The 41,969-nt window shown below is 59.7% G+C and carries 26 protein-coding genes and 6 pseudogenes; 21 read left to right on the forward strand and 11 right to left on the reverse strand.

The window, feature by feature from the left end; genetic code table 11:
• On the reverse strand, positions 1-220 hold a 220-nt coding region (locus YU9_RS0139380), incomplete at its 3' end, for a transposase (RefSeq protein ID WP_027574895.1).
• On the opposite strand from YU9_RS0139380, the pseudogene YU9_RS44145 reads away from it, so the two are divergent.
• Positions 189-2,036: pseudogene (locus tag YU9_RS44145) on the forward strand (prolyl oligopeptidase family protein). The gene YU9_RS0139380 and the pseudogene YU9_RS44145 overlap by 32 nt on opposite strands.
• A gap of 523 nt (positions 2,037-2,559) precedes the next feature.
• Here YU9_RS44145 and YU9_RS49505 read toward each other — a convergent pair.
• A complete protein-coding gene (locus YU9_RS49505; RefSeq protein WP_198028391.1) occupies positions 2,560-2,799 on the reverse strand; it encodes a hypothetical protein in 240 nt (79 codons plus the stop codon).
• Here YU9_RS49505 and YU9_RS44150 point away from each other — a divergent pair.
• The 4 genes and pseudogenes from YU9_RS44150 to YU9_RS44160 form a co-directional block, all read left to right on the forward strand.
• A pseudogene (locus tag YU9_RS44150) lies at positions 2,755-3,018 on the forward strand (winged helix-turn-helix transcriptional regulator); the annotation flags it as partial. The gene YU9_RS49505 and the pseudogene YU9_RS44150 overlap by 45 nt on opposite strands.
• A gap of 365 nt (positions 3,019-3,383) precedes the next feature.
• Complete coding sequence (locus tag YU9_RS44155) at positions 3,384-4,556, forward strand: TlpA disulfide reductase family protein (RefSeq protein WP_156952409.1); 1,173 nt, start codon at positions 3,384-3,386, stop codon at positions 4,554-4,556.
• 1,765 nt (positions 4,557-6,321) lie between these two features.
• Entirely contained in the window at positions 6,322-6,693 is a 372-nt protein-coding gene (locus tag YU9_RS51375) for a helix-turn-helix domain-containing protein (protein ID WP_084299232.1), read from the forward strand.
• Positions 6,668-7,957 (forward strand): type II toxin-antitoxin system HipA family toxin, encoded by a 1,290-nt coding sequence (locus YU9_RS44160; RefSeq protein WP_036019500.1) that lies wholly within the window; start codon positions 6,668-6,670, stop codon positions 7,955-7,957. Before YU9_RS51375 ends, YU9_RS44160 begins: the two co-directional genes overlap by 26 nt.
• Positions 7,958-8,571: 614 nt before the next feature.
• Here the strand turns inward: YU9_RS44160 and YU9_RS0139425 are convergent.
• The 3 genes from YU9_RS0139425 to YU9_RS0139445 form a co-directional block, all read right to left on the reverse strand.
• Positions 8,572-9,531 carry an alpha/beta fold hydrolase gene (locus YU9_RS0139425; protein ID WP_027577595.1) on the reverse strand — a complete coding sequence of 320 codons (960 nt, stop codon included), beginning with the start codon at positions 9,529-9,531 and terminating at the stop codon, positions 8,572-8,574.
• A gap of 134 nt (positions 9,532-9,665) precedes the next feature.
• Positions 9,666-10,157, reverse strand: a complete 492-nt coding sequence (locus YU9_RS0139430; RefSeq protein WP_027577596.1) for a phasin family protein — start codon at positions 10,155-10,157, stop codon at positions 9,666-9,668.
• A gap of 1,201 nt (positions 10,158-11,358) precedes the next feature.
• Positions 11,359-12,294, reverse strand: coding sequence for a PAS domain S-box protein (locus YU9_RS0139445; protein WP_245266745.1), 936 nt, complete (start codon positions 12,292-12,294; stop codon positions 11,359-11,361).
• Between the two features lie 275 nt (positions 12,295-12,569).
• Here YU9_RS0139445 and YU9_RS47050 point away from each other — a divergent pair.
• Together YU9_RS47050 and YU9_RS44170 are read left to right on the forward strand one after the other, a co-directional pair.
• Positions 12,570-13,380: pseudogene (locus tag YU9_RS47050) on the forward strand (IS5 family transposase).
• Positions 13,381-13,416: 36 nt separating this feature from the next.
• Positions 13,417-14,356, forward strand: a pseudogene (locus YU9_RS44170) (IS630 family transposase).
• A 5-nt stretch (positions 14,357-14,361) separates the two neighbouring features.
• On the opposite strand, the gene YU9_RS48690 reads toward YU9_RS44170, so the two are convergent.
• The 3 genes from YU9_RS48690 to YU9_RS0139470 are packed head-to-tail and all read right to left on the reverse strand — an operon-like array spanning position 14,362 to position 16,213.
• A complete protein-coding gene (locus YU9_RS48690) occupies positions 14,362-14,646 on the reverse strand; it encodes a hypothetical protein (RefSeq protein ID WP_156952410.1) in 285 nt (94 codons plus the stop codon).
• Positions 14,643-15,962 carry a type II toxin-antitoxin system HipA family toxin gene (locus YU9_RS0139465; protein ID WP_027577600.1) on the reverse strand — a complete coding sequence of 440 codons (1,320 nt, stop codon included), beginning with the start codon at positions 15,960-15,962 and terminating at the stop codon, positions 14,643-14,645. Before YU9_RS0139465 ends, YU9_RS48690 begins: the two co-directional genes overlap by 4 nt.
• Positions 15,962-16,213 carry a helix-turn-helix domain-containing protein gene (locus YU9_RS0139470; protein ID WP_027577601.1) on the reverse strand — a complete coding sequence of 84 codons (252 nt, stop codon included), beginning with the start codon at positions 16,211-16,213 and terminating at the stop codon, positions 15,962-15,964. Before YU9_RS0139470 ends, YU9_RS0139465 begins: the two co-directional genes overlap by 1 nt.
• 522 nt (positions 16,214-16,735) lie before the next feature.
• Here YU9_RS0139470 and YU9_RS0139475 point away from each other — a divergent pair.
• From YU9_RS0139475 to YU9_RS44185, 12 genes and pseudogenes are all read left to right on the forward strand, one after another.
• Entirely contained in the window at positions 16,736-18,265 is a 1,530-nt protein-coding gene (locus YU9_RS0139475; protein WP_245266746.1) for a Wadjet anti-phage system protein JetA family protein, read from the forward strand.
• Positions 18,255-18,893: a DUF4194 domain-containing protein gene (locus YU9_RS0139480; RefSeq protein WP_027577603.1), complete on the forward strand. Its 639-nt coding sequence runs from the start codon at positions 18,255-18,257 to the stop codon at positions 18,891-18,893. The genes YU9_RS0139475 and YU9_RS0139480 overlap by 11 nt, the downstream gene beginning before the upstream one ends.
• On the forward strand, positions 18,890-22,324 hold the full coding sequence (locus tag YU9_RS0139485; RefSeq protein WP_027577604.1) for an SbcC/MukB-like Walker B domain-containing protein: 3,435 nt from the start codon (positions 18,890-18,892) through the stop codon (positions 22,322-22,324). The genes YU9_RS0139480 and YU9_RS0139485 overlap by 4 nt, the downstream gene beginning before the upstream one ends.
• A 2-nt stretch (positions 22,325-22,326) precedes the next feature.
• On the forward strand, positions 22,327-23,496 hold the full coding sequence (locus YU9_RS0139490; RefSeq protein WP_027577605.1) for a Wadjet anti-phage system protein JetD domain-containing protein: 1,170 nt from the start codon (positions 22,327-22,329) through the stop codon (positions 23,494-23,496).
• 852 nt (positions 23,497-24,348) lie between these two features.
• Positions 24,349-24,684: pseudogene (locus YU9_RS51380) on the forward strand (phasin family protein); the annotation flags it as partial.
• On the forward strand, positions 24,677-25,939 hold the full coding sequence (locus YU9_RS45200; RefSeq protein WP_063623803.1) for a lysine N(6)-hydroxylase/L-ornithine N(5)-oxygenase family protein: 1,263 nt from the start codon (positions 24,677-24,679) through the stop codon (positions 25,937-25,939). The pseudogene YU9_RS51380 and the gene YU9_RS45200, both read left to right, overlap by 8 nt.
• Positions 25,936-27,831, forward strand: coding sequence for a class I tRNA ligase family protein (locus YU9_RS0139500; RefSeq protein ID WP_027577606.1), 1,896 nt, complete (start codon positions 25,936-25,938; stop codon positions 27,829-27,831). The genes YU9_RS45200 and YU9_RS0139500 overlap by 4 nt, the downstream gene beginning before the upstream one ends.
• Positions 27,828-29,066, forward strand: a complete 1,239-nt coding sequence (locus YU9_RS0139505) for an ATP-grasp domain-containing protein (protein ID WP_198028383.1) — start codon at positions 27,828-27,830, stop codon at positions 29,064-29,066. Before YU9_RS0139500 ends, YU9_RS0139505 begins: the two co-directional genes overlap by 4 nt.
• Positions 29,067-29,069: 3 nt before the next feature.
• The gene (locus tag YU9_RS0139510; RefSeq protein WP_027577608.1) at positions 29,070-30,266 is read left to right on the forward strand and encodes a saccharopine dehydrogenase C-terminal domain-containing protein; all 1,197 of its coding nucleotides are present in this window, start codon (positions 29,070-29,072) and stop codon (positions 30,264-30,266) included.
• Entirely contained in the window at positions 30,196-31,431 is a 1,236-nt protein-coding gene (locus YU9_RS0139515; protein WP_084299236.1) for an ATP-grasp domain-containing protein, read from the forward strand. Before YU9_RS0139510 ends, YU9_RS0139515 begins: the two co-directional genes overlap by 71 nt.
• Before the next feature lie 19 nt (positions 31,432-31,450).
• Entirely contained in the window at positions 31,451-32,674 is a 1,224-nt protein-coding gene (locus tag YU9_RS0139520; RefSeq protein ID WP_027577610.1) for an MFS transporter, read from the forward strand.
• A 1,217-nt stretch (positions 32,675-33,891) separates the two neighbouring features.
• Positions 33,892-34,158: pseudogene (locus YU9_RS44185) on the forward strand (DUF736 domain-containing protein); the annotation flags it as partial.
• Between the two features lie 154 nt (positions 34,159-34,312).
• Here YU9_RS44185 and YU9_RS0139535 read toward each other — a convergent pair.
• Positions 34,313-35,638, reverse strand: coding sequence for a DUF3422 family protein (locus YU9_RS0139535; protein WP_027577611.1), 1,326 nt, complete (start codon positions 35,636-35,638; stop codon positions 34,313-34,315).
• Positions 35,639-36,688: 1,050 nt separating this feature from the next.
• On the opposite strand from YU9_RS0139535, the gene YU9_RS51385 reads away from it, so the two are divergent.
• Entirely contained in the window at positions 36,689-36,853 is a 165-nt protein-coding gene (locus YU9_RS51385; protein ID WP_156952411.1) for a hypothetical protein, read from the forward strand.
• Between the two features lie 255 nt (positions 36,854-37,108).
• Here the strand turns inward: YU9_RS51385 and YU9_RS0139550 are convergent, their stop codons facing one another.
• Positions 37,109-37,975, reverse strand: coding sequence for a hypothetical protein (locus YU9_RS0139550; protein WP_156952412.1), 867 nt, complete (start codon positions 37,973-37,975; stop codon positions 37,109-37,111).
• A gap of 398 nt (positions 37,976-38,373) precedes the next feature.
• Positions 38,374-38,664, reverse strand: a complete 291-nt coding sequence (locus YU9_RS48705; RefSeq protein ID WP_156952413.1) for a hypothetical protein — start codon at positions 38,662-38,664, stop codon at positions 38,374-38,376.
• Between the two features lie 465 nt (positions 38,665-39,129).
• Between YU9_RS48705 and YU9_RS47065 the strand changes: the two genes are divergently transcribed.
• Positions 39,130-41,969 (forward strand): amino acid adenylation domain-containing protein (locus YU9_RS47065; RefSeq protein WP_198028384.1); only part of this gene is annotated, 2,840 nt, incomplete at its 3' end.

Raw genomic sequence — 41,969 nt, forward strand, 5'->3', positions numbered from 1 at the left:
CCTCACGGCGCAACCGCTCGATCTCCTGCTGCTCCGGCTTCATCTGCCCGTGGCCGGGAAAGGCCTGCACCGGATCGGAGCCGAACTCTTTCACCCATTTGCGCAGAACGTTCTCATGAACATCCAGGTCGCGCCCGGCCTGCGCCACCGACACCCCACGCTCCCTAACCAGCTTGACCGCCTCGATCTTGAACTCGCGACTGAACTTCCGTCTCTTCATCGCCCACCTCCGGCTTCATGAAACACCTAATCTCGGTGTCCATCAAACCGGCAGCAGCTCAACCATCCTGGACTTTGACGCGCTCGCTCTCGCCGAGAACAAGAACTGGGTCTACAAGGGTCGCAGCTGCCTTGGGCGGCGCTGCCTCGTCAAACTCTCCGACGGTGGCAAGGATGCCGTGTCCATACGCGAGTTCGACAGCGAAGCCAAAAGCTTTATTGCAGGTGGATTCCAACTGCCCGAGGGCAAGCAGAGCGTCAGCTGGATTGATCGTGACACCGTCCTTGTTGCACGTGATTGGGGCGAGGGGACCACGACCGAGGCCGGCTTCCCTTTCGTGTTGAAGGAACTCAAGCGAGCTCAGCCGCTCGATCAGGCGCGCGAAGTCTTTCGCGGCCAGCACACCGACTTCAAGACCTTGCCCTTTGTGCTTGGAGCAGGGCGGATGGATGTAACCGGCGTGGTCCGTCAAATCAACTTCTTCGAGCGGCGGTATGTGCTGTTCGGGCCCGCCGGGCCGATCGAGCTCGATCTGCCAAAGAAGGCCTTGATCGTCGGGATCGCGAGTGGCCGGCTACTTGTCAAACTGGACGAAGACTGGATCCGCTGCGGCGATACCAGCTTCAAGGCCGGCTCAATGATCTCGTATGATTTGGCCGAATGGAAGCAGGATCCGCTGCGTGCGAAACCCTCTGTCGTTTTCCAGCCCAACTGCCGGCAGGCACTCAGCGGATTTGGCACCACCAGGAATTTCTTGGTCGTGACCATTCTTGACAACCTTCAAAGCAAGGCGTTCGTCTACAGGTACGATCAAGGTGCATGGCATGCCACACCAGTCCCACTGCCAAAGAATGCGACCGTAAGGCTATCAGCCACTTCCGCGCAAAACGATGAAATGACGTTTACCGTCTCGAACTATCTCACGCCAACATCGCTTTGGTACTTTGATGCCGAAAGCAAACGGCTCGAGCTCTTGAAGACGGCACCTGCGACGTTCGACGCATCGAAGCATGTCGTGGAGCAGCTCGAGGTGACTTCGCGCGATGGCACGCGGATCCCGTACTCTCTGGTGCGGCCCAGGAGCGCAAGATTCGACGGGTCGACCCCGACGCTTCTCGATGGTTATGGCGGGTTTCAGGTTCCGCGCCTCCCTTCCTATGAGGGACCTCTGGGGCGGCTTTGGCTTGAGCAGGGGAATGCGTATGTTGTTGCCAACCTGCGGGGAGGCGGCGAGTTCGGTCCACCATGGCACCGGGCTGGCCAGGGAGCAACGAAGCAAAAGACGTGGGATGATTTTATCGCCGTCGCTGACGATCTGATCCGTCGGAAAGTCACAAGTCCGCGCCGGCTCGGCGTGATCGGCGCCAGCCAAGGGGGCCTGCTGGTCGGCGCTGCAATAACCCAGCGCCCCGAGCTTTTCAACGCGGCGATCATAGGGGCGCCGCTGTTGGACATGCTTTGATTCACCTACTTGGGCGCGGGCGCGTCCTGGACCGCCGAGTATGGCGACCCGGCCATTCCCGAACAACGAGAGTGGATCGAAGCCTACTCGCCGTACCAAATGCTGGTACCGGGCAAGACCTACCCGGAGCCTTTCATTCTTACCTCCACCAAGGACGACCGCGTGCATCCTGCGCACGGCCGTAAGGCCGCCGCGAAGCTCGCTGCGCTCGGTGAATCTTATTTCTACTTTGAGAACATCGACGGGGGGCACAGTACTGCCGCAAATCTCATCGAACGTGCACGCCGGCTGGCTCTGGAATACACTTATGCATCCAGGCGGCTTTGCCCCGAGCCACCGGAAGGCGCACCCTAAAGGCCAACGGTACCGTGGTCGTAAACTTCAGCACTTCCATGCTAATGAACGAGCTGACGTCAGCAAAGTCGAGCCGACTGATCAGCTTCTTGTAGATCGCATTATAGACCTTTACGCTTGGCACCACCAGGCAGGGCAGATAATCGGTTTCAATGCAATGAATACTTAAGTGCTGGACTGGGGCGAATGGCAGCCAACTTGTTTCAATCGTGTGTAGCTCAGTTCTGGAATGAACAGGTATTACTCGCTCGAAAGCGCCGGAATGATTGCCAGGCAGGGCGCTACCTCTATTCAAACTATCTCGATGCACGCCCACACACCCTCGTTGTGTTTTAGATTGACGACCGCATTATAAAGTGGGCGGCTGAATCGCCGATCTTGCGGGATGGCTCCCATAAAGAGAATCGGAGCCCCGCCCTTATGGAGATAAGGACGGGGCTGGGAGCCGCGCTGCCAAGAACAGCGCGCTACGACGCAACGTTCGTTTCCCTCCGTGGCTGGCGTTCGGTGGGCGGCCAGAGACTCACGCGCGTTCCTTTCGGTTCTCGCCGTCTCTTACGACGTTGCGCAACACAATTGCAGAAAGGTACACAACCAGCTGTTTGAGACGAGCAATCTCTTGCTTGCAGTGTTCCAGCTCGTGCTGTTCGTCCGTCATCACCGACACCTCATGGCGATTCAATATCGCGGCGGAATTCACCTCAGGCGGGAGCTGATCATGCGATACGATCGAGTAGACGTCCACATCCTTGAGATTGTGCAAAAGAACAACCGCTTAACTTCGGAGGTGCTCGGCGAAGTAGCCGGGCTTTCTGCTACCACCCTGTCAACGACGACTGAATAGGCTCCTCTCAGAGGGCATCATCAAAGCCGACGTCTCAATCGTCTCGCCGAAGGCGGTGGGAAGACCTATTCAAATACTTGTGCTGGTCACCCGGAGCGGGAGCGCGCCTCACTTGCGAAATCGATCCTAACTGCCCTTGCTACATGATGCGTTCGGGCGGCGGCAGTTCTAGACGCGAGATCTTGCCGGATCGGCTCGCATGACCAAGTGCTCACCGACAAGGATTTCGTGTCCAACTTCTGACATGGGACAAAGTCCGTCAGGTTCAAAACACCGGCTGTGTTTGGGGCGTCTTGGAGTTTTCAAAGCGCAGTCAGGCGTTTGATGCGTGCGAACCGAGATGGCACGCCTTTTGCTGTTGGGATGCAGAAACACGGAGTGAGGGCTGAGCGCACACAAGATGCGCAAAACGCGTGATGCTCTCCAACCCGTGTGCTCCGTATGAGAGAAACAGGCAAGCGCACAAAGTCGCGCAACGAGTGGCAATAGTTTTGGAGAGCAACATGGTGCTGCGCATGGAGTCCCCAGCTCCTCCGATCAAGGTGGAGAACTGGCTGCGCGGCGAGCCCCTCACGAGCTTCCAGCCCGGGAAGGTGTACATCGTCGAATTTTGGGCAACTTGGTGCGGACCATGTGCGGAAGTCATGCCTCATCTAGTAGAGCTGCAAGAGAAATACAAAGACAGCGGACTTGAGCTGCTCGGCGTCGCAGCTTGCGAACAAGCTCCAACGGCGAACGAGGCCCGAACAACGTTGGACGCGTGGTTGACCGACAAGTTCTCGAACCTGAACTATCGGATCGGGTTCGACTCCACAGGCGAAATGAACAAGCTTTGGATGGACTCCAGCTTTTCTGTCGGGATTCCCACCTCGTTCGTCGTTGACCGTGACGGCCACATCGCCTTTATCGGTCATCCGATGGAGCTTGATGACGTCTTGCCGAAAGTTCTTAACGGCAGTTGGCGGACCAGCGATGAAGCCAAAGCCGCCGATACAGAGCGGATCGACAGTGGACGACGCGAAATGCGCGAAAGGACGCTGACTGAGTCGATTCTCGCCAAGCTTCGGCCGGCGATGGAGGCGGAGGATTGGGCAAAGGCGGTTTCGGCGGTCGAAGAGGCCGTCGCGGTGATGCCGGACGATCTCCGCTTCCGCGCACTCCATGCGGAACTGTTGCTTCACAAACTGCGCAACTTGCAGACCGGCTTGCCGGTTTTGAGGCAATTCGCTCGCGACGCGATCGACAAAAACGATGAGCAGTGGATGGAGTGGGCGCTGCGCCAACTCTTTGATCCGGCGAATGACAACTCCCACTTCCCGTCTGCCGAGCGCCTCGCGGTGGGCAAAGAGTTGTCCGAACACATTCTTGCGCTGAATCCTCCGCAAGGGGACGGTGGCTTCAAGTACCTGTCCTATGGGACGGTCGCTCAGTATTATTATGAGAGCGGCAACAAGGACCGCGCAATCGAATTGATCGAGGTGGCGTTGAACTCGCTAGGCGGTCCTCAGCCTATCCCCGACGAACTGAAACAGGACGTCATGTCGTCGTTGGTCGAAGCGCTGGCCAACTACAAGGGTGAGAAGGCGTGCTATGGGACTGTTTGTGCAACTCCACAAGACGGGTTTCCGATAGCGTCAAAGCGCAGGCAACGGAGCAAACAACAAAAAGAAGGATGATCGTGGGAATTGCTCGCTTGCCATCATCAATTTCTGCGCGGCCAGTGGCAACTAAATCTGACGATCTGACGGTTTACACGAAATGCTAAACGACTCCTCCGTCATCAAGATGCACGTGCGCACAGCCATCGGGGCCGCCGGACCTACGCGGGCATCGCCACGCTTCTGCAGACAGGCGAAGATGAATGTTGTCAATCCGCCGTACGCTCACCGCCATCCCGATGCAGAACGGAATCATGAAAAGGCAATTGCGAGTTGGAAGGCAATCTGATGGGCGGCAACGGCTGTCGTGCTGATCACACCCATCGGAAGCGCCGTCGCGAAAAAAAAGGCCTGAAAACGGCACCGAAACCGGCGTCCCGGGTCGCCGAACCAAATCCCGGCAACGAAAGTCGCACTGTTCACAAGGCCGGTTGCGGCAAGCCGAATTGGCCTGATCAACAGATTGCGTTGGTCGGGATGGCGGCGAGAGTGATCCACAAGCCTGGGGCGTCGGGTAGTTGACCGCCGCCATGAAACTGCGGATCGCCAGGAACCACAATGTCGGCAAGATGCCCCGGCCAGCCCGAACAGATATTGTTGAGCTAGTCTAGAATCGCGATGGCTGGTTCGTGGCCGAGCGCAAGCACGATTTGCTCGCCCTGCACCGGCAAAAACCATAATCGGCGCCCACAGAAGGAATGCAGCCGATAGCCCCATGCGCAGCGAGCGCCATACCAGGGCTCTGTCCGCCGCGCCACATGCTAGCGCCGCGCGCGCATCCAGCATCGAGATCACAATCACTACACAGACCTGTGTGGTCTTGAGGGCATTCTCAAATTCGGCAAATTCTGATTCACCGAGTCGAGATGCGGGTGAACTCAAGCACGGAATCGACGTTGCGCGAGAGTTTGCGCAACAGATCGCGACCGGAGCGCATGGGCGCTCCCGCCTGTTTATCGACTATCTGCTCGACCTAACGATAATTTTGCATCGAACGATGGAATTCTTCATCGCCTGCTTCAGCTGGGCGCGCGGCGATCTCGGCCAACGGCGAGCCTATGCGGACAACGGCCGGGGCGTCGCATCGGGCTCTCGCCTTCGATCTTCGCGGTTCATGACAAACCGCCTGCAGGGCGGCTTCCCGATTTCCTCGGACCCGTTCGCGACCTCGACGAGGTCTGCCGCCGACATGGCGCATGTATCGAGGAGGCGGCCTTCGGCTGCGCAAAGCCACCCTAGTTTGGTGTCAGATTGCAACCGGGATTGCGTTCCTTGGATCATTTGGCGCTTGGTCATAGCTTCTCCATTGATCTTGAACTGCGTGGCTCGAATCATCCGGCCTTTCACACGAATGGGAAGTGCGCTGGCAATCATGGGCACGCCCGGATCACCTAGCGCCTCATGTTTTGACGCGGTTTCTCGTCGCAGCGAGCTCGTCTCCTATATCCCCCATCCGCTGCCAGTCGCGGAGATCGTTGTGGGCCGGCAGCGCCGCTCGACACCGAGCGGACGCTAAGGACCATGCTTCGCTCGATCGGGCTCGGATTTCCCGGCGCACGTCGTCGATCTCCTCTTCAATGAACCCAGTTGGTATTGGGAAGCGGAATTCCCGATCGGTAACTTTTGGAGCCAGACATCCTCACTCTGAGATAAAAGTTCCCGATCGGTAACTCTTGACCTATCTAGGAACTGCAACCCAAAATTCCCGATCGGTAACTTTTACCGGGACATCTGCTGTTCCAACCCATAAAGTTCCCGCTCGGTAACTTTACGAGAGAAGGCTATGAACAGACCTCCAAAGGGCACTCCCCCCTCGGGCAGAAACGAGCCTGGCGAGACCGGTGTCGCGCGCCAGGCCGCCGAATTCGCTGCAGCATTCGGTCGCCTCATCCAGGAAGAACGCAAACGCCAGGGCCTCCGGCAGGACGAACTGGCCATGGTGAGCGGGACAGGAAAGCGCTTCATCGTCGACCTCGAGGCCGGAAAAAGCACCTGTCAGCTCGGGCGCAGCCTGCACGTGGCAAACGTTCTCGGGCTGCGCGTCGAGGAGGTTCTCAAGGATGCGCAAGTCCGCCGCGTGAACACTTCCGAGACACCGGACATTCCCGACAGCGACGAGGAGGAGCCTCATGGACCGTCTTCCGGTCTACTTTGAGACGCGAGAGGTCGGTTGGATCACGGCCGCCGACGAAGCGTCAGCCTTCACCTATGCCGAATCCTGGCGCGGGCTAACCGGCGCCTTCCCTGTGTCGCTCACCATGCCGCTCTCGCGGGTGTCGCACGATGCCTCGGCAATTCTGCCATGGGCGGCAAATCTGCTGCCGGAGAACGCAACTCTGGGGATCGTAGGTCATATGCTCGGCAAGTCCCCGGCCGATGTCATCGGCCTTCTTGCCGAGATGGGCCGCGACACCGCCGGCGCGCTCTCCGTCGGACAGCCTGGCACCGGGCTGATCGCCGGCAAATGGCGAGAGATTCCCGACAAGGCCTCGCTCGAGCGCATCCTCAATGAGCTACCCCACAACCCCTTCCTCGTCGGCGAAGATGGCGTGTCGATGTCGCTTGCCGGTGTGCAGACGAAGCTCGCCGTCGCTCTGGATGGCGACACCCTGTACATACCGATCGACGGCGCGCCATCGACCCACATCATCAAGCCCGATGGCGAGCGCTTGCCTGGCGCCGTCCAGAATGAGGCATTCTGCCTGACGCTCGCGCGCATGATCGGAATCCCGACGCCGAAGGTGACGACCGGGACGGCAGGCGAACGTAGCTACCTGCTGGTTGAGCGCTATGACCGCCGTCATGACGGTAAGAGGTGGCGGCGGCTGCATCAGGAGGACTTCTGCCAAGCCCTGGGCCGACCGCCAGCTGCCAAGTACCAGAACAACGATAGAGGACTAAAAGGACCATCATTGGCCGACATGCTCGGCGTGACCCAGCGCCACATGACAGCACAGGAGATCGCCCGCTTCGTCGACCTTGCCATCTTCAATCCGATGGTTTGGAATACGGATTCCCACGCCAAAAATTATTCGCTGATGCTATCGGCGCGCGGCGCCGCCATGGCGCCAGGCTACGACATCGTCTGTGCGGCGCCGTATCCGAAGATCACCCGCAACATGGCGCAGAAGATCGGCGGGCAGAAGCAGGCTGACCAGCTCGGACGCAACCACTGGGAGCGCTTCGCCATCGACTGCAAGCTCTCTCCAGCGCAGACGATCCGGCGCGTCTCCGAGATTGCTCAGGCCGTGACGCACCATGCAATGGCGGCCAAGGCCGAGGTCGAAGCCATGCCTGCCGGCGGCGATCCCGTCCTGGACACGGTAGTCGAGGCGGTGATTTCGCGCGCACGCGGCTACCTAGAGCGCCTGAAGCAAGCGGATCCAGCGCCGGAAGGCGCAGCAGCCCAATCGCCCTAGGAATAGACGCATGTGGCGACAAAGCCGAGCCCGCCCTGCCTCACGGCCGGAAAACGTGGCTGCAGATCTGCGCTCAAGGCTTCCGGGGGGACGTGCCCGACGATTTTCCGCACAAGGATACGATCATCGCACTCGAGGCGCTGCTCGAAGACGACGACTAGGATTTCGCCCAGCAGGCCCCGATCTTCGCATCGTGCTTATGTAGCTTGGCGCGGCGCGCAGGATAGCACGATGTCTGCTCCGGCACGATATTCGCGACGCGGCGCGCGAAACCGCAAACGGCGGTTGATCGCAAGGTCATGATGCGTGCCGATCGAGTGGCAGAGCGCCCAGGCTACGGCTAGCTTCGTGCTGATGGTCGTGGCCTTCTTCGCCATCAAGGAGACGAACTCGGCAAGCCGCCACGCCTCATGCTGGTCGTTGTCTCCAAACTCTTGCCGCCAAATCCTTGTCTCCAAACGCTTGCCCCGCTCGCGTTGCGAATCGCGGAAGGGATCATTGGATCCGTACCAGCCGGGACAGGACCAATGTGCGAGTCTTTGGATTTCTACCTTCGTCAAAGATGCCGCTTAGGTCATGGCCACTTCCGGACGCCCGCAATGCAACAAGAAAGCCTATGCGGTCCTCACCGGTGCGGTGGGCGCCAGCGCCGCCACGGCATCCGCTATTCCCGCCGCATCTGCATAGGTAACCATGTGACCGGCATCCTCGACCAGATGAAGCAGGGAGCTGGGCAACACCGCGTGCAGGCGGCGCGACTGGTCGGCCTCGATGAGCCGGTCAGCCTTTCCATGCACGATCCTAACTGGACAGCGGATACCCCGATATTGAAGCCGCAGCTGCGCAGCAGCTGGAATAAGGAACGCACTCTCCTCGGCGGCCGCCCTCAACTGCTTGGGTCGGAGAGCCAACGAGATCGGAAATTCGTTCTTGAATTCCGGCGGGATGGCGCGCGGCGCGAACAAGGTGCGCATCAGCTTCGGCATAATGGCGCGCGATATGATCGGCGAGATAGTGTAGCGCATCAGATCGCCGAGCAGCGGCAGTGCCGGAGCTGACATGAGCCAAAAGTCAGTCCGAGCGGTTGGAAAATAGTAGCCGGACACAAGCACCAGCCCACTCACGGCATAGCCGCTTCGCAGCGCCAGCGCGATCGCCACCAGCGTTCCCCAGGAGTGGCCAAGCACCACGGGGTTGCGCACCCCAAGCTGATCAAGAGCCTTCGCGAACAAGGCAGCTTGCCTTGTGGCCGTCCAGATGCGTGTGCGCGGACGGTGGCTGTAGCCAAACCCTGGACGGTCGAAGCAAACGACGCGATAGTTCTGGGCTAGGCGGTCGACCAAACCGCTTAGGACGAGATCCTGAACCATGGTGCCATTCCCATGAAACAGGACCACGCAAGGCGCGGCGGCATCGCCCCGTTCGATATGGTGAAGGCGGACGCCGTCGCAATCGGTAAAGACGCCGATCGGGGGATTGTTTCGCTCCGCTGCCACCTGAAACGCGATGTTGGCGAGGATCAGAACGACAAGTCCGGCCAAAACGATCAGCAGCACGGTTTCAGTTGTGGACATGGTGTCAACCTATTCGCCGATGGCAGGCACTGATTCCACTCCCTCGTTGTGAGCCGCGCTCCCCAGCCGACAGCAACCAACCGTGATCGGCGCGTGCGTGATCCGAGTTTGCGCCCATCCTTTGCCGCCAGTTATCATCCCGGCAGAGCCGTGAGCTCTCGGGGCGGATTGATGCGCCAGAACGGATATGCCGCCAGTTCTTTCGAATGCTGCCCGAACATATCGAACCGCCTGTTTGTAAACTCCGTAATGACGCCGAAAAATTCAGTTGGTGACCTGATCGACGCAAGTCTGAGGCCGAATTCAAAAGCTAATTGCGCGTTGGCCCCGGCAATCTCAAGAAGCTTCGCTTGATACGCCTGCATGTTTGCGGTCGCTAAAGCAAAGCCTTTCATTGGATCGCTACCCGTCATTCTCTGACTGAGGTCATCGGGTAAGGCATCCACACGAGGCTCTTTAGGATCATCATGAAGCCCAAGAGGCGGCTCAATCGGGACTGCCGCAACAGAGCGAAGTAAATCCTCTTTCTGGCTTCGAACAATGGCCTGCTTGTTCCGTTGGGCCCGCGCGGCCAATTTAGGATTGCGGGCGCGCTTCAGCGCTGTCGCCGGTTTGCGTTTGCTCATCTGACGCTCCAAGAAAATAGGGGGCGACTTCATTTCTGAAGGTCAACAGGCATTGTGATGAGGCGTTCCAAACCCGTGGATTGTTGGAGCTCCGCATAAACCGAGATCAGTCGCGCGTCCTGCGATGTCGCGATGATTTTAGGTAGCAACTCCGACCAACAAACGTCTAGCTAGCGATCTTCCAGATCTATGCTCAACGGCGTCAGTTTGAGAACAATCAGCCCTCCGCGCGTTGAGTCTCCAAAGGACGTTTTATCGCCGACGTTCTCATCACGGACGTCAAGCTGCCGGAGGCATCGACGGATGGTTGATCGCCGAACGTTGCGGAGACTTGAACCGCGTCGGTTTTAAGCAGTAGCGTGCTGCCTGTGAATGACGGCTCAGGGTCAAACTGCGAAGAACTCAGAATGAGCAAATCTGGTCCGCTCTGCCTCAAAATCCGGACCTCCATGACACCAGCCGCGACTTCGCCGATGGGCACATCAGCAGACGCGTCCGAACGGAAAGATGCGGTCAAGTAAGCAGCCGCCTACCTGATTGATCAATGAACAGCGGGGAAATGCGAGAGAGGCTACGGGAATCGGACGCGCTCGTAGAGCACATGCGGCCGATGCTCGCGGGCTAAAACCCGAAAGTGCAAGTCGCCGCGATTGTCCAGCTTCTCGCTTCATTACCCAGCGGCAAATACCGGTGACAGTCTAAGGCTGCCTCTCGCGCGGCCTTCTGCTCTCAGCGATAGTTATTAGGCATACACGACGCCGGCCGTTCGAGCTGGTAATTGCGCTGCTACTAAGTGAGGTCGAAAGCAACGCTGTAATAGCGGGAGGTGTTACGGAGGCGAACCTGCCGCAGGATCTTAAAAATTCGCGCCGATCGTCTTCTTCTGAAGAGGACATGGCGGCTCCTATGATTTTCTCGAAATAATCATTAGTCGATTAGAGAGTTAAGCAGTTTAATCACGAAATGTTACCAATCCCGTCTCGGTCGCCGGAGCCTTTTTACACGCTCGGCGAGATTTGGACGACGGCTGTCGTGACATCGGAGACCCGCCGCCGCGCGGGCATTGAAATGTCGCCCGAGGTCGGTGCGGGTCACAAGCGGCCGTCGAAGCGAGCGTGGCCCCGCGTCCGCTCTAGCGACAATATGGGCCATGAGGAGAAGTTGCCGAGCGAGAGCGGCGAAGCCAAACTCGACTGGGATTTTATGTCGGAACGGTGATGTCGCAAACAAGCCCTTCCGCGCGCCAATCAAAGAGCACCTTGCCGCCAAGCGGGCTGATCGTTCCTTCGATGAGGCGACTACCAAAGCCCTTGCGTTCGGGCGCATCTACCCTCGGGCCGCCCAATTCGGTCCAGCGGAGCATTAGCTGTCCATCCTCGGTGCACGACCACGCCAATCCGATGCGGCCTTTGGCGTTAGATAACGCTCCATACTTGGATGCATTGGTTGCTAATTCATGCAAGACCACAGCAATCGCCTGCGCAGCGGTGGGTTCTAACACGGTTTGCAGACCCTCCATCACGATCCGCTTGTCGTGGCCCTCTTCGAGATAAGGGGCGAGCTCCTGCTTGGCGATCGCCGAGACTTCGGCTCCTATCCAACGCGCTTCAACAAACAGCGAGTGAACATTTGCCATCGCTTGGATGCGCCCGCTGATCACTTCCTTGAGGCCCTCGGAGGTGTCGGACTGAGAAAGATTGATGATTGCCTGTACGTTGGCGAGGATGTTCTTGCTTCGGTGCTCCGCCTCGCGAGCCAGAATACTAATCTGCTCCTGAGTTTGCTTCCGTTCGGTAATATCTCTAGCAATCTTTGATGCGCCAACGACGTTGCCGTTGCCGTCTTTGACGGGAGAAATGGTCAACGAAACGATGATCGAGCTACCATCCTTCCGTCGCCGAACAGTCTCAAAATGGTCGATGCGCTCACCTCGTCGGATGCGGGTCAAAATGTCGCGTTCTTCGCTTTGCCGGTCCTCCGGGATCACAAGTGTAATAGGCCGGCCGATCGCCTCAAGGGCCGAGTAGCCGAAGATGCGCTCAGCCGCCTTGTTCCAGCTTGTGATAATGCCATCTAGATTCTTGCTAACGATCGCATCGTCGCTAGACTCGACTATCGAGGCCAACAGATTGGCCAAGCGTTCGGCACGTTCCAGAGCCGGCTCGCTGACGAGAGCCTTGTTTTGGAGTCTCGACTCGTTTTTAGGCGCCAATGGAACCCCCAAATCCAGGTGCTAAGCTATCGTTGGTGCTCCAATCATAGCATCGAACGCAATGGCCGGAATGTCCCCATTGGGTGCACGAACGACAAAACTCAAGGTGAGCATAATAGGTCCGTTTTCGGGTGCATAACGACCAGTTGAGCCTGCCAGCCGAGCCATGATTCAAGCCATCCATCGGAAGGGCTCGAATCATGCGCTACGAACTCACGGACTATGAGTGGTTTGCCATTAAGCCAATGCTGCCGAATAAGTCCCGCGGCGTGCCACGAGTGCGACCGTCGTGTCCTCAATGGCATCTCCTGGGTCTTGCGATCCGGGGCACCGTGGCGCGACCTGCCGGAAAGCTTCGGTCCGTACACGACCTGCTACAATCGTTCGTTCGCTGGCGACGGGCGGGCGTGTGGGCCAAGCTCCTGAGCGTACTGGGTGGTGCCCATGGTGCTGCCGTGCAGATGATCGATGCGTCCATTGTTCGCGTCCATCAACATGGGGCCTGTATCACAAGAAACCAGCGCCAATCGATGAAGGTCACGCGACGGTCTTACAAGCAAAATCCACGCGGTGGTCGATAGCAATGGTCTACCGATAAGGCTTGCGTTGAGCCCCGGCGAGGCGCACGATGTTCAACTTGCCGGAAAACCGCTATCTCGTCTCAAATCCGGATCAATGCTTCTTGCCGACCGTGGCTATGACGCCGACTGGATTAGGGCGCTTGCCATGAAAAAGGGCGCGTGGGCCAACATCCCGCCGAAAAGCAATCACAGCGATCCAATCTGCTTTAGCCCGTACCTCTATCGCGCTCGCAACCTCGTGGAACGGTTCTTCAACAGGATCAAGCAGTGCCGCCGGGTGGCGACGCGCTACGACAGGCTTGCAGGAAACTACCTTGCCTTCGTCCAACTCGCATCTATCCGCCTATGGCTGGCCGCGCATTATGAGTCCGCGCCCTACGGCATGTTGTTTTTGACTGGAATCGGGATTCCCACCGGGAACGATTTCTGATTCAACCTCCATGCTGGAGGGCGGAGGCCAGCATGGATGACGCGTCCCTATTGGGAGGACATCCGGGAACGGACCTTGGCTCGCGCTGACCCGGGCGAGACGGTTCGTTCGATCGCAGAGGCGCTCCAGATCAGCCCCTCCTGCGTGACGAAGTGGAAGAACCTGAGGCGTAATACCGGTGGGCGGGCGCCCGGCCAGATCGGCGGCCACAAGAAGCGGGTTCTGTCGGATGCCAACGCCGACTGGCTGCGCAAACGCATTCGCTCGGGGCCATTCACCTTGCGCAAGCTGACGCAGGAGCTGGCTGCACGGGGGATCAAGACAGACGTGCGGGCGGTGTGGACTTTTGTTCACGCCGAGGGGCTCAGCTTCAAAAAAACGCTTCTACCAGCCGAGCAGGATCGCCCAGACGTCGCACGTAAGCGGATCCGCTGGAAAGCGCATCAAGGCAGGATCGATGTCGCACGGTTGGTTTTTATCGACGAGACGTGGATCAAGACCAATATGGCGCCGCTACGCGGCTGGGGGCCTTGTGGGCAGCGCCTCCAAGCATCTGCACCTTTCGGCCATTGGAAGACCATGACCTTCATCGCGGCGCTGCGTCATGATCGGATCAGCGCGCCTTGGGTGATTGATGGTCCAATCAATGGTGAGCTCTTCACGCTGTACGTCGAGAAGGTGTTGGCACCCACCCTCGCGCCGGGCGAGATCGTCGTTCTCGACAATCTTGGCAGCCACAAGGGCAAAGCGGCTCGCCAAGCTATCCGCGCCAGAGGCGCACCGTATCTTCCTGCCACCCTACAGCCCTGATCTCAACCCGATCGAGCAAGTCTTCGCCAAACTCAAACACCTCATGCGAGCTGCCGAGCCTCGTGACGTGGAGGCAACCTGACCGAAGGTTGGTGAACTCCTCGATCTCTTCTCCGAGGCGGAGTGCACCAACTACTTCAAAAACTCAGGCTATGTTTCCGTATAAAAACATCATGCTCCTAGTTTAGTTTGGAAACGCAGTCGCTGTTGGAGCTTGCACACGGACGGCGCGCGCCGCTCGCCGTCGAAGGAGAGCGGCAATCGCCCTTCTTGAACCAGGCCCGTTTCTTGAGCCGCTGGTTGGCTGCTTTCGGGCAACGCTCGCTGTTGCTGATCGCGCTGCTGCTCCTCTGGTAGGCAGCTTCCAGGTTCGGATTGGTCGATCCGGTCTTCCTGCCACCACCGTTCACGGAGGTCATCGTAGCCGGCTGGCAGCTTGCGCAAACCGGCGATCATTCACGACTGTTGAGCACAGCCAGCGAACTCACACGGCGCTTCGCGCCATCGGCAATCGATATGGCCATCTTCTCCGGAAATCCTTTTGGAAGCGCATTCAGCACCTGATCTATGGCTCTTGCGGCTGTATCGCCGAGCTGCTGGATGACAACCTTGACTGTTTTGTCGGGTAGACCGCAGCTTTTCGCAGTCTGCACGAAATGTCGGCCGAGAACCGTGTGGACGACGTAATGCCGGTTGCTGCCGATCGCCATGGCCAGCTTCATTTGGTTTTGGCTGATCTGTCCAGCGTCCAAGCTCGGTTGGGTCGAAATGATGTCGTAAAGCGGGGCAAGATGAAAACGTCCGCCCGGCGCCAAATGAATGCTAAAATTCTTCGCGTGGCCATCGGTGGCGGCAAGCAGCCAGAACACGATCTGCGCCTTGAAGAAAATGGCCTGGTCGTCCTCAGGCGTATCGCTGCCCTTGAGGAAATCCGAGATTTTGCGGATGCCGGGTCCACCATCAGATTCATACTTTCTCGCGGGTGGAACGGACAGCGCCTGGCAGCAGTCTTCCTGCGGCAGCCGCAACAGGCGGCCGTCGCGCGTCCAGACGCGATCGAACCGCTCAACTGCGAGCACGCGGCGCTCGGCGAAATCGATGATGCTTGATTTGGCGACAGGCAAGCCGAGTGCCGCAACCAGCTCAAGGCACAGATGCTCGTTTTCAACGCTGCCGGTCAGGTCGATTCCGTTCGGCAACTTCCCGATCTGCGGCTTGATGATGTGCGTAGTTGCGGTCGTGCCATGAGGCACGTGCCACTTGTCTTTCCAGTAAAGCAGCGCTGTCTTTTCTTGCGCGCCCGCGAGAGAAATGCGGAAGTCCTGGTCGGGGCCGATGCCGAGCGGATTGCTGGCAAGATTGCCCAGAATGGCGGCGATCTCCTGATCGCTAGCGGCACGGCCATCAATGGTGCCGGCGCCCCCGGGTACGGCACCGTCGGGAAGGAATTGCAGCGCGCCGATGCAATCGCGGCCAATTGCGGAGAGCAGGCTGTAAGCGTCGGCGCCATCAGCATGCGCGCGTTCGGCGACGCGCCTGCGGATGTCGTCATTGTCGGGCAGAAGATTGTCAAAAACAGCGACGACGGGATCGCCGATATAACGATCCTCCCGCAATGGCAGCGACACCGAAACGGGGATGGCATTTTCCCACGCGAGCCACTGCTTGTCATACTGGAAATCGATTGCGCCGCTGCTCTCGCGCCGCAGCCGCCCGACCAGCCGTGCGTTGAGGTAGACGTTGAGCGGCGCGCGGGCAGGACGACGCGCCATCAGAACAGATCCTCAATCGCTTCAGCCGTCAATTTGGTGCGCGGCCGGATGACCAGCTCGAGGTCAAGCGCGGCCAGCGCATCCATTAAGATGCGCAGCTGCGTTGCGGGTTCGCCGGCCTCCAGCTTCGAGACCGTCGCTTGACGCGCATGCATCTTCTCACCGAGGCCAGCCTGGGTGAGCTTCTTCTGCCGCCGGTAGCGCCTGATCCCGGCGCCAATCTGTTGGGGGGTGCGGGCAATCGTATCCATAAAGCTACCATACGCGAATGCGTATACATCGTCAATATACGCGATCGCGAATATCTCGCGGTTATACGTTTTCGCGTATATTTATGCATAATACGCAGTTGCGTATAAGGCCCCGCGATCCCACTGCCTCTCTTATTGAAATTACCAAAAAACCTAAGCTGATGATCGCTGTAGAGCTGGTAGCTCGAATCTGCCGGTGAGCGAGAGAGCCTCCGCGACATGTCGAACGTTCGTATCACTATCGTGCCAAGCAACTCCTTGTATCCATTTTGTCGCAATAGTCACCACAACAAATTCAATGACTTGAGGCTGGATTATTCCGTATCTAAGACCGGATACTAGCTTCCGATCGGACTTTTGGAGCCTCGACAGCGATTGAGCTGGAAAACTATACTAGAACATACTAAGAACGGATCTTCTGGTTGTATTTTCAAGGCCCACTCTCAATAACAATATTGTTCGGCACATCACGCGTTTAGCGTCGCCAACTCAAGGATGAAGTCGGGCCCAGGAGGCGCGTCATTGACCTTGTTCCGCCATTTGCATGACGACGCCTTTTTAGCTTTTTCGCGCGATCACAAGCACCTGTACGCAGCGTGTCTGCTCGATCTGCACGAACGCTTCTTTTCAGGCGCGCCGTCGTTCCCGACGCCGCAGCAGGTGGTCCACGCCATCTACGACGTCATGCGAGCCAACCCCGTTCTCTGGAACGAGGGCGATGATTTGGGCAGCCTGCCGGAAATGATTTCCGCGGGACGCCGCCGGATGCGGAAGGCCGACGTCGCACTCGCTTCCGAGAGGGGCGACAAGGCGCTCGGTCTTGCCCGACAACTATACGCTCGGCTGCTCGCCTGGGGATGGCTTGAAGAGGAGGAATACGGACTACGCGTTACCGTGGACATGGCTATGGGACCGCTGCTCGTGATCCAGCGGCTCGCGAGCCTCAACAAGGATCTCTCGCAGCGATTCGGCGGCTTGATCGTGCAAATCCGCCTCAATCTGGAGGCCGTCGAAAAACTGAGGCCTGAGATCACCGACCGCAAGCAGCGCGAAGCTGCGCTCGCCGTCCGCGAGGCGCGCAATCAGGCCGACCAGTTCACTAAGAGCCTGCGGGCCATTCTGGCCGACCTGAAGCGCGTCCGACGGACCGTCATGGAGTCGAAAACAGTCGCTACCCGGCTGGAAGTCTTTTTCGAGGAGTTCATCGAACAGCTCCTGCTGAAGGATTTCGAGTCCATCCTCACCGTCAACCATCCGTACCGCTTCCGCGACGCCATCGTCGATCTCGCGCGGAGGATCTCCTACACCCCGGAAACCATGCAGGTCCTCGCCGAGGAGTACACAGCTTCCAGCATGGCAGCCGACATCGAGGACGGTCGAATGGCCGCGGCCGACGACCTGCTGGCCATCGAAAGCATCTTCGATCAGATCGGGGAGATGTTCGATAGGATCGAGGCCTTCCGCAGGCAGCTCGAAGCCCGGGTCCGCAACACTATTAAGTACGCCGAGCGGGGCGGGCAGGGACTCGTCAGCCGGGCCGGCGACCTGGTGCGGCGCCTGGATGCCCTACTGCGGGACGGCAGGCACCACAGGGCGACAATCGAATGGAGCATCGAGCCGCTGCGGTCCCCCTGGTCGGAGCACCATCAAGCGACGGCCAGGCAGCCACGCCGTCCCGTCGAAGCAAGGGAGCTCGCCGAGCCGCCGTCGGACCCGTTGTATGAACTGCGCAAGAAGCTCCGCCTCGAGTACATCGCTCGCATCGCGCCCCGCCCCGAGGATGTCAGACGATTCCTCGAGGGCCAGGTGCCGCCATTCGCGACCAGGGAAGCCCGCTTCATGGAAATCGATACCGTGGACGACTTTCTCGCCTTCGATTGCGCCCGCCGATATGCGTTGACGGGCGAGGTTCCGGCGCAGGTCGCGGCCGGATTCGATCTGGAGCCGCGCCCAGACACACCGCCCCACGACAGCGAATGGCTTCGGTGTGCGAACTTCGTGGTCAGGCGATCCGGCCCCCTCCGGAAAGCAGAGGCAGCCCGTGCTCAGTGAGTTCGAAAACGTCGAGCGCTCCTTCGGCGCGGAAAAGGCAGCCGACCTCCGCAAGGCGCTGCACTTCCTGCTACGGCGGCAGTTCGTGTTCGCGGGAGATCCCCGGACCGGGACAGTCTACAACACGATCATGGATGGCCGCTTCCGCGACGTAGTCGACGGCTTCTTCGATAGTTGCGGATACCGCGTCCATCGCGATCCGGAGGCGCAGTGGGCCGGCATCGTCGCCATGGACGAGGACGTGCCGCTGCCCCGGATGAAGCTCGACGAAACCATCGTCATGCTCGTGCTGGCGGCATACTGGCAGCAGGAGGTGAACGTCGGAGCAGTCGAGGACCGGGCCGTCATAGTGGCCACTTTGAACGACCTGTTCGATCGCTACCGCGAGATGGCGCAACACGGCGGCGGAGGCGCGATCTCGCCCGCCCGCTTCCGGGACATCCTGCGCGAGGCCGCCCAACGCAGTTTGGTCGAGATCGGTGATTTTGACGACGAGCAGCAAGACTGCGAGGTCAGGATCCGCCCGATGATCAAGCTGATCAGTGGCGGCGATGCCCTCCAACGGCTTGAGCGCTACGTCCGTAGCGAGGAGGCGCGGTTTCCGCAGCCCGCGGGAGACGAGGCATGATGGAGCTACGCCACCTGACGATGGTGAACTGGCACCTGTTCGACGTCGCCGACATCAACGTAACAGGACACGTCGGGGTCCTGGGCGAGAACCGGTCCGGCAAATCCACAATCCTCGACATGGCACAGGTCGTTCTCACCGGCGCGAGCCGGCGGTTCTTGCGCCTGAACGCGGTCGCCGGCGACAGCGGAAAAGCGCGCAGCGGCTCGAAGCGCAGCGTCGTCGATTACTGCCTTGGGACGCTCGGCGAAGATCAGCGCCGGCGCGACGAGGCGCGCACCTACATCGCGCTCGGTTTCGAAGACACGGAAGGCGCCCGGCCACCGGTCACGATCGGCATGGCGCTCGAGGCGCGCAAGTCCGACAGCAGGGAGACAGTACTGGCACTGTTCGTCGCCGTCGGGACCGTTCTGAGCTCCAAGGACTTCATCGAGCAGCGAGGAAAGTCGCAATTCCCGGCGCAATGGGAGGACGTGCGCGCCCGGATCGTCGCGGCGGTCGGCGAAGGCAACTTCGTCAATCACCGCGACCGGGCGAGCGACTACGTCCGCGAGTACATGCGCCATCTTCTGCCGCATTCGCCCTATGGCGAGCAGAACGCCAGCGCCCTGCAGAAATCAATCGTCAACGCGATGACGCTCGACCACAATCAGACGGCGACGCAGTTCGTGCGGAACTACATTCTCGAGGACAGTCCGATTGGCATCAAGGAGCTGCGCGAGTCGATCCAGACATACCGCAACATCAGCGAGACCATTCGGAAAATGCGCCTCAGGCTCGAAGCCCTGAGGACGCTTCGGGGCGTCCTCGGCACACTTGAAGAAGCGCTCGAGACCAAGTTTAGGGAGGAGTGGATCGCAAAACGCGCGACTTGGCTCGCGGCGCGCGCGACAAACCTGGACTTCAAGTCCAAGCGGCGTACCGAGATGGCGCGCCGGGACGCCGCCGCAAAAGAACTCGACTTCATCGACACCGACGTGAAGGCCATCGATAACGAGATCGAACGTCTCACGGCCGCGATCGCCGAACACGATGCCAAGACCGGCAGAAAGTCCCTGCAGCAGACCGCCGATGTGGCCGGGCAGGCGGCACACCGCGCCTCGGCGGACTTCAAGGCTCGCATAGAGAACATCCGTCTCATGGAGCCGCTAAGGACGATGTGCGCGGACGGTTTCGAGGACTTCGTTCCAGCGCTTGAGCGTCTTCTGACCGCCACCGCCGGGGCCGACATCGGGGGCGTCTCCGACGAGGTCACCGCGGCCGAGAAGTCCTTCGCGGCAAGCGGCGCCAAATGGCTGCCGAAGATCGACGAAGCGCGTCAAACGATCATCGCCGAGCTTTCCGGGCTCCGCGGCCGGCGCGACGAGGTGCTCGAACGGATCCGACAGCACGCCGTCGGAGGGGCGCGTGCCTATCTTGGCGACGACACTGAACTCCTCTGCCGCAGGCTGCGGCAGAGGGGAATGGTCCCGCGCGTGCTCTGCGACATCATCGAAGTCGCCGAACCCGAGTGGGTGGGAGCCGCCGAGGCGCTCCTCGGCCGCGATCGGGAAGCCGTGTTCGTGGACAGAGCGGATATCAGCGCCGCCACGTCAATCTTCAAGGAAGGTCGCCGCGAGTTTCGCCATGCATCCCTAGTGAGCCTAAACAAGCTCGAGCAGTTCAGGGCCAAGCCGGAGCGCGGCACTTTTCCCTCGATCTTCCGGAGCCAGGATGCGGACGCGATGGCCTTCATCATGCGCCGCTACGGCAATGTCCGTCTCGCCGACACGCTGGACCAATTCAACAGGCCCGGCCGGGCGATTATGAAGGACGGCCTCTACGACGACGGACTCGTCCGGAGCCATCGCTGGATCGAAGCCTCGCAGCACAAGATTGGAAAGGCAGCGCAGGCGAACGCCCTGCGATCCCTGCAGGATCAGGCCGAGGAGCTGGGTCGCATCCTGACCGACAAGGGGAAGGAGGCCCATGCCGCGGAGCAGGCTTTTGCCGCTCTGAAGAACATCTGCGAGGGACGTAATGACCTGGAGGCTTGCGCGGCCGCCTTCGCGGCCGCGCAGATTGAGGCCGCTGAAGCTCAGGCCAGGCTCGATGCCCTCGACGGCGCGGGGGACGGCGGGCTGCGCGACAAAAAGAGGGCGCAGCAAAAGCTGAAGGAGAAGAGGCTGGAGGAGAGAAAGACACAGCAGAAGGCGTTCGGCGAGCATGACGGCGAGGTCAGGTCGGCGGAGAGGAGGCTCGGAGAGGGCGAGAACGTGCCCGGCTCCGAACTCAACCTCAGGGTCGCCCGGTCGATATACCGCAAGTTCTTCCCACTGTACTCCACCGCGAAAGGCAGGGCCGTCTACCGCGACCGCCTCGATGCCGCAGTCCAAAAAGGCTTCGCGGAGAAACACCGGGCCATCGCCGAGAAGGCCTTGAAGGATGCGAACGCGTCCGACAGCGAGCGCGCCCGGATCGAGCGACGGGTCCGCGAGCTTCTTTACGATTACTTCGACCAGTTCGGGATGAGTTCGCAGGTCGGCGCGGAAAGCGAGCCGCTGCGGGAGGTGAAGCCATGGATGGAGCAGCTCATCTCGGATATCGAATCCAATGAGTTGCGCCAGTACGAAAGGCAGGCGCGGGAAGCGGCGGAAAAGGCCTCTACCCTGCTGCGCGGCGAGTTCATCAACGCGCTCACGGCCCGGATCGGAAAGATGGAGCGGGAGCTGCAATCGTTGAACCGTAGCCTCTACGCACATCCCTTCCATAACGAGCGATATTCATTCCACCGCACCCAGATGGTGGAATTCCAGCCCATCCTGAAGATCATCGAAATCGCCAAAACCTCTCCGGAGGCGCTCGATATGCTGTTCCGGGGCGACGTGCCCGATGACTTCCCGCACAAGGATACGATCGTCGCACTCGAGGCGCTGCTGGAGGACCCTGACAAGGACTTCACCCAGTTCGAGGACTACCGCAACTTCTACACCTTCGAGATCCACATGGAGGATGTCGCCACCGGCCGCTCGACCCGCTGGGAGCAGCGGCGCGGCACCGGGTCTGGCGCCGAACAGCAGGTGCCTATCTACGTTGCCATCGGCGCTTCGCTGGCGGCCGTCTACGGCAGCGCGGAGCGTCGTGCCGGCAAGCCCGCCGGTTTCGCGCTCGCCATGTTCGATGAGGCCTTCTCCAAGATGGACGGCAAGAACCAGCGGCAGATGATGAGCTTTTACAAAAACCTCGGCCTGCAGTTCGTGATCGCGGCGCCGTTCGAGAAGCGCGTCGCCGTGCTCGAGCACATGGACACCATCGTGGAGGTGGACCGGATCGGCGAGCAGTCCAGGGCTACCGTGGTGGAACTGAAAGAGAAGGCCAAGCGCGAGCTGATGGCCATCGATCCGGACCTGATGTCCGAAGATGAGCTCGCCAGCCGTCTGGCCGCCGAGTAGCCATGGCTCGACGTTTCACTGAAGCGATCGGCCTGCTGAACGACCTGCTCAACCGCTTCGAGGCCGGGGCTGCAAGCCCGATCGCCCACCCGGACTACCCTGCCTTCCCGTCAGTAGTCGCGGCGGACGCCTTCCTGAAACAGATCAGGGAAGCCGAAAGTGCCGGCGCGGTCTCCCTTGGTTGGGGCCGCGGCGCCAACCGAGACCAAGTGGCGCACGTGCGGTTGGCCTCGGCGGAGATCCTATACCGATATCTCGGCCGCACCCCGGCCTCACGCATCGCGGAGCATGCCGCCGTGCGGCTTGTAGCCGGAGTGGCGCTGCACGAGTCCTTGAAGAACAGCGTCTCTCAAATCGCAGAGGTGTGGGCGCGGGGTAAGACGTGGCACGGATTCGGTTCGTCCGACGTCGACCCGCTGCGCCACGCATTCGTTCTCGCCCAGGCGATCCTCGATAACAAGCATCTGGACGTCGACTACAAAACTTTCTCGCGACGTACGGTGGGACACAGCAAGATACTCGAGCGCATCGAGGGTGCCGTGGTCCGGCTTTTGAGCGGCAGAATGGACTTTCCGCCCGGCGCGCGGCCACGCGAGGCGCTCCGGGCAATCGGCCTTGAGCGCTTCGCGCCACCGCTGTTGATCGCAGGCAAGATAGACCTCGATGGAGCCGACCTCTCCGGAATCTCTCCGCTGTATCTCGGAATCACTCCCAAGGAAGCAGATCGCGTCCGCTTTCGGGAGCCGCCGGCCTACGTTCTAACGATCGAAAACTTCGCAAGCTTCAACCGGCACATCGCCGAGGCGGACCCCGGCCGATTAGGAACGACCATGTATGTCGGCGGGTACCCCTCGCTTGCCACCCAGCAGGCGCTGCGGACAATCGCAGGCTTAGTATCCGAACAGACACCGATCTTTCATTGGTCAGACATCGATCCGGACGGCACCTGGATCTTCCACACCATCGAGCGCGCCGTCGATCGACCGATCCGTCCCCACCTCATGAGCGTCGAAGTTGCCGAGCGTTTGGGACAAGTGCCGTTCAAAAAGTCGGCACCCGCTCGATGTCCACCACACTCCGGCATCGCAGCTCTGGCAGCGTACCTGGCGAAAGATGGAGCCAAGACACTCGAGCAGGAAGAACTCGATCCAGCCCTGCCAGAGTTTCATTAGAAAATGCGCGCGAACGCTCGTGTTTGCGGCTTTGGCTGTCTCGTTCAAGACGTCGTTTGTTTCAAGCGCGACAACAGCACCGCCTGCAACCACGTGCTGCGGGAAAACCGACATCGTTTCTTCATAGAAACGCTCAACCGACATTGGCATGCCGGTTGCTTGAAGATGTGACGAAACCACTTGTGACTATGATGCTCGTTCAGCATCCGGCTGACGTATTCAGATGAAGCTTGCGCGCTTGATGATGGCACAGGTCCCCTGATGCGCTTTCCAAACCGGGCGCATGCCTTGCGAACTCTGCCATCTTCCGATGCGCTCCGGTTTGCCGGGCAGAAGCCGATTGTCTTGTAAGGGGGCTTGCAACGAATGGTGGTTCTCAACAAGAACGCCAGCGTAAAGGCGTCCTCAGGAGGGTCGTTGGCATCGCTTTAGCCTATGGCTCAGGGTGGGGCATCTGCGACATGCGGAGCCTGCGCTCTTGAAGCTAACAGCCGGCCTTGCATCGGTGCTTGCAGATGGTCAATGAGTCAATGCAGAACGATTGGGATCTTGAGAAAATACTCAGGCAACAGGACGAGCTCAAGGTCAAGCTGCTTCGCGCCCGATCGGTTGTCGCCGAATGTAAGGCAGGATTGGCTGATCTGGAGCGGAGGCTTGAGTGTCGAGCGGTCTCATCATCGATCGATAAACGCCAGCACAACTCTGTGGCAAACAATTCATACGCAAAGCGACGGTAGCAGAGCTGGAGATCCGGTCAACAGCAGGGCCAGAAGCCTCATAAATTGCAGTACACGCACATATAGCGTGGGCTGACATACCTCCCCGAGCGGCCGCGGCGTATCGGCGGAAACGGCCACAGCCAACTTTCAACAGATTGCGAATACCTATGGCGACGGCGCGAAAAAATCCTTCCAACAGACCAGGTCGTTTTTCGAGAAGCTCGCGGGCGTGCGGTCGCCTGACGAGGCTCTTGAGCTTCAGGCCGATTTCCTGAAGCAGATTCATGAAAACCTCATGCTGACTCGCACAAGATCCGTAAGCTCCACAGGGAGATGGTCAAGCAGAAGATGTTGCCGAACCAGACTACGTTTGTCCGCTAGCTTGACTCATGCGTTTGACGCATGGGCCGTACGATTTCTAGTTTGCTGTGAAAAGGACCGGCATACGGGAGGCTCGTCGCATGTATGACGTAATTGGTATCGGAGTTGGTCCGTTTAATCTCAGCCTTGCCGCTCTCATAAAACCGACTGGACTAGGGTGTCTGTTCATTGACGATAAGCCGAGTTTTGCCTGGCACGCCGGAATGGCATTTTCGAGCGCCAGGTTACGAGTGTCACATATCAAAGACTGTGTGTCGCTCGTAGACCCAACCAGTTCGTTTTCATTTCTCAACTTTTTGCTCCGAAATGGGCGGCTCCACGCATTCGTCAATCGACGGTCCGGCGGAGTCTCTCGCAAGGAGTTCTTGCAGTACTACGCCTGGGTTGCAGATCAGCTTCCGTATCTTAGATTTGGACAAAAGGCACTGGATGTGCGCCCCGAAACATCACATTTCCGCGTCACGACCAGTGAGGCGGAATATCAGGCCCGACACGTCGTACTTGGACTCGGAATCTGTCCCGACATGCCGGATTGCGTGCGTCCCTTTTTGGGCGAACGCGTCTATCACGTGGCAGACTATCTGAATAGGGCGCCACCGGCCGCAGGAGAACGAGTCTTGCTCGTCGGCGGGGGGCAAAGCGGCAGCGAGGTGATGGAACAGCTGTTCGCGGGCCCACCCCTGAAGCAGATACTTTGGGTTACGCCGCACGACAACATTGAGCCGATAGATGACTGCGCATTCACCAACGAGTATTATACGCCTGCCTATTTCCGCCACTTTCAAGCTCAGGCGCTCTCACGTCGACGCGAATGGGTGCAGGTCAAGAAGCTAAGCAGCGACGGCGTGTCGCTGGATCTCGCAAATCAGCTGTTCGACAAAATCTATGAACGTCGCTTCGTTGAGGGTGAGAACGACGGCGTCCGGTTAATCGTCAACGCTTGCCTCGAAGGTCTGCGGCAGAACGGAGCGGGCTTCGAAGTTACCCTCAAGTGCACTGAGACCGCAGCAACACGCAGGGCGCCGGTCGACCGTGTGATCTTGGCCACCGGTTTTGTCCCCAACACGCCGCCATTCTTCGACCGCATCATGCAGCTCGCCTGTATTGAGGATAGTTTGCCCAAGATCAGGGCAGACTGTTCACTTGAGAGCCGGATAGCCCTGCCAGGCAAGATCTACTTCCAGAACAGAACGCGCATCCAGCATGGTTTGCAGAACGCGAATCTGTCGCTCGTCGCCTATCGCAACGCAAGGATCGTCAACAGCATCATGGGAAAGGAGTTCTATCCGATGGACATGGATCCATCGATGTTGTCGCGTCTGGCTGAACTGGAGGAGGAATGATGAGAAAGCTGCGCGATGACATCGTGGCACGCCATTTTAGGGCCTCCAAATTCGCCCTCGAGAGTGGCGAGTCCACGCGCTTGGACTGCCATGCCGACAACGAGATGTTGTTCGTATTCTCCGGCACCGGCGCGGTCACCTATGGCGACGGGTCGCTCTTTACCACGCAGCTCAGCCCCGGAGACATGCTGCTGATGTCTCCGTTCACTGCCCATCTTATCAAAAACGATGGGGCAGAGCTCCTGGTCATGGGAAATGCTTGGTGGGAAGACAGGCAGACCGTTGACGAAAGCGTCAAAGCGCCCACCAAGGCGCCGCGTACGTGCCTCGTTCTGCCGAGCTTTACGACGCCCAACGGGCGCATGCATCTTGGGCATCTGGCAGGGCCGGTCGTCGCTGCCGACGTGTTTACCCGGGCGCAAAGGACACTTGGGCTCGACTGTTACCAGCTTTGTGGGACATTGGGTTTTCAGACGCATGTGGCGATCACCGCTGCGCGCGAAGGGCGGAGCTACCGCGAAACCTCGCGAGCCTACTCGGATGATTTCCTCGCTAATTACCGTTTGCTGGGGGTAGACTTCGATGTGTTCGCGACGCTCGACGAATTGCCGCGTTTCGAACGGGTCGCTCGCGAGTTCTTAGCCGCGCTGGACGCCGGCGGCCATCTCATCGAGAAAACCGCCCACGTTCCGTATTGTGAGCACGGGCACGGATACTTGTTCGAAGCCAACGTGCGCGGCTTCTGTCCGCACTGTGGCGAAGGGATCAGCTCGGAATGCGAGAACTGCGCGCTGTTCGTGCCCGATGAAGAGCTGATGGATCCGGTCTGCAATCACTGCAACCGGCCGGCAGCGTGGCGACCGCTGAAGCGCATGTTCGTGCCGCTGGAGCCGCATCGCGCCGTGCTCGAGCGGTACCTGATGTCGGGGGCCTACGTCGGCAAAATGCCGGATTTCGTCGCCCGGGTGTTGCAGCACAAGCTGCCAGACGTTCCGCTCGGAATCTATTCATCGGACGGACTTGCTCTCCCCTTGCGCGGGCAAGAGGACCAGAAGCTCTGTTCGGCCGTCGAGCTCGTCCCCCGCTTCTTGACGGCACAGAATATGCTTGCCTTCCGTGGGGAGCTCGGCTCGAACGAGGTCGAGCTTGCGCTCTTCTTTGGCTCCGACAACGCGTATCTGCGCTGCATCACCTTCCCAATCTTGCTCCATCTTGATGATCCCAGCAGAGTTCGCATCGTGGGATTTTTTGGCAATGAATTCTACCAGCTTGATGGCCGCAAGCTCTCCACCTCGCGGGGCCATGTCATATACGCCGATGATCTCATCCGCAAGGGAATTCCGGCCGACTGGCTGCGTCTATATGTTTGCCATACGCGTCCAGCGGTTGCCCCGACGAGCTTTAGCTTTCGTGAAGCCTTTGACTGGATCCAACGGCGCCGCAGCCTACTCGCATCAGTCATTCATCACATCAGCCGCGCGGTCGAAACGCGTCACCGCGGGACGTTGCCGGAGGCCGGCACTTGGGAACGCGTGCATCGCGCATTCTATCAGCAGCTTTGCGAGCGTCAGCAAGAGGGCCGGCGGCTATTCTCGGTCGAAGGATTCGACCCGCGGCAGATCGCGGAGCTAATCGATCGATTGCTTCACGACCTTGATGGATTCGCAACACAAGCGCTAGGCCCACGCTATCACCCGGGCATCGAGCGCGCCGCCTGCGCCCTCAGCGTTGCCGGCCTGCGGCTGTGGGCGACGCTTGCCTGGCCGGTGATGCCCGGGCTCTGCACTGCACTCCTGGCGCGCCTCGGCATCCGAGAAGCGCCATGTCTGAACCACGCCTTGCAATGGATTCCGGCCGGGCGATCCTTCGATACCAGAGGATGGACTGCATGACGGAGTTTCTTCTCTATATCAATTATCGTCGACTCATACGAGAAAGCATTCGTGCATTCGAAGCGGCGCATCGGCTCGGTTACCGCGTCGCTGTACTTGGTCACCCGCTGCCCCCGGACCTTGCCTGCTACGTCGACGAGTGGCGCCAATGCAATCCCGCGAGCCTTGGCTCGCTCGAGAGCGCCGTCGAGGAGCTCAGAAAGCATATCCAAATTGCCGGCGTAGTCTGCTTTACGGAAACTGCTGTCGAAGCCTGCGCCATCGTTGCCGCGAAATTGCGGCTGCCCGGGTTACCGCACGCATCCGTGTCGGCGGTGCGGGACAAATCGATACTGCGCGAGCGAACACAGTCGGTTTCCGGCCTCGCGCACCGCCTTTTGCAGAATGATAGCGATCTGGTAGAGTTCATCGGTCTAGCGGGGCTCCCGGTCATCGTGAAACCGGTGAACGCCTCGGGCAGCACCGGAATCTATCTTATTCGCGAGCCTGCCGACCTGGATGTCTTTCATTCCACTAGCAAAAAGATCGGCAATCCGACGTACGACCCGACTTTGCACCGGGAAACGCTCACGTTCCTGGCCGAACGTTATATCGGGGGGCAGGAGGTGAGTGTGGAAGGGTACGTTTGCAGCGGTGAAGTCACCGTTGTCGGGATCACGCACAAGCTCACCTCGGATCCATATTGCCTCGAGGTGCGGCATATTTTCCCTGCCGACCTCGGCCGTGAGATGCGGAGCATGATTGAAGAAAAGGCCAAAGAGTACGTGCTGGCGCTGCGCCTCGACCATGCGTCCTTCCACCTCGAAGGCAAATACGACGGCGCGCAGTTCACGCTCATTGAGGTCGCTGCCCGGCCGGGCGGGGATTACATCGCGTCGCATCTTGTCCCGCTTGCGTTGCACTATGACTTCTACGAAAACCTTGCTCGCATCGCAGTGGGCACGGCGCCTCTCCCCCCGCCCGCGCCGCAGCGGGTGGCCGGGATCCATTACGTCTTGGCCAAACAGGAGGGACGGCTGCTCGGCTACCGCGGCCTCGAGGCGGTTCTCGATCACCCTTGGGTCGAGCAGGCGATCGTCGAAACATCGGTCGGTACACACATTGTGCTTCCGCCGAACGATTTCCGTCTTCAACGTCTGATCGCGGTGATCAGCACCGCGCCGAGTCAAGCGCTGCTCACGAAGCACCTCGATTGGGTATCGAAGACGATCACCCCGGTCTTCGCCCGCGAGTGAAACATGCAGGCCGACGTCATAGGCGCTGGTGCGATGGGCAGGGGTATGGCGGCGCTGCTGCGCGAAGCCTTTCCGCGGTGGACGGTCCGTCTCATCGATTGCGACATGAGCGCGCTCACGGCCGCGCGCGCGGCATGGAAATGTGAGATCTTGTGCACCGACCAGCCGCAGCAGGCAGAACTCGCACCCGTCGTGATCTGTGCCGCCACGTGGCCGGTCACGCTGGGCGTGATCGAGAGCCTAGCGAGCCGCGCTGCACGTGGTTTGCTCGTGAGCATCAGTCGGCCTGCGGCCAAGGACGTGCCACGCGTGCAGCAGGCGCTGATCCAAGCTCCGAGTCTTGCGGCGGTTCTACCCTGCGGGCTGGAGCCGGGGCTGACGGAGATCCTGGCCGGCTATCTGCTGGAATCCACTCAGGAGGTGCAGTCTCTTCGTATCTGCTGCGGTGGGATCGTCGTGCCACGCCCGGCCAATCCTCTCGGCTACAAAAGGCTCTTCGGCACTTCCCACCTGCCCCTCGCCAAGTGCGACGCCTATTGCATCCGCGATGGCGCCCTCTGCGTCGTTCCGCGGTTTTCCGATGTTCAACAGCTCGCTTGGCCCGGCATTGGGGTGCTGGAGCACTGGCATGACGGGATGCAGCCGCGGCTCTCGGACCATCCGAAATTGTCGCGGCCGGGTGTCGATGTCGACCAACGCACATTGCGTTGGACCGGATATGTCGAACTGGTCGCATTGCTCGATCAACTCGGCGTCTTGGCCGAGGATGCCGTGGACGAAAATACGGGCCTCACCCCAAAGCAGCTTTTCGAGCGGGCCACCCAGCGCACCTTCGGCTTGGCGGAGAACGAACAGACAAAGACGCTTCTGGCAATCGATCTCGCCGGAAGTCGGCACGGGCGACGGTCTGTGCAGGGTTTGCGGCTCACCTTCACCGACCGCGTCGACGTGCGCTCGATGGCGCTGGCCACCTGCTTGCCCGTAGTGTTCCTGGTCAACTGGCTGACGGGGGCCGGAAAAGCCGTTGGCGGATTGCACTATCCGGAGACCATTATCACCCCGCAGGTGGCGCCGGTCATGCTCGACTGGCTCGGGCGTCGAGGTATTGAGATAACAATGGACAGATCCGATGACGATGCGGAAGAAGGAGCTGCTGGTCTTGGGGGGAGTGAGCGAAATTCAGTCCCGCCACCTCTATGACCAGGCGCGCGCGCAAGGCTTGCGGGTGGTGTTGACGGACACGCCAAAGCGTCTCCAGCAGGCCCATCATTTGCATGATCTCGCCGATGAGATCCATCCCCTCGACTTCGAAGATGTGAGCGCCTGTCTCAAGTGGGTTGGCAAATATCCACGACGCGAACTTCTTGCCGGAGTGTTCAGCTTCAAAGAAAAAGCGCAGCCGGCGATCGCTGCGCTCGTTCGCCGCTTTGGATTCAAGGGCCCCAGCGAGCGTGCGCATGAGTGTACCACCAACAAGTTTGTCTGCCGCGATACCTTGCGGGCGGCCGGATTTGCCCAGCCGGAATCCAGGCTGTGCCGATCCGGTGAGGCGATCGATCAGGCATTTGCCGAGCTCTCGCGCCGGCATCGCAAGCTCATCCTTAAGCCGATGATCGGGTACGGCAGCGAGAATGTCTTTCTGCTGGATAGCGCGACGGCTCTTGCCACTACGCTCGCGCACGTCAAACCGGCAAGCGAAAGGCCCTTCCTGCTCGAATCGTTCGTTGAGGGCCGGGAGTTCAGCGCGGAGGGTTTGTGCGTCCGTGGCTTGCCGACGGTCTTGAGCTTGACGCAAAAATTCTTGATCGGCGGTGGCAATTTCGTGGAGTGCGGTCATGTCGCGCCGGCCGACCTTGCGCCTGCTTTGCGTGAGCGCGCGATCACCGTCGTGCAGAGCGCCGTGCATGCCGTCGGTCTGATTTTCGGCATGTTTCACGCGGAGTTCTGGGCTTGCGACACCGGCGAGATCGTCATGGGGGAAATCCACTCCCGACCCGGAGGCGACTACATTACACACCTGACGCAGCACGTGACCGGCATCGCTTATTACGGCAGCGTGTTTGCCCAGATGCTGTGCGCTGACGCCGGCGTGGTGATGCTTCCCGCGGCCAACTGCGGCGCCGCCGGCATCCAATACTTCGTCCCGCCCGCCGGCAGGGTGAAGGAAATCACCGGGTATGATCGTCTGCCAGAAATGCCGGGCTATGCCGGTGCCGCGCTGTCGATCAAGGTCGGTGACACCGTGAAGCCCGTCTGCCACTCGTTCGACCGCGTCGGTCATGTGCTTGCCACCGGGGCGAGCGCCACCGAAGTTAAGGACCGGCTCAAGCGCATGATCATGGCGGTCATCATCACCGTTCAATAATGAACAGCCTGGGGTAACCATGCTCCAACTGAAGCCCGCGCAGCGTATGTTCTGGAACGTGTTCGCTCAGAATTTTCTCAACAACTACGGCTACTTTGCGCCGCTCTCCGTGCTCGGCCTCTATCTCCTCGACCGATCGCTCTCCGCGGCTCAGGTTGGTACTCTGTTGCTGCTCCTGTCCGCTTCCGGGCGAGCCTCACGCGCCTTGTTCGCTCCACTGCTGGACCGCATTTCCGCGCGTTATGCCTTGACGATAAGCTATCTCGTGATGGGGGCGGGCTATATCATCGTGGCTGAGAGCGCCGCGTTTGCCGGGGCCGCGCTCGGACTATTTCTGGTCGGCACCGCTTACGGATCCTGCAGCTTGCTGCTGCGCGTGATTACGGTCCGCCTGCGCGAGGATCAATCGTTGCGTTTGATGCTGGTGAAGCTCGCCGTAGGGACGAATATCGCTGCCACGCTCGGACCGTTGCTCTCGAGCCTGCTGTACGTGCAAATGGCGCCAAACGCCCCGTTCCTCGTCACCGGCTTGGTGATGGTGTCGAGTGGCTTGGTCTGCCATGCCGTTTTGGGGAACGGGCTGCCAGTACTGGACCGCGGCGGGAACTGGTGGAAGTCGCTGCTGCACAGCGCAACGCGGTCCGACCTTCGCTTGGTATTCGTGGCGACTGCATTCACGTGGTTCGCCCTGGCGCAGATCTTTTCATTTGCGCCAATCGTGCTAGGCCGCTTGTTGGCCGGTCCAGAAATCGTTTGGACGATTGCCGCCCTCAATGCCGCCTTGGTGGTCGGGGCATCGTTGCCGCTGATGAAGGCGCTCGAGCGCGCGCATATCGACGACGTCGAGTCGCTGATCTTGTCGGCGGTCCTGGTCCTGGCGTGTTTCGCGCTGCTATCAGCGTTCGTGAACCTCTTCACGATCTACCTCGCCGTCGCATTGTTGTCGGTCGTGGAGATTGTCGCCCTGCCGTCCTTGTCGGTGTTGCTTGTCCAGAATACACCGGGAAGGGATCACCTCGCCTTGCTAGGCATCAACGCCGTCGGTATGGGTCTCGGAGAAGCACTCGGCAACTTTGTTGGCGCTGTGCTCGGCAGCGCTGAGCTTCACAACACGTTCGCTTTCGCGGTAATTGCCGCCCTTTATGGCGTGGGCACGATGTGGCTCTACCGTTTTCGCTGCAAGATGCTAGATATTGGTGGCCGGAAGGCCACGCAGGATGGCATTAACGTCGAGCGATCCTAGAGAATGCTTTCTCACCGTCGGCTTGGTGCTGTTGAGCCCCTTGCAACTCATGCTCCCCTTGCTCTCTCAGAGCGGGCTCAAGGTCAGCGTAGAGATGGTCTAAAGCCCCAAGGATTCGATCTACGAAATGCTCCGCGTCATCGCCCCCTATCTCTCAAGTCATGGTGAAGGTCATAAAGGCCCACTCGCAGGAGTAGAACCGTTCTCAAGGTCCTCCGCACCCCAATGCTGCTTGCAGTCGCCAAGATGTAGTCGAGGGGCAGCTTGTTCTGCTCATCTAGTCTGACCACAAGGCCGATACCCGGTCGCTGCTTGGAGCTGCGTCGCAGCGTCCAGGTGTCTCAAAAATTGGTTCGGCCGGGGCTGCTCCGCGAAACTTGGGTGTGCCTTGACATCGCGGGTCTCCGCGACGGGCACCGCGAGCCTCTCTCGCGGCTATAAGCTCGTCACGGCAATCCCGGCCGCCACTCTTGATTCTCTGGAGATCTCGTCGTCTCGGCCATCTCGGTGAGTCTCGACCGTGAATGCGATCCAGAGACTCATCCTTCTCGAGACGCAGGCTATGGAAACTGGTGTGGCCTCAGTCCATGCGCGACGAATGGGTTACTCGACATGGGAACCGAGTATGGTGGCGCCCCGACGCTGAGTACGAATTTGCGATCCGATCGAAATGCGCGGCATGGCCCGCGCAGGTCACGCGCAGAGCGGGCGTCGCTTTGCTGGCAGTCGGTCTTCGAAGCGCTTTAGCTACCCACAGAAGTCGAAGGTACCTTGATGACGGCGCGGCCGACTGGCATGCTTTGGCGCATAAAAGTTCGAGCGTTTGTGGCCTGGAATGTGCGTCGCGTCCGAGATCCGTCTGTCGCCACGCGGCCGAGATCCGGTTTCCGTTGAATTCGCTCGCCGGTCTTTTCGGGACGCGAGGATCGCCACGTTCTCGTTGATGTCAGCTCTGTTTCGGATCGAGCGCACGAACGGCCTCTTCGATGGATGGATCTGACCGAAGGCCGGCTAAGAAGCCTCGATCGCCTATGGCGCAACAGCGGCATCACAACTTTCATCCCCTGCCGGCTGCGCCGTCATTCCTCGCGAAACGAGAAAGTTCCTCCTTTGCTGCCGAGCCCCTGCGGGGTGCGCCGTCGACCGCCTCCGGCCTGTCGATCACCATCGAGCCGAAAGGTGCGGGCTCGGAAAACTTCAGATCAAGGAGAACTTCGATGGCGACCGTCGGCACCTTCAAGACGACCGGCAACAACGAGTTCAACGGCGAAATCGTCACCCTCTCGCTGCAGCCGAGGAACGTCCGCATCGTCCCCGAGACGAGCCGCTCGGGCGACAACGCCCCCAGCCACCGGATCTATGTCGGCCGTGTGGAGATCGGGGCCGCCTGGACCAAGCGCTCCAACGAGGGCCGCGATTATCTAGGTCTCAAGCTCGACGACCCGAGCTTCACTGCTCCGATTTTCGCCAACCTCTTCGCCGAGCCGTCGCAACGGCGACTGACCCGACCCAAATGCCTCGCCCGGTTGGCCCCGGCGGGGCATCACCTTGCGCAGGAGCCGGCCGCGATCTTGCGGCAGCGTCGCACCACGACCATGCGAGCTTCCAGGGTGGACGCACTGATTCCCTCAAGGAGCTTCAGTCGCAAGCAACCGAGGGCGTGTCGTCGTGCTTGAGGTGTCGCTTTCGGACATTGTAACTCACCAGCCAGATCACGCCGATTGCGATCGGCACGAAGGCTGCGGTCAGGAACGAGGGCTCTACTCGCAATCCGACATCATGCGCGCCCTTGGCAAGATAGCTAAACAAGCTGACCACATAATATCCTATCGCCCCGACCGACAATCCTTCGACCGTGCACTGCAGCCGAAGTTGCTGTCTCGCGCGCTCGTTGATAGCCTGCAACAGGTCACGATGCTGTCGTTCGATTTCGACGTCGACACGGGTTCGCAACAGATCGGCGGCACGCGCGAGCTTGACCGACAGAGCCGCCTGACGATCCTCTACGGTCGCGCAGGTTCGCATTGCGGGCGCCATGCGGCGCGCCAGAAACGACGACCAGGTTGGATAACCCGAGACATCGTTGCCTTCAATGATGGACAGTCGCGATTGGACCAGCTCGTTGTAGGCCCTGCTGGCGCCGAAGCGAAACAGGCTGCCGGTCGCGCCTTTTTCGAAGGAGGCCGCCAGCGCCGTCAGCTCGGCAAGCAGATGGTTGTTGAACTGCAGCCCCTCACCGCTTTGCATTTTTTCGAGCGCCTCAACAAGACGGCGGTCGATGCGATCAACGGAAGGTGCAAGCTCAAGGGCCGCCGACAGGCCAAGCAGCGCCAGTGGACGGTAGGTCTCGATCTCCAGGAGGCGTTGCACCAGCGCTCCGAGATCGTGCGACGTCAATCCGAGGTCGCAGACGAGGATTTTCGTAAAGCCTTTTTCGTCTACGCGGAAGTCTGAGGCGGCAACGCCTGCGCCGCTCTTTGTGGCAACCATAGCCAGGCTGTTCTTGTCAAAAACCTGTTCGGCGCGCCTGGTCGGCGAGGAGTCCTGCTCCACTTCTAGCCTGATCGCGACTAGCAACTGTCCGGTCTGACGCAACGCGCGGATCAGCGATAGGACGGTACCATCAACTTTGTCAAATCGGTCTGCGGGAGAACCATTTGTGTTACTCCAGATCCAGGTGAATGTTGTGAATTCCGAATGCTGCTCCCAGCGTAGCGTAGCGGGCCCGATGACAATCTGATGAAGTTTCGCCGATTGCTCAGGCGGCGGAAGATTGCGCTCGATGCAAAAATCGATAAAACGGCAGCGATCGCTTGTGGCCGCCTCACCCTGCGCAAGAAAAGCCAAGTGGATCACGCTGAATGGCGAAACAAGGCGCGTGAAAGGGCGCGCGTGCACTTCGCCGAGCACGGCCTCGCGTTGCGGATGTGGCGTGAAGGTTCGCAGATCCAATTCATCGACCATGTATTGACGCCTCTCTTCAGGGTGAGCAAGCAACCGTCAGCCGCGCGAGGCCGTGGCAAGCAGGAGCGTCTTCCGTCCCCCAGCGTGGTCCAGACGGACGACCTCCGGTGCGGCAACCACATTGTCGATTGACAGATCGAGGCCCAAACACGACTCCCATCTTGCTGCCGCCGCCCTGACGCGGAGAGGCTGTGCAGGATTTGGGCCAGCACTGTAGAAGGGGCACGCTCGCGTCCTTTGGCGCAATGTGGCTTTCGAAGACAGTTGGAGGCGAGTTTCAGACATGAAGCGCGCTTGTATTCTGACAGGATGCGTACGTGGCGCAGGCCACAGGAAATCGCCTACTTCGCGCGGTGATCGCTCGCCAGGCGGCTACATTATCTGAGACGCCATGCTGTGGACGGATTTGTTCATTCAGAGGCCGGCGACTGACCGCGCCCGGACCAGCCTGGCAAGGCTTGGCCGATGGGCTGATAACGTCACGTCGCGTGAGGTTGACGTGATCACGCAGCCGGAGCGCACGCCGTCATCGTCTTTTGAGGGACATTCAGGGCAGTGCAAGCGCCGCGGCTCGACCGCAGTGAGGCAGGGCGAATGTCGTGGGCGATCGACCGAATAGCGGCGGATCACAAGTACGGCCGACTCGACTTGGTATTGCTCGAGTGCGGTCGCGGAGGTTTTGATCCGTCTGTCGCCACGCGGCCGAGATCCGGTTTCCGTTGAATTCGCTCGGGTCGCGCCGCCGGCGCGTCTTGTGAGCGGCCGTCAACTTGCCGGTGGCGACCTCAAAAGCGGCAAACAATGTCGAGGTGCCGTTCTGCTAGTCGCGGCTATGGCCGGTCAGCGGGTCAGCCCGGCCGTTGGAGAACTTCAGATAGCCCTGCGCACGCTCCAGTGCCGGGATCGAGAGCTATCGAGACAGATGACAGGCGGCGCCATGTACAGCCCAACCACGTCAGCGGCCTTTGCAGCGAATTCCGGATCGTTGCTCTCGCACCGCGACTTTCGTCCGACAAGATCGATCTTCTGGGCGCACAGGAAGCGCCAGACATGCTGCACATCAACATCGCCGAGCGCCGCGGCCAGCAGTGGTCCACACCAGCGGGCATAGCCTGTTGGCGGCGATTGATCCAACAGCCTCAGAATGCGCTCATCGGGCGCTGCGGTGTACTTTGGCTCGGCGCCCCGATCGCCGGTCTCGTCGAGGCCGCCTAGCCGCCGCTAGGCGTAGCGCACTTGCCAATTCGGAGGCCGTGCCGGTCGTGCAGCCGACCGCACGGCCAATCGCGCGCGCTGCCACACCGTCCGCTGCCATCACCACGATCCGCGCCCGCTGGCGCATCCGGTGTTCCGCCTTCGTCGAGCGCGCCGAGCCTTCGGGCTCGGCGCGTTCCTCCTTCGTCAGGCTAAGGGATGCTGCTCATGCACCCTTGAAGCAAGACTCAACTTTCAGGAAAAGTGGGTACTAGGCTAGGCCAATGCTACGGCTATCCTTCGTGTGCCCGGTCCCGATGTCCAATTGTTCACCGCATGGGCCCAAGTTAGGTTGTTCAGAATAACAAGGTCCCCTGGTTTTAACTTGAGAATAATCTCGTCACAAAAAAGTTTCTCGTAATCAGCGCCTGAACACCAGCTCCGTCCTGCATTAACGGGGTCCAGTTGGTGCAACTCAAAACCGTCCGGTGGGGACTTGAGAAGTTCGCGCTCCTGCAACATCCGAACAAAAAAGTGAAGACAGCTTTGGTCAGCACTACCAATGTTATCCCAAAGGACATTCACATCGCGCCCTAGGAGAACGGAAAAGCTTCTTTTCGGCCTTGCCATAACAATCGCCAGCAAAAGGCCCGGGATCTCCGATTTCACCTCGGCAACTATTTGGTCATCTGGTACCAAATAGTCATCCGGCGAGCTCAGACGATAAAGTGCTTTTGCACGAGTGATCATGCCCCGAGACAATGGTTTTGATCCGGGTAGTATTTTTGTCGTTTTTTCCCGTAAAAGTCCCCATGCTTCACTTGTGTCGTCGATGTTCAATAAGATTGTTTCTCCTCCGTCTTTACTATTCTCGAAACAATAAAAGCACGACAACTGCATATTAGATATCCTATCTCCTTCGGAATGCGGGGTGACAAACTGATAATCATCCCGGGAATTAACGCTCATGAAGTATTTGTTGATCCGTCGTCGGTGACCAAGAAAATCGGAAAAGCCGGCCTCCAGCTCTAGCTTTTTTTGCAATCCTAGTTCACCGGCAATTTGATATACGAGGCCGTCCGCCTCGCTCGGTGAGACGTTACGAATCAAAATGACACAGTCTCGACTGAGTGCCTCGATCACGGAAGTCACATCCAAGCCGCTGCACCCAAGAGTCAACAGCATGCGCCGATGTGAGAGATCAGGAGTCAATTGTGGTTGCGACATTCGCCGCGGACCCGTTCTTCGTCGCTTTCGTCGCCTCACGAGCAAGGGCCGTGCCAGCGGACGTCGGCGGGCATTAAGCGAAAACGCTACTTAGTGCCGAGCACCGGCCAGTCTGCGAAAACGCGATCCGTGGCGAACTTTGCAACATCGAGCGGAATCCCTGTCGCACGACACACTCTCTCACTCGACGAGCAGACCACCTGGAGAAAGCAGCGGCGAGCATTCTGGAGGCGAACCCATAGTCAATCAGCATTGCATGGCCGCTTCCGAAACCGAACCCACTCCAGTGAAATGCCTCGCCATCAAGCAGAACGTCATTCGAAGGCGATTTCGGGCAATCGATCTTTTGAGTGGTCGTCGCTGTTGACGGCGCGTGCTGTTGTGTTGAGCTCTGTTCGGTTCAAAGACGTTAATGTCCCAAGCGCGACGGCATGACGGCAAAATTCTGCCAACCCGGCGAGAAGGGAATTGTTTTCTTCAGAATGAGCTCGCAGAAGGTCATTGGCGCGTCCGTTACTTAACGTAAGTGCCAAGGAGAATCTGCTGTACGTGCGGTGATGACGGCGGCTGTTGCAGAGCTTTCGATGACCTTTGCGGACGCCCATGCGCTCATCGTCGCCATTGACGTCTGTATTGTTGTGCTGAGCTGTGTCTGGTTCAGGACGTCGATGTCCCAAGTCCGACGGCAGCATTCCGAGCGAGGCGCGCGTTGTTTCTTCAGGAAACGCTCGCAGAACGTCATTGGCACGTCGATTGCTTGAAATGCGGAGTGATCCGTTACGACGTTGGCCAATCGCTGATTGTCGCAGATTCTCCGAGCTCCTGTGCGGACTATCTCAGCTTGGGTTCTTAAGCGCTGGACTATGGAAGTGGATTGCCGCACTCGTGGCACACGCGGGGGCTTTGTCGTGGATGCGGAGCACGAAAATCACGAGGTGAGAATCTTGCCCTCGTCGAATTCCGAATTGGGCGATTGGGATGTGCAACAACCTGCGGCCTCACCGGTTGGCTCTTGCATCTTTGTTGGTGGTGGTACGCTAGCTATTAGATGTGCTCAGCTAGTGATGGAGATGGGCCACGTGATCCGGGCGGCGCTGTGTGCCGACGCCATATTCCGCGATTGGGCCGCTCTCGCCGATATCTTGTGTGTGACGAGCATTGAAGAGCTATCTGCGCTGCTCAACGCCGAGCCAGTCGAGTGGATATTTTCCGTTGCCAATCCGTTCATATTGCCAGCAGATGTGTTTGGGCAAGCGCGTAGAGGCGCTTTCAATTACCACGACGGTCCGTTGCCGCGATATGCTGGAACTCATGCGACGTCTTCGGCGCCTCTTGCCCGAGAGACCGAACATGGCATCACGTGGCATCGTATCGATCATGGTGTTGATACTGGTGAGCTGGTCGTCCAACGCCAAGTGTTGATTGCGGCGAGCGATACGGCGCTGACGCTGAACCTCAAATGTTATGAGGCTGCTATCGATGGCTTCCGCGAGCTTCTAACTGGCTTAACAAATGGAGAGCTTAGTGCTCGTCCGCAAGCGCTAGCGGACCGATGCTTTTTCCCGAAAGGTCGACGCCCGGATGCTGCGGGCTGTCTGCGATGGGATCGATCCGCACAAGATCTGGAAGCGATGACGCGCGCCTTAGACTTTGGCCCGTATCATGCCAATCCATTGGGGTTGTCCAAGGCTCTCGTTGGCGATGACGTTGTCGCCGTCAGGCGCTTGGAGGTGACGGCTCGCCGCTCGGGCTTTGCTGCGGGGGCTCTAGTTGAGATCCACCCCAGCCACTGGCGTGTGGCGACAGGGACAGAGGATGTTGATGTTTGGCTTAGCAGCTTGGATGGTAAGGCTCTGGACGCGCAGGCACTCGCGAGGCGTTCTGATTCCCATGTAGGCGACCGCCTCCCGATTCTGAGCGATGACGAGGTGCGGAGCATAACGGTTGCGCATGAAATATTGGCGCCTCGTGAGAGTTTTTGGCGACGGCGGCTTGAGCAGTTCAAAACATCCCAGCTTTCTTTTTTGTCGTCTTCAGTAGCTTTGGCTGCACCTCAATGGCAGTCGAGTTCGTGGCGAATTCCAGTTGCTTTGGCTGAGCTGTCTCCCAGTGATCGCACGGAATTCTTGCTAACGGCTTGGCTGATCTACCTAGCCCGCATCACGGGAGAATTAGAGCTTCAATTGGGATGGACTCCCGCACCCAGTGGATCGCGAGCGGGTCTGAAAGCGCTCGAGGTGCTTGTCGCTTCTGTTGTGCCGATGGCAATTACCATCGATCTCGACAATGATTTTGCAGAGGCACGCACGGCGGTCGCGGCCGAATTCGCTCAGCTGAAGGAGCAGGATAGCTTCGCGCGGGATCTTATCGCGCGCTGCCCCACGTTGCTCGGTATGGAGGCGTTACGATTGCGCCGGCCCTGGCCGGTTGGCGTGATGGTTACTGTAAGTGGGGAGTCTGCCACTGGTGACCTAGCTTCGAGCCCGACTTCTGAGGCAGCCCTGCCTGGTGAGGCGTTAACATTTGAGGTTTGCGCTCTAGATGGGAGCTTTCGATGGCACTTTGATGCAAGTCGCTTGGAGCCCAAGCAGATCGACCGTATGACCCAGCATGTGCAAAATTTGTTGGGTGCTGTGAAGGTTGATCCGCGGCAGCCGGTGGGGCGGATTGAGCTTCTGTCGTCCGCCGAGCGGGCGTATCTGCTGGAGGAGCTGAACCGGACGGCATCGGCCTATCCGTCGGACGTGTGCATCCACCAGCTGTTCGAGGCACAGGTTCGCCGTGCGCCGGACGCGGTGGCGGTGGTCCATGAGGAGGAGCGGCTAAGCTATCGCGAGCTCAATGCGCGGGCCAACCGCCTGGCGCATCATCTGATCGGGCTCGGGGTCAGGCCGGACCAGCCGGTGGCGATCTGCGTTGCGCGCAGCGTGGCGATGGTGGTCGGGCTGCTGGCGATCCTCAAGGCGGGCGGGGCGTACCTGTCGCTGGACCCGGCCTATCCGTCGGCGCGGCTGCACCAGGTTCTCGACGATGCGGCGCCGCGAGTGCTGCTGGCCGATGCGGCCGGCCGATCCGCGCTGGGCGACGATGCGCTANTCGATCTGACGGTGGTGGATCTGGCGGCGACGCCGGAATGGGNAAATCTGCCGGCGTCGGATCCGGACCCACGCGCGCTTGGGCTGACCTCGCGCCATCTCGCCTATGTGATCTACACCTCGGGATCAACAGGCACCCCCAAGGGGGTCATGGTCGAGCATCGCGGAGTGGTGCGTCTGGTGGCGGGGAACGATTTCGTCGAGATCTCGCCGCAGGACGTTTTTCTCAACGCTTCCTCGCCGACATTCGATGCGACCACGTTCGAAGTCTGGGGAGCCTTGGCGAACGGCGCCAGTGTTGTGCTCTATCCTGAACGCTATCTCTCGACGGCAACGCTGGCCCGGATCATCCAAGACCAAGGCATCACCATCGCTTGGATGACTGCGCGGTTGTTCGACGTCTATGTCGGGGAGGGGCGGAGCACCAGTGGGCTGCAGCAACTGCTGGTCGGGGGCGAAGAGGTCTCAATCACTTCCATCAGAGCATGTCAGAAGCGACATCCGACGCTGCGGATCTCAAATGGCTACGGCCCGACCGAGAACACCACCTTCAGTCTCTGCTACCCGGTGCCTGCTGGCTTCGATGGCCAGCAACGGGTGCCACTGGGACGACCAATCCGGAATTCGGTGGTCTATCTGCTTGACGGTCATGGTGCGCCCGTTCCGTTTGGCGCGGTGGGAGAGCTCTACGTCGGCGGGGCGGGGGTGGCGCGGGGCTATCTGAACCGGCCCGAGCTGACCGCGGAGCGGTTCATCGCCAGTCCCTTTGTGGAAGGCGACCGGCTGTACAAGACCGGCGATCTGGCGCGCTATCT

The organism is Bradyrhizobium sp. WSM1743, assembly GCF_000473065.1.
In the GTDB taxonomy this organism is placed as follows: Bacteria; Pseudomonadota; Alphaproteobacteria; order Rhizobiales; family Xanthobacteraceae; genus Bradyrhizobium.

Excerpts from the sequence above, each read along its gene's own strand:
- YU9_RS0139515 (WP_084299236.1), top strand. The coding sequence starts at position 30,196 with ATGACGATGCGGAAGAAGGAGCTGCTGGTCTTGGGGGGAGTGAGCGAA.
- YU9_RS45200 (WP_063623803.1), top strand. The coding sequence starts at position 24,677 with ATGTATGACGTAATTGGTATCGGAGTTGGTCCGTTTAATCTCAGCCTT.
- YU9_RS0139485 (WP_027577604.1), top strand. The coding sequence starts at position 18,890 with ATGATGGAGCTACGCCACCTGACGATGGTGAACTGGCACCTGTTCGAC.
- YU9_RS44160 (WP_036019500.1), top strand. The coding sequence starts at position 6,668 with ATGGACCGTCTTCCGGTCTACTTTGAGACGCGAGAGGTCGGTTGGATC.
- YU9_RS0139535 (WP_027577611.1), bottom strand. The coding sequence starts at position 35,638 with ATGGTCGATGAATTGGATCTGCGAACCTTCACGCCACATCCGCAACGC.
- YU9_RS51385 (WP_156952411.1), top strand. The coding sequence starts at position 36,689 with ATGCTGCACATCAACATCGCCGAGCGCCGCGGCCAGCAGTGGTCCACA.
- YU9_RS0139520 (WP_027577610.1), top strand. The coding sequence starts at position 31,451 with ATGCTCCAACTGAAGCCCGCGCAGCGTATGTTCTGGAACGTGTTCGCT.
- YU9_RS44155 (WP_156952409.1), top strand. The coding sequence starts at position 3,384 with ATGGTGCTGCGCATGGAGTCCCCAGCTCCTCCGATCAAGGTGGAGAAC.
- YU9_RS0139510 (WP_027577608.1), top strand. The coding sequence starts at position 29,070 with ATGCAGGCCGACGTCATAGGCGCTGGTGCGATGGGCAGGGGTATGGCG.
- YU9_RS48690 (WP_156952410.1), bottom strand. The coding sequence starts at position 14,646 with ATGATCGCCGGTTTGCGCAAGCTGCCAGCCGGCTACGATGACCTCCGT.
- YU9_RS0139505 (WP_198028383.1), top strand. The coding sequence starts at position 27,828 with ATGACGGAGTTTCTTCTCTATATCAATTATCGTCGACTCATACGAGAA.
- YU9_RS0139465 (WP_027577600.1), bottom strand. The coding sequence starts at position 15,962 with ATGGCGCGTCGTCCTGCCCGCGCGCCGCTCAACGTCTACCTCAACGCA.
- YU9_RS0139500 (WP_027577606.1), top strand. The coding sequence starts at position 25,936 with ATGATGAGAAAGCTGCGCGATGACATCGTGGCACGCCATTTTAGGGCC.
- YU9_RS0139490 (WP_027577605.1), top strand. The coding sequence starts at position 22,327 with ATGGCTCGACGTTTCACTGAAGCGATCGGCCTGCTGAACGACCTGCTC.
- YU9_RS0139430 (WP_027577596.1), bottom strand. The coding sequence starts at position 10,157 with ATGAGCAAACGCAAACCGGCGACAGCGCTGAAGCGCGCCCGCAATCCT.
- YU9_RS0139425 (WP_027577595.1), bottom strand. The coding sequence starts at position 9,531 with ATGTCCACAACTGAAACCGTGCTGCTGATCGTTTTGGCCGGACTTGTC.
- YU9_RS0139470 (WP_027577601.1), bottom strand. The coding sequence starts at position 16,213 with ATGGATACGATTGCCCGCACCCCCCAACAGATTGGCGCCGGGATCAGG.
- YU9_RS48705 (WP_156952413.1), bottom strand. The coding sequence starts at position 38,664 with ATGGGCGTCCGCAAAGGTCATCGAAAGCTCTGCAACAGCCGCCGTCAT.
- YU9_RS51375 (WP_084299232.1), top strand. The coding sequence starts at position 6,322 with ATGAACAGACCTCCAAAGGGCACTCCCCCCTCGGGCAGAAACGAGCCT.